33 protein-coding genes (1 of these 33 running past the window's edge) are annotated in these 42,244 nt (G+C 58.6%); 17 read left to right on the forward strand and 16 right to left on the reverse strand.

Annotated elements, in window-relative coordinates; all coding sequences use genetic code 11:
• From yidC to rpmH, 4 genes are all read right to left on the reverse strand, one after another.
• Positions 1 to 709: the start of a membrane protein insertase YidC gene (gene yidC, locus AC1DK4_RS18650; protein WP_441612782.1), read on the reverse strand. Its footprint begins 959 nt before the window's first position; 709 of the gene's 1,668 nt are visible here — the first part of the coding sequence; its start codon is at positions 707 to 709; its stop codon lies beyond the left edge, outside the window.
• Positions 710 to 731: 22 nt separating this feature from the next.
• On the reverse strand, positions 732 to 1,025 hold the full coding sequence (gene yidD / locus AC1DK4_RS18655; RefSeq protein ID WP_441612781.1) for a membrane protein insertion efficiency factor YidD: 294 nt from the start codon (positions 1,023 to 1,025) through the stop codon (positions 732 to 734).
• Between the two features lie 13 nt (positions 1,026 to 1,038).
• A complete protein-coding gene (gene rnpA, locus AC1DK4_RS18660) occupies positions 1,039 to 1,476 on the reverse strand; it encodes a ribonuclease P protein component (RefSeq protein ID WP_441613044.1) in 438 nt (145 codons plus the stop codon).
• A 115-nt stretch (positions 1,477 to 1,591) separates the two neighbouring features.
• Positions 1,592 to 1,726: a 50S ribosomal protein L34 gene (gene rpmH, locus AC1DK4_RS18665; protein WP_017229861.1), complete on the reverse strand. Its 135-nt coding sequence runs from the start codon at positions 1,724 to 1,726 to the stop codon at positions 1,592 to 1,594.
• Between the two features lie 1,029 nt (positions 1,727 to 2,755).
• On the opposite strand from rpmH, the gene dnaA reads away from it, so the two are divergent.
• The 11 genes from dnaA (at position 2,756) to dpdD (ending at position 27,609) form a co-directional block, all read left to right on the forward strand.
• Positions 2,756 to 4,531: a chromosomal replication initiator protein DnaA gene (gene dnaA, locus AC1DK4_RS18670; RefSeq protein WP_441649876.1), complete on the forward strand. Its 1,776-nt coding sequence runs from the start codon at positions 2,756 to 2,758 to the stop codon at positions 4,529 to 4,531.
• A 505-nt stretch (positions 4,532 to 5,036) separates the two neighbouring features.
• Positions 5,037 to 6,152, forward strand: coding sequence for a DNA polymerase III subunit beta (gene dnaN / locus AC1DK4_RS18675; RefSeq protein ID WP_441612778.1), 1,116 nt, complete (start codon positions 5,037 to 5,039; stop codon positions 6,150 to 6,152).
• Positions 6,153 to 6,376: 224 nt separating this feature from the next.
• Positions 6,377 to 8,908: a DNA topoisomerase (ATP-hydrolyzing) subunit B gene (gyrB, locus tag AC1DK4_RS18680; RefSeq protein ID WP_477131691.1), complete on the forward strand. Its 2,532-nt coding sequence runs from the start codon at positions 6,377 to 6,379 to the stop codon at positions 8,906 to 8,908.
• Positions 8,909 to 9,683: 775 nt separating this feature from the next.
• On the forward strand, positions 9,684 to 12,980 hold the full coding sequence (gene dpdE, locus AC1DK4_RS18685) for a protein DpdE (protein WP_477131692.1): 3,297 nt from the start codon (positions 9,684 to 9,686) through the stop codon (positions 12,978 to 12,980).
• Positions 12,977 to 15,541, forward strand: a complete 2,565-nt coding sequence (dpdF, locus tag AC1DK4_RS18690; RefSeq protein ID WP_477131693.1) for a protein DpdF — start codon at positions 12,977 to 12,979, stop codon at positions 15,539 to 15,541. The genes dpdE and dpdF overlap by 4 nt, the downstream gene beginning before the upstream one ends.
• Complete coding sequence (dpdG, locus tag AC1DK4_RS18695) at positions 15,538 to 16,455, forward strand: protein DpdG (RefSeq protein ID WP_477116796.1); 918 nt, start codon at positions 15,538 to 15,540, stop codon at positions 16,453 to 16,455. The genes dpdF and dpdG overlap by 4 nt, the downstream gene beginning before the upstream one ends.
• Positions 16,452 to 19,538, forward strand: coding sequence for a protein DpdH (gene dpdH, locus AC1DK4_RS18700; protein WP_477131694.1), 3,087 nt, complete (start codon positions 16,452 to 16,454; stop codon positions 19,536 to 19,538). Before dpdG ends, dpdH begins: the two co-directional genes overlap by 4 nt.
• Positions 19,529 to 20,248 (forward strand): hypothetical protein, encoded by a 720-nt coding sequence (locus tag AC1DK4_RS18705; RefSeq protein WP_477116798.1) that lies wholly within the window; start codon positions 19,529 to 19,531, stop codon positions 20,246 to 20,248. Before dpdH ends, AC1DK4_RS18705 begins: the two co-directional genes overlap by 10 nt.
• Positions 20,249 to 20,258: 10 nt before the next feature.
• Positions 20,259 to 24,821: a protein DpdJ gene (dpdJ, locus tag AC1DK4_RS18710; RefSeq protein ID WP_477131695.1), complete on the forward strand. Its 4,563-nt coding sequence runs from the start codon at positions 20,259 to 20,261 to the stop codon at positions 24,819 to 24,821.
• A complete protein-coding gene (gene dpdK / locus AC1DK4_RS18715) occupies positions 24,818 to 25,351 on the forward strand; it encodes a phospholipase D-like domain-containing protein DpdK (RefSeq protein WP_477131696.1) in 534 nt (177 codons plus the stop codon). Before dpdJ ends, dpdK begins: the two co-directional genes overlap by 4 nt.
• On the forward strand, positions 25,348 to 27,609 hold the full coding sequence (gene dpdD / locus AC1DK4_RS18720) for a protein DpdD (protein WP_477116801.1): 2,262 nt from the start codon (positions 25,348 to 25,350) through the stop codon (positions 27,607 to 27,609). The genes dpdK and dpdD overlap by 4 nt, the downstream gene beginning before the upstream one ends.
• A 53-nt stretch (positions 27,610 to 27,662) precedes the next feature.
• On the opposite strand, the gene AC1DK4_RS18725 is transcribed toward dpdD, so the two are convergent.
• The 7 genes from AC1DK4_RS18725 to AC1DK4_RS18755 all read right to left on the reverse strand — a co-directional run bounded on the left by AC1DK4_RS18725 (position 27,663) and on the right by AC1DK4_RS18755 (position 34,628).
• Positions 27,663 to 28,028, reverse strand: coding sequence for a 6-carboxytetrahydropterin synthase (locus tag AC1DK4_RS18725; protein WP_477116802.1), 366 nt, complete (start codon positions 28,026 to 28,028; stop codon positions 27,663 to 27,665).
• 113 nt (positions 28,029 to 28,141) lie between these two features.
• Positions 28,142 to 28,858 carry a 7-cyano-7-deazaguanine synthase QueC gene (gene queC / locus AC1DK4_RS18730; RefSeq protein ID WP_477116803.1) on the reverse strand — a complete coding sequence of 239 codons (717 nt, stop codon included), beginning with the start codon at positions 28,856 to 28,858 and terminating at the stop codon, positions 28,142 to 28,144.
• Positions 28,851 to 29,927, reverse strand: coding sequence for a DGQHR domain-containing protein DpdB (dbpB, locus tag AC1DK4_RS18735; RefSeq protein ID WP_477116804.1), 1,077 nt, complete (start codon positions 29,925 to 29,927; stop codon positions 28,851 to 28,853). Before dbpB (AC1DK4_RS18735) ends, queC begins: the two co-directional genes overlap by 8 nt.
• Positions 29,924 to 31,219 (reverse strand): tRNA-guanine transglycosylase DpdA, encoded by a 1,296-nt coding sequence (gene dpdA, locus AC1DK4_RS18740; RefSeq protein ID WP_477131697.1) that lies wholly within the window; start codon positions 31,217 to 31,219, stop codon positions 29,924 to 29,926. The genes dbpB (AC1DK4_RS18735) and dpdA overlap by 4 nt, the downstream gene beginning before the upstream one ends.
• The gene (gene dbpB, locus AC1DK4_RS18745; RefSeq protein WP_477116806.1) at positions 31,216 to 32,343 is read right to left on the reverse strand and encodes a DGQHR domain-containing protein DpdB; all 1,128 of its coding nucleotides are present in this window, start codon (positions 32,341 to 32,343) and stop codon (positions 31,216 to 31,218) included. The genes dpdA and dbpB (AC1DK4_RS18745) overlap by 4 nt, the downstream gene beginning before the upstream one ends.
• A complete protein-coding gene (locus AC1DK4_RS18750) occupies positions 32,327 to 33,283 on the reverse strand; it encodes a hypothetical protein (protein ID WP_477116807.1) in 957 nt (318 codons plus the stop codon). The genes dbpB (AC1DK4_RS18745) and AC1DK4_RS18750 overlap by 17 nt, the downstream gene beginning before the upstream one ends.
• Positions 33,284 to 33,650: 367 nt before the next feature.
• Positions 33,651 to 34,628 (reverse strand): HNH endonuclease, encoded by a 978-nt coding sequence (locus tag AC1DK4_RS18755; RefSeq protein ID WP_477117250.1) that lies wholly within the window; start codon positions 34,626 to 34,628, stop codon positions 33,651 to 33,653.
• Between AC1DK4_RS18755 and tnpA the strand changes: the two genes are divergently transcribed.
• The 3 genes from tnpA to AC1DK4_RS18770 are packed head-to-tail and all read left to right on the forward strand — an operon-like array spanning position 34,555 to position 36,803.
• Positions 34,555 to 34,875, forward strand: coding sequence for an IS66-like element accessory protein TnpA (tnpA, locus tag AC1DK4_RS18760; protein ID WP_477117251.1), 321 nt, complete (start codon positions 34,555 to 34,557; stop codon positions 34,873 to 34,875). The two genes, AC1DK4_RS18755 and tnpA, sit on opposite strands and share 74 nt — an antisense overlap.
• On the forward strand, positions 34,872 to 35,219 hold the full coding sequence (gene tnpB / locus AC1DK4_RS18765; protein WP_011154074.1) for an IS66 family insertion sequence element accessory protein TnpB: 348 nt from the start codon (positions 34,872 to 34,874) through the stop codon (positions 35,217 to 35,219). Before tnpA ends, tnpB begins: the two co-directional genes overlap by 4 nt.
• 30 nt (positions 35,220 to 35,249) lie before the next feature.
• Positions 35,250 to 36,803 (forward strand): IS66-like element IS883 family transposase, encoded by a 1,554-nt coding sequence (locus tag AC1DK4_RS18770; protein ID WP_477131698.1) that lies wholly within the window; start codon positions 35,250 to 35,252, stop codon positions 36,801 to 36,803.
• 629 nt (positions 36,804 to 37,432) lie between these two features.
• Here the strand turns inward: AC1DK4_RS18770 and AC1DK4_RS18775 are convergent.
• Together AC1DK4_RS18775 and AC1DK4_RS18780 are read right to left on the reverse strand one after the other, a co-directional pair.
• Positions 37,433 to 37,678 (reverse strand): hypothetical protein, encoded by a 246-nt coding sequence (locus tag AC1DK4_RS18775; protein ID WP_477117253.1) that lies wholly within the window; start codon positions 37,676 to 37,678, stop codon positions 37,433 to 37,435.
• Positions 37,679 to 37,839: 161 nt separating this feature from the next.
• Positions 37,840 to 38,121, reverse strand: a complete 282-nt coding sequence (locus tag AC1DK4_RS18780; protein WP_477117254.1) for a hypothetical protein — start codon at positions 38,119 to 38,121, stop codon at positions 37,840 to 37,842.
• A gap of 463 nt (positions 38,122 to 38,584) precedes the next feature.
• On the opposite strand from AC1DK4_RS18780, the gene AC1DK4_RS18785 reads away from it, so the two are divergent.
• From AC1DK4_RS18785 to AC1DK4_RS18795, 3 genes are all read left to right on the forward strand, one after another.
• Positions 38,585 to 38,890: a DUF1484 family protein gene (locus AC1DK4_RS18785; protein WP_477117255.1), complete on the forward strand. Its 306-nt coding sequence runs from the start codon at positions 38,585 to 38,587 to the stop codon at positions 38,888 to 38,890.
• A gap of 347 nt (positions 38,891 to 39,237) precedes the next feature.
• The gene (locus tag AC1DK4_RS18790; RefSeq protein ID WP_477117256.1) at positions 39,238 to 40,191 is read left to right on the forward strand and encodes a M35 family metalloendopeptidase; all 954 of its coding nucleotides are present in this window, start codon (positions 39,238 to 39,240) and stop codon (positions 40,189 to 40,191) included.
• Positions 40,184 to 40,618, forward strand: coding sequence for a hypothetical protein (locus tag AC1DK4_RS18795; RefSeq protein WP_477117257.1), 435 nt, complete (start codon positions 40,184 to 40,186; stop codon positions 40,616 to 40,618). The genes AC1DK4_RS18790 and AC1DK4_RS18795 overlap by 8 nt, the downstream gene beginning before the upstream one ends.
• Before the next feature lie 99 nt (positions 40,619 to 40,717).
• Here the strand turns inward: AC1DK4_RS18795 and AC1DK4_RS18800 are convergent, their stop codons facing one another.
• The 3 genes from AC1DK4_RS18800 to cynS all read right to left on the reverse strand — a co-directional run.
• Positions 40,718 to 41,269: a hypothetical protein gene (locus AC1DK4_RS18800; protein WP_477117258.1), complete on the reverse strand. Its 552-nt coding sequence runs from the start codon at positions 41,267 to 41,269 to the stop codon at positions 40,718 to 40,720.
• A 343-nt stretch (positions 41,270 to 41,612) separates the two neighbouring features.
• On the reverse strand, positions 41,613 to 41,819 hold the full coding sequence (locus AC1DK4_RS18805; RefSeq protein WP_477117259.1) for a hypothetical protein: 207 nt from the start codon (positions 41,817 to 41,819) through the stop codon (positions 41,613 to 41,615).
• Positions 41,820 to 41,920: 101 nt separating this feature from the next.
• Positions 41,921 to 42,244: cyanase (gene cynS, locus AC1DK4_RS18810; RefSeq protein ID WP_477131699.1), on the reverse strand; the 324-nt coding region annotated here is incomplete at its 5' end.

The following is a 42,244-nucleotide window of genomic DNA, read 5'->3' on the forward strand; positions in this document are numbered from 1 at the left end:
CGGCGTCGGTGTAGATGGCCGGGCCGGTGAAGGTGCTGTAGAACTGCGACTGCTCGACCTTGCTGCCGTCACGCGTCAGTTCCAGGTACAGCGTCGGCGAGACCGGCTTGCCGCTGTCGTTGGTCACCGCGAAGCGCGTGTCCACCACATAGCTGCCCTTGTGGAAGATGTACGTCTTGGCCAGCTTGACGCCATCCTTCTCAGCCGTCAGGGTCACTTCCACCTTGTCCGTGCCAGCCAGGTCGCGCGGACCGGCCGAGGCGGCAAACACCGTGGTGTGGTTGGGCATGTCGCCGCCGATCAGGCCCGAGCGGGCCATATAGGTGCGGGTCGCGTCGCGCTCGAACAGCACCACGGGCTTGCCGTCCTTCTCGTGCTGGTTCAGCAGCTCCAGTCGCGAGAGGATGCCGCCGGCGGTGTCGATCTCGGCACGCATCACGTCGGTGCTCACCACGATCTTCTCGCCAGCCGGCTGCACGGCGGCAGCGGGTGCGGCAGCCGGGGCGCCAGCGGTGGCGCCGGCGCCTGCATTGGCCTTGGGCACGTCGCCCTGCGCGGCCGAAGCGCCGCCGGCGCCTGCCGGCGCGGCCTGCTGGGTCGCGCTCGGGAAGAACATCGACTGATGACCGTTGGCGCGCTGCCAGTTGTCGTAGAGCAGCACGAGGGCCATCGAGAAGATGACCCAGAGTATGGTGCGTTTGATATCCATGTCTCGCTGTGGTCGGGGGAAATCAGGGGCGGGGTAGCCGGATCGTGACTGGCGGCTGGCCAGACGCGGCGGGTGCCCGGTCTTGCTGTGTTGATGTCGCCGATACCGGCGGCACCGGATCATACCCGCCATCCGTGAACGGATGGCAACGGCATAGCCGGCAGGCGGCCAGCCAGCTGCCGCGGCCTGCGCCGTGGCGCACGATCGCTTCGCGGGCGTAGTCGGAACAGGTAGGCAGGAAGCGGCACTGCGAGCCGAAAAACGGGCTCAGGGCGATCTTGTAGATGCGCAGCAGGGCTAGCAGGATTCGCTTCATGGCGGCGGGCGGGTCAGGCTGGCGTGCCGGAGGGCGCGGACTTCGGCGGCGATACGCCGGAAGGCGCGGCTGGACGCGGTGCAAGCGGACGCACCGCGACTTCGAACAGGCTGGTCAGCTCCGCCAGGCACACCCGGCGCACCGCGCTGCGGCTGGCAAATTCCGCACGCGGAAACTTGGCCTGCAGGCGCAGCAATACATCGCGGCCCGCGAGTTGGTCCTGCCGCTGGCGGAACAGTTCCCGCACCATGCGCTTCACCAGGTTGCGTTCGGCGGCGCGCGCCGCGAACTTCTTGCCCACGACCACGCCAAGGCGGGCCTGCGGCAGGTTGTTCTCGCCCACATACAGCACGAAGTGCTGGCTGCGGCGGCGCGGGCGCAAAGCAAAAACGGATGAAAACTCATCCGTCTTTGTGAGCCTCGCGGCTTTGGGGTAGGCATAGGTAGTCACGCTGGGCAAAGCTAGCGGTAAAGCTGCACCTGGCTGCGGGCTCCCGGCCATCCGAAAGGCGAGGCGTTTGGCCACGACAGCGCACGCGGCGCCATCATGGCCGGTCGCCAGGCCCTTAGACTGCCAGGCGCTTGCGGCCCTTGGCGCGACGAGCGTTGATGACGGAACGGCCGCCACGGGTCTTCATGCGCACGCGGAAACCATGGGTACGCTTGCGGCGGGTAACGGAAGGTTGGTATGTACGTTTCATGTTGCACTCTCTGGTTGATCTTGGCTCGCCCGGCCTCCGGCGTGAGCCGGGGCCCCGTGGCCGCCGCGTATGGTTCGCTTGGGCTGCCGCGGATGCGGTCTTGCCGACTGCGGTGATTGTCTTGCCGCCGGCCGTGTATCTCGCGTACCGACAATGTCGGCGTGCGCGACGCAGGTTCGGGAGGGAATCCAGCCGGACCGGATCATGATTCACCCATCCGTCCCGACCCCGTCGGCCTGCTTGGCCCGCTGCCTGTTCCGGCCAATCCAGCCATTTCCAGGACCGTTTCAGCCAGCCAAAGCCGCGTGAAACGAAACCGGTCTTGCACGGAACAGGTCAGACCCGGCGATGCGCATACGTGATCCCCTGCCGCATCGCAGAACCCGCCATTTAACTGATTTTCGCGCGATGTGTCAAGGCTGCAGATGGCCRAGAGACGTGCGCGGCACCCTTGCCTGAAAAATGCGCAACAGGCTGTTGTATTTCATTGTCCACAATCGCCGGTGGGTAAGTTTTTTTGTTCCGGGGGTGCCTCCGGGATGGTCAGAGGGAGAGCGAAGTCTCTGTTTGGATTGGCTTTTCGGGCGTTTTACCTACCCGGAAACCCGCGCCAAACAAGGGGTTGTGCACAACAATTCACTGCTTCTTCACAACTTATCCACAGACTTATCCTTTGTGGATAACTCGGGGCGGGGGGTACAATCCGGGTCCAAACACCACACGGGCTGCGTGGCGCAAGCGCAACCCGGGACTCACCCCTGGCATGCCGGATAACGGACGCGCAGCGGGCAGCGGCGGCTTCGTCTCATTTCGCCAACCTGTCCGTCAGCGGCTCCCGCTTATCGCGTCGATCACCATGGGGAGCCCGGGCGGCGGGGTCAATTGCGGACCGCGACTGATCTCGACTGCGGTCGCTTTACCTGGCTTGAGAATGACGGATTGCCGGCAGGGATGCACCACCGACCCCTGCCTGCAGTCCATTGGGCCGGACTGTCCGCGCACCCGTGGCGAAAACCGAACAACAAAACAATGCAAGATTTCTGGCAGGCGGCAGCAGCGCAACTCGAGCGCGAGCTGACGCCGCAACAGTTCAAGACCTGGATCAAGCCGCTGGCGCCAGTCGCCTTCGACGAGGAAGCGCACGCGCTGCGCATCGCTGCGCCCAACCGCTTCAAGCTCGACTGGGTGAAGAGCCAGTTCTCCGGCCGCATCACCGCGCTCGCCTGCGAGTACTGGGAAGCCAACGTCAGCGTTCACTTCGTCCTGGACCCCGCCGCCTCGGGCCGGGCCGCTGCCGGCTACCCGCAAGGCGGCCAGGCCGGCCAGCCCGGCATGCAGCCGCAGCAGCCTGGCCCCGGCTACCCGACCGGCCAGCCGCTGTCGCAGAATTTCGGCCAGCCCGGCATGCAGCCGGGCCAGGGCGCGCCCGGCTATGGCAACCAGGGCAACGCTGGCCAGGGCGGCCAGCGCGGCGCGCAGGCGCCCTACCCCGGCAACTACCCCGGCGGCCAGCAGGCCCATCCCGGCCAGGGCGCCAATATGGGCGGCATGGGCGGCATGGGCGGCATGGGTGGCATGGGCGGTGAACTGGTCGATATCGACGTGCCGCAGCTCGACCCGGCCGAAGCCAGTGCCCGCTCCTACCGCGTGCAGCAGCCCCAGCAGCCCATGCAGGGCGGCCAGGGCCACCAGGTCGGGCACCAGGGCAGCCATCAAGGCGGGCATCCGGGCGGCCATCCTGCCAACGCGCAGGGCGGCCACCAGCAGAACGACACGGTGCACGAGCGCTCGCGCCTGAACCCCATCCTGACGTTCGACAACTTCGTCACCGGCAAGGCCAACCAGCTCGCGCGCGCCGCCGCCATCCAGGTGGCCAACAATCCGGGCAAGTCCTACAACCCGCTCTACCTGTACGGCGGCGTGGGCCTGGGCAAGACCCACTTGATCCACGCCATCGGCAACTTCATGTTGCTGGAGAACCCGCGCGCGCGTATCCGCTACATCCACGCCGAGCAGTACGTCTCCGACGTGGTCAAGGCGTACCAGCGCAAGGCCTTCGACGAGTTCAAGCGCTACTACCACTCGCTGGACCTGCTGCTGATCGACGATATTCAATTCTTCTCGGGCAAGAACCGCACGCAGGAAGAGTTCTTCTACGCCTTCGAAGCACTGATCGCCAACCGGGCGCAGGTGATCATCACCAGCGATACCTACCCGAAGGAAATCAGCGGCATCGACGATCGCCTGATCTCGCGCTTCGACTCCGGCCTCACGGTTGCCATCGAGCCGCCCGAGCTGGAAATGCGCGTGGCGATCCTGATGAAGAAAGCCGCGGCGGAAAACGTGAGCGTGCCCGAGGAAGTGGCCTTCTTCGTCGCCAAGCACCTGCGCTCCAACGTGCGCGAGCTCGAAGGCGCGCTGCGCAAGATCCTGGCCTTCTCGAACTTCCACGGCAAGGACATCACCATCGATGTCACCCGCGAAGCGCTGAAGGACCTGCTGACCGTGCAGAACCGCCAGATCTCCGTGGAGAACATCCAGAAGACCTGTGCCGACTTCTACAACATCAAGGTCGCGGACATGTACAGCAAGAAGCGGCCCGCCAATATCGCGCGGCCCCGCCAGATTGCCATGTACCTGGCCAAGGAACTCACGCAGAAGAGCCTGCCGGAAATYGGYGAGCTSTTCGGCGGGCGCGATCACACCACSGTGCTGCACGCSGTSCGCAAGATCGCYGACGAGCGCAGCAAGGACGCGCAGCTCAACCACGAACTGCACGTGCTGGAACAAACGCTCAAGGGGTGACCCGCGGCACGCTGTGATGCGCGCCCAATGACAGATGGCTTGCTCGCTTTCCCGCAAGCGAAAGCGGGAGYAAGCCAGGCGTTCTTTGTAGAATTTTCTCCACGCTTACGACACTTTGTGCCGCAAACGTGGATTTGCAGGCCCCGTCACGCGGGGCTGGCATACTGTAGGGTACGCGCCGGGCTGGGTCCGGCGCATGAATCAATCGGCAAGCATCGCCGGGAACATTGCCTGTCATTGACGCGAAAGCGGCCTGGGCTAAGGCTTTGCGGTGAGTCGGGACGAGCGGGCGGAGGGCGCGGCCGGAACAAGGTCGTGGAAGCCTGGAAATTGTGCTTGATGCTGCGCAATTTTCCCCTCCTGTCGCGCTTCTCCCGCTTCACCGCAGCGGCTTATCCTTGGTACAATGTCAAATTAACTCCTTGATTCCTAAGTGGTTTTGGAATCAACGGAAGTTGAGGCGCAACCCGCGGTCGCTTACTACAAACGACGAAGGATAAATTCAATGCAATTGGTCAAAACCTCGCGAGACAATCTGCTGCGTCCGCTGCAAATCGTGAGCGGCATCGTGGAGCGCCGCCACACCCTCCCGATCCTGGCCAACCTGTTGATTCGCAAGTCGGGGTCCAACGTATCGTTCCTCTCGACCGACATCGAGATCCAGATCACCACGCACGCCGAATGCGGCGTGGGCAGCGACAGCGTGGCCACCACCGTGGCCGCCCGCAAGCTGCTCGACATCCTGCGCGCCATGCCCGACGGCGAAGTCGCCCTGTCGCTCAACGACAAGCGCATGACCGTGCAGTCCGGCAAGAGCCGCTTCGCGCTGCAGACCCTGGCCGCCGAGGAATTCCCCACGGTTGCCGAAGCCAGTGAGTTCGGCGCCTCGGTCAGCCTGCCGCAGAAGACCTTCAAGCACCTGCTCGCCATGGTCCACTTCGCCATGGCCCAGCAGGACATCCGCTACTACCTCAACGGCATGCTGCTGGTGGTGGACGGCAAGAAGGTCATGGCAGTCGCCACCGACGGCCACCGCCTGGCCTACTGCGGCGTGGAGCTGGACACCGCCGCCACCGGCGAAGGCGCGCGCCAGGAAGTCATCATCCCGCGCAAGACCATCCTCGAGCTGCAACGCCTGCTCGAAGACAACGACGATCCCGTGCAGGTGCAGCTGGCCGCCAACCAGGTCAAGTTCACCTTCGCCAATATCGAGCTGATCTCCAAGCTGGTCGAAGGCAAGTTCCCGGACTTCCAGCGCGTGATCCCGAAGGGCTACAAGAACGCCTTCGCCATCGACCGCGTGAAGCTGCAGCAGGCGCTGCAACGCACCGCCATCCTGACCACCGACAAGTTCAAGGGCGTGCGCTGCATCCTCGACACGCACGTGCTCAAGATCAGCTCCACCAACGCCGACCAGGAAGAGGCGCAGGAAGAGCTCGAGCTCGATTACTCGGGCGACGCCCTCGACATCGGCTTTAACGTGACCTACCTGCTCGACGTCCTTGCCAACCTCAAGAGCGAGCAAGTGCAGGTCAGCCTCGGCGACTCCAATTCGAGTGCGCTGATTACCGTGCCGGAAGACGACAACTTCAAGTATGTCGTCATGCCGATGCGTATCTGATGATCCGGTAGAAGGTAAAAGGAAAACAACATACGTAACACCGGAACATCGAACGGCAGGCTACGGCTCTCGCCTGGCAGGCGAAAGACGCACCGCAGCACGCAGGGGCCGGATTCTGGCAATCCGCCCCTTTTGCCGTTTTTATGTAACCCGCCATGCGGCCCATCGCAGCGCGCCCGACCGGGCGCCGCGCGAAACGCCGCATTCGCCGTGAGTAAGAGAACATGACCGAACAGCAACAACCGCAACCGCAACAGGAAAACAGCTACGGCGCCGGCTCGATCCAGATCCTGGAAGGCCTGGAGGCGGTGCGCAAGCGGCCGGGCATGTACATCGGCGACACGTCCGACGGCACCGGCCTGCACCACCTCGTATTCGAAGTGCTGGACAACTCCATCGACGAAGCGCTGGCCGGCTGGTGCACCGAGATCCAGGTCACCATCCACAGCGACAACTCGATCTCCATCACCGACAACGGCCGCGGCATCCCGCCCCTGGTGAAGTTCGACGACAAGCACGAACCCAAGCGCAGCGCGGCCGAAATCGCCATGACCGAGCTGCACGCCGGCGGCAAGTTCAACCAGAACAGCTACAAGGTCTCCGGCGGCCTGCACGGCGTGGGCGTGTCCTGCGTGAACGCCCTGTCCAAGTGGCTGCGCCTCACCGTGCGCCGCGACGGCCAGGCCCACCTGCTCGAATTCGCGCAAGGCGCGGTGCAGAACCGCGTGGTGGAAACCGTCAACGGCCCCGACGGCCAGCCCGTGGAAGTCTCGCCGATGAAGGTCATCGGCCCCACCGACAAGCGCGGCACCGAAGTCCACTTCCTCGCCGACGAGGCAATCTTCACCCACGTCGAGTTCCACTACGAGATCCTCTCCAAGCGCATCCGCGAGCTCTCGTTCCTGAACAACGGCGTGCACATCCGCCTGACCGACCAGCGCACCGGCAAGGAAGAAGACTTYGCCTTCTCCGGCGGCGTGAAAGGCTTYGTCGAATACATCAACCGCKCCAAGASCGTCCTGCACCCSAMCATCTTCTACGCCAAYACCGARAAAGACGGKATCGCCGTGGAAGTCTCCATGCAGTGGAACGACGGCTACAACGAGCAGGTGCTCTGCTTCACCAACAACATCCCCCAGCGGGATGGCGGCACCCACCTCACCGGCCTGCGCGCCGCGATGACCCGCGTCATCAACAAGTACATCGAAGAAAACGAGATCGCCAAAAAGGCCAAGGTAGAAACCACCGGCGACGACATGCGCGAAGGCCTGGCCTGCGTGCTCTCCGTCAAGGTGCCCGAGCCCAAGTTCAGCTCCCAGACCAAGGACAAGCTCGTCTCGTCCGAGGTGCGCCTGCCCGTGGAAGAACTCGTCGCCAAGGCCCTCTCCGACTTCCTGCTCGAGACCCCCGGCGACGCCAAGATCATCTGCGGCAAGATCGTCGACGCCGCCCGCGCCCGCGAAGCCGCCCGCAAGGCCCGCGAAATGACCCGCCGTAAAGGCGTGCTCGACGGCATGGGCCTGCCCGGCAAGCTCGCCGACTGCCAGGAAAAAGACCCCGCCCAGTCCGAACTCTTCCTGGTGGAGGGTGACTCCGCAGGCGGCTCCGCCAAGCAAGGCCGCGACCGCAAGTTCCAGGCAATCCTGCCCCTCAAGGGCAAGATCCTCAACGTGGAACGCGCCCGCTTCGACAAGATGCTCTCCAGCCAGGAAGTGCTCACGCTCATCACGGCGCTGGGCACCGGCATCGGCAAGGAAGACTACAACCTCGAAAAGCTGCGCTACCACCGCATCATCATCATGACCGACGCGGACGTGGACGGCTCCCACATCCGCACGCTGCTGCTCACGTTCTTCTACCGCCAGATGCCCGACATCATCGAGCGCGGCTACGTGTACATCGCCCAGCCGCCGCTCTACAAGATCAAGCACGGCAAGGAAGAGCGCTACATCAAGGACGACACCGAGCTCAACGCCTACCTGCTGCGCCTGGCCATGGAAAAAGCCGCGCTGGTCAACCCGGACGGCACCGAAGTCTCCGGTGACGCCCTCACCGAACTCGCCCGCCAGTACCAGCTGGCCGAAGGCGTGATCGGCCGCCTCTCCCGCATCGTAGACACCGACGCCCTGCGCGCCATTGCCGACGGCGTGGAACTGGACCTGGACAGCGCCGCCGCCGCCGAAGCCTCAGCCACCGCGCTCAAGGCCAAGCTCAGCGAAATGCACGCCAAGACCCTGCTCGGCGCCGCCGTGAACGATGACGGCACCGCCGATGTCTACGCCCAGTTCGACGAGAAGACGGACAAGCACCGCCTGATGATCGCCCGCCGCCATCACGGCAACGTGCGCCTGTCTCACCTGGACGCGGACTTCGTGCATGGYGCGGACTACGCTGCGCTGTCGCTGGCCGCCAAGACGTTCCAGGGCCTGATTCCCGAGGGCACCAAGGTACGCCGTGGCGAAGGCGAGAAGATGCGTGACCAGACCGTGAATGATTTTCACGGGGCCATGCAGTGGCTGTTGTCTGAGGCTGAGCGTGGGGTTTCGCGTCAGCGGTACAAGGGGCTGGGGGAGATGAATCCTGAGCAGCTTTTTGAAACCACGCTTGATGTTACTCAAAGGCGACTGCTTAAGGTGCAGATTGAGGATGCTATTGCTGCGGATCAGATCTTCACCACCCTTATGGGGGATGAGGTTGAGCCGCGGCGGAATTTTATTGAGAGTAATGCTTTGGTGGCTCGGAATATTGATGTTTGATCCGCTGTCTCGGCGAATTTCAGCGTTCCCACGACACGTACACCAATAAAATCAAAGGGTCACAAGCAAATGCCTGTGACCCTTTTTATATGCAATCTTATTGATCGCTACTAAACCACTGTGGCAGGCATACCGTTGAGGTAAAGCACACAACGGATTCATGAGTGGCTTGTGCAAAAGCTTGTAGATAACTGCGTCTCTTCTCGGGAGTTCCCGCGTATGTCAATACCCAATTCGGGTATGGCGTACCGGGCCGTTGCCGTTCTTCCAAGTCCTTCTCTGCCACGGGGTTCCCCTTGACTCGGACATTCCGATGTAGCTCATAGCCCCTATCGCCATCCTTGGATGCTCGTGGTCAGGGATGCCTTTGCTGCCTCTGTCTTGATGCGATGAATTTGGCGATCCATCCGGTCGCTTGGGATTAGTCCGTTTGTCGTGCCACATATCTGAGCGCCTCGTGGCGAGGCGCAGGCCTCTCAGCTCTAATGAACTCGATATTTCTGCCGTTAAGTTCACGTAATGGGGCCGTCAAAAGAGCCTCGGGTTCCGCAGGCTTGAACCCCGGCGGAGTCAGAATGGACTCGAGCATCATCTTGCCGCAGTGCTGCGCAGACTTTCCTTCTTCAATGAAGCCGAGTTTGCGAATGAGAGGGTTTTTGGCCTTGCCATGCCTGCGGAAGAGAGATCAGTTGCCGTTGTCGAAAATCGGTAACGAACTATATACTAGTTGAATGTTGCGGATGTACATCGTACTTTTTGGGGATACTTCGAAAAAATGACGTCGCCATATTGCATCGTGAAGGGCTATGAGGCCGATGGAATCGCAAAGATCATCGGGGTAAATGGTCCACGGCGAACGATCGAGTACTTTGATTTTCCGACTATTGGCGGCCGCGTGGTGCGCGAAGTCGAGGCGCCTCAGATACGGCCCAAAGTCTTAGGAAAAAACACTCGCGTTTATGTCTTCGACGAAGGCAGCATTCGCTGGCGAGTAGGGCGCGTCATTGAAGACGATGGTGAGGGACTGTTCATCCGTTTTTCGCACAAGCACGACGTATATCTTACTTATGAGCACGTGTTTGTCCGTTGGAAAAGGCCGATCGAAGATCCATCGCTGTTCCTGGCGCAGCAGATCACCGAAACGCCGCAATATGCTGAAGCACGCACTCAGTTTCTGAGTTCGTACATCGCTCAACGCGGCTTGGCTCATGGCATGTCAGCCTTGCTGTCTTCGGCAGTCGAACTAGAGGCGCATCAAATTGGCGTCGTGCGACGAGTCTTGACTGACCCATCTCAGCGGTATCTGTTGGCTGACGAGGTCGGGTTGGGAAAGACGATAGAGGCGGGTATCGTCGTTCGGCAAGCGGTACTCGACGATCCAGTCAATCATCGCATCGCTATCCTCGTGCCACGGACACTAGTGACCCAATGGCGCCGTGAATTGACGCGTCGATTCGGATTGTTCGATTTTCTTGATATTTCAGTCTTCGTTGTGGCTCATGACGATAGCGAGGGGGCATTAGTCGCCGTGGAGATGGCCACATTGCTGATCATCGACGAGGTCCATCGTATTGCCGATCCGGGGGCCGGCGATCAACATCGACAATTATATGAATTGGTAAGTCGTACCGCGAGAATTGTGCCGCGAGTGCTCTTGCTATCAGCGACACCCATTTTGCGGAACGAAGAGGGATTTCTGCGAATGCTGCATTTGCTCGAACCCGCAGTTTACTCACTGGGTGACTACGATTCGTTCCGTACAAGGATTGCACATCGCCAATCCCTTGCAGAGACCGTCGCCATGCTGGAACCGTCGCAATCCTTGTTCCTTGATGGCGTTCTAGATGATTTGCTCGATAAAATTCCTCACGACTTACGTCTCCGGGAATTGACGTTCGCCTTGAAGGCGCTACTGGTAGGCGTTCCGGAAGAAGAAGACCCGGAATTGATAGATGCGATTCGGCAATTGCGCGCGCACATCTCAGAAACCTATCGCTTGAACCGGCGTATTTTGCGTAATCGGCGTCGGCGAATTAGTGGAATAACGCCTCTGCGGAAAGGTGCCCAACCGTGGACGATGCATGACTCTTCGGCGCGTGCCATTGAGGCCACCCTTGAATCCTGGCGAATCTCCGCCGTAGCATCGCTGCGCGGGCCGGAAGATGTTAAAGACCAAGCGCCATTGATCAGCTTCTACTGGGAATGCATAACTGCCCTGCTTGAGAATATGATGGAATTCAAGCTGGTATGCAATAAAAGGAGGCAGACAATACACGCACTATCCAATGCTGTCACCGCGACCTTTGACGATGAGGATGACTATCTGGTCAAACTCCTGGCCCATTGTGACGAAGACGACTGGTTGGCGCAGCGCAGCGCAATGATCTCCGATCAGGTGCGGCAATTCTCTGCCAATACTAAGGCCATTGTCTTTTGCTCTAGTTCCGAGGTGGCAGACACTGTTTTTTGGCATCTACGAAGCAACCATGTCTCGGCGGTACGCCACGCCACGATGGAGGTCGATGACCAAGGCAGCGATCCCGACTGGGTGCGCTTTAACTCGGACGATAGTGTCAAGGTGATTGTCTGCGATCGCGAAGCCGAGGAAGGCATCAATCTCCAGGGTGGGAGCAAGGCTATTGTTCATTTCGATCTGCCGATCCATCCCAACCAAATCGAACAGCGAATTGGCCGAGTCGACCGGTATGGGTCCGGGATGCCTGTGCAGTCATACGTCCTCCTCGAGGCTACATCGACGTTGCAAAGTGCTTGGTTTGACGTGCTCAATTCCGGTTGGAACGTCTTCGGGCAATCTATCTCCAGCCTCCAGTACATCGTCGATGCGGAAGGCATCCGGTTGCAGGAAAATATCTTTCTGCACGGTATTGAGGCAATGACAGAACTCGTGGCTCGCCTGCAAGGTCCGCAGGGTCTGGTCGCTACCGAGTTGAAATTGATCGATCAGCAAGATGCACTCGATGAATTGGCGCCACTGTCTGAAAGCGATATCGAGTCGCTGCTCGAATTCGATAGCGATTGGAAGTCAATCAAGYAATCGACGCTGTATTGGATTACGGATACCTTGTTTTTTGTGCCGATACCTGAAAAAACAAAGCTACCATCTGTAGATGTGCCCACGCGCTTTCAATATAGCCCACCGGAGCAGGGTGGAAGGGCGACATTAATACCTATGTCGGGCTTTCTAGAGGATTTTTTGGGTGCCATAGATTACGAAGCCCCCGGCAGTTCATCCTTACATCCGCTTTCCTATCCGCACACGGCACATCGAACTACGGCCGTCCGGCGTGGCGTGAGGCCATTGCGGTATGGTGATGCGTTTGTTGAAGCCGTTAAGTCGTTTTCGGAAGTCGACGACCGTGGCCGCAGTTTTGCCATGTGGCGCCAGATCCATGAAGGCTTTCCAACGGATCGTTTGGAAATGTGCTTTCGCTTCGATTTTCTGATTGAAGCGCGACTTGATGAGGCTGCCGCCATTCTTGCCCAGTATGGGGAGGCGTCGAGATCTGACCTCGCAGTTTTACGCCGTCGTGGGGATGCGTTGTTTCATCCAATAGTGACCCGTGTATGGCTTAACGAGGATGGGGAGGAGTTGCCGGCCGACTACATCGCGACCTATCTTGCGCCGCGATACGCGAAAGAGGGGGGGGCCGGCTATATCGATAAGAATCTTGATTTCGAGCATTTTCGCGCCTTGAAGAAGGCAGCCCCCGATTCGCTCGCCAACTGGTCACAACGCTGTCTTCGAATGCGCGACTGTGCGTTCGACTTCGTGATGAGGCGCCCAGAGCTTAGGGCGAGCCAGCGCGAAGCAATCGACAAGGCTGTCCAGGAGGACGCGGGACGATATGCGCAATTGACTACCCGTATTCAGTCGTTGGCAGGCGCGGAGGCCGCTGCCGAGCATGCGCAATTGACCCTGGAGAAGATGCTGAATGCGGCACTGCACGCCGGTATTCAAACACCGATAATCAAGGTCGACGTGGCAGGTGTGGTCTTTCTGAGCAGCGAACCGGTCTCCGTTCTCGAACAGTCGACCGGTGGCCTCCAATGAGCTTTCTCTTTGCAGACTTGCAGTCTCTGTTCAGCGACTGGCCAGCGGCGGATCTCCCACAGCACGACGTCGGCAACCCGATCTTCACGCGTATTTTTCAAATCTTGCTTGATGCGCGACGCTCAAGCGCGAATCAGAAGTTGCACGCGGATTTGCTTCCGTTGGTCCGGCAGTGCTTGCTTCGTGAAAGCGCACAACAAGGGCACCAATTCAAGTTGCGTGTGCCGGCCAATCCATCATGGCCATCTGCAGAAGCGTGGACTGCCCACGGTGTACAGACTTTGGCCGCGGCTGATGGTAAGTCCTATCTGTTGACGGCGCAACCGTGGTCGCCAGACTGGCTAGACAGCACGGACGACGGCGCCTTTCATGATGCATATTCAGAGCGCCTGGTCCGCACCTCTGGTCAATGCCCAGCCGACCCCTTCATAACCGACGCGACCGGTTTTACTCATTATTCTTCACCCGGCCAGCGCGAGGCGGTTCGTGCGTCTTTCCTAATTCCCCCGGGGGAGACCCTCCTCGTGAATTTGCCGACGGGGTCAGGCAAAAGCCTAGTTGGGCAGGCGGGCGCACTCGTACACAAGGAGGCCGGTCATCTGACTGTCTTTGTAGTTCCGACGGTAGCACTGGCGATCGACCAGGAGCACGCCATGCTGAAGTATTTTCGGCAAGCCGATCCGATGCATGTGCCATGGCCGCTAGCCTGGTATGGCGACTTATCGAAAGAAGGACGCGCAGAGATCCGCAAGCGCCTCCGCAATGGCACCCAGCGGATTCTATTCACTTCGCCAGAGGCATTGAATACATCGCTATTGGGTGCTGTCACCGACGCAGCTCACGCGGGTATGCTGCGTTACTTGGTCATTGACGAGGCTCATTTGGTGACCCAGTGGGGCGACGAGTTCCGCCCGACATTCCAGGCGCTGGCGGGCTTGCGTAATAACTTGTTGGCAAGCGCTCCACACAGTTTCCGGACGCTATTGCTGAGCGCCACCTTTAGCGAAGAGACGGTCGAGACGCTTGCTCACCTCTTTGGCCCTGCTGAACGAGTGCAAATGGTTGCCGCTGTACACCTACGGCCGGAGCCACAATACTGGTTTTATCGTGCCACATGTCGGGCCGACAAGCATATGCGTGTGCTAGAAGCGTTGCGTCATGCGCCACGGCCATTCATTCTATATGTCACCAAGCGCGAAGATGTGCGCGAATGGGATGCGGTGCTTAGGTCGAAGGCCGGAATCCGACGGATCGCCTGCTTTGATGGTGGCACACCCGCGCGGCAGCGATTGGAGATCATCGACAACTGGCGGAAGAATAGGCTCGACGGCATTATTGCCACGTCGGCATTTGGAGTCGGTATCGACAAAGCTGATGTGCGAACCATCGTCCATGCCACGATCCCAGAAACGCTTGACCGGTTCTATCAAGAGGTTGGCCGCGGCGGCCGTGATGGCCGCGCTGCCGTCAGCCTGCTGGTATTTGATGATACCGATTGGGTGCTGCCTGCCCAAATGTCGCAACCGAAGTTGGTCACTGAGGAGATGGGCTTCACTCGCTGGAGGGCCATGTACCAGAGTCGGGAGCCTGCCGGAGAGGAGGACTTGTACCTCATCAATATCGATGCAGTACGCGATGGGCTCCCAGGCGGGAACGAATACAACGTCGACTGGAACATGCGAACACTCATCCTCATGGCCCGCGCGGGCATGATATCGCTAGACGTGGAACCCAACCAAGATCCAGACGAGGAAGGGGACGGATTTGGCTCATCACGGCTTGCTGCTAAGGCAAAAATTCGCGTTCGTATCCTCGACAACGGCCATCTGTTGCCATCGGTGTGGGAGCAACATGTGACCAGTGCACGCGACAAAACGAAATCCGCGGCTCAGAAGAATTTTTCACTCATGCAGCGATTGCTGAACGGAAAGACGGAGGWTGGAGGAGCGCTTGGTGAACTGTATCGGATTCGCTTGCCGCAGTGGCCAGTGGGCGTTACGCAAGTATGCGGTGGGTGCAAGGAGGATCGCTTCTCTGGCAATGCGACGCGGACCTATCGGCTGCCGTTCCCGATTCCCATCGCGCGGACCTGCCAAAGCGATTTCTCGGCATGGAACCAACGATTTAGCTGGATCGATCCGGCCTTCGTTTATGTCTTTTACGATGCAGATGCGCCTGCGCTGACACAGTCGATAATCAAAGTTGTCGGGTGGCTCGTGCAAGAGTGCGGCGTACGGGAAGTGGCAGCAGATGCCACCTCTAGCGTCTGCGGAGAGCCCGCCTGGTGGTTGCTCTACCGCCGTGCTCGTGCCGGCGTCGTGATTCATCAAGGCCTCGACGAAAGTAATGGAGAACCGTACACGCCACTGGCGCGCGTCACAGTCTTGGGACGCGACGTGGCACCGGACGTATTCGAACGTGTTCAACTCCTACAACGGCCACAGCATCTCATCTTCCTGCCTCGCAGTTCTCTGGATCCCTCAAATTCCCAGCGTCGCTTGGCCGACATCAGCCCCTACGCCACGCATCTTGAACATTTACTACTTACGATCAGCCAGTGACTATCAACAATCTCGCCAGTGACGGCTTGCATTCGCACATGATCATTCTGGCTCGCGCGCTTTTCAAGCAAGGTCCATTAGCTAAAGAGGAATTGGTTTCCATGTGCTCACCGCCAAGCGTTGAGACCGGAAAGGACCCGGACCTTACGCGCCTGCGTGCCGCAATGGCGCGCTGGATTGAGTTGGGGTTGTTCTCCGACGACGCCGGCGTTGTGCGACTCACTGAAGAACGCCTGCGCGGCGAGACCCTGGAGACTTGGACAGATCGCCTGCCTGCAAGATGCCGTTATCTTATTCTGCAATCAGAGCACTGCTTGCCAATCTGGGGGGCCTTAGGTAGCGAAAAAACTGAGGAGGGAGCCGCACGGGCCGCGGACTTTGCGCGAGCCCTGTCATGGGTGCTGGCGCAAGACATTTACGCGTTGCCGAACTCTGACATCGAGCACCTCGAACGCACGCAAGTCCCTAGCCCACATTTCATTTTTATGAACGATTCTCGCTGGCCGGGCATGCGCGTCTGGGCGCGCTATCTCGGCTTCGCAACGGGTGACGACAATAGCTTCTTCCTCGATCCAACCGAGGCAGTACGCGGTGAATTGGCGCACGTGCTGCCGAGCCAACAGGCTGTGCCGGCGGATGCCTTTATCGATGCGTTGGCTACGCGGCTGCCGGTCCTCGATCGCGGACAATACCGGCGCCAAGTCGAAGAGATATTGCGGTCAGAAAACTGGCGTCGAACTCCTGCCGAACATCTGTCCATGTCGCTGTCGTTGGCTCTGCGCCGCCTTGAGTTGAACGGCAACATCGCGCTAGAGAAAAGGGCCGATGCTGGCACCGCACTGACGCTCACAGGCCGCGCGTACCGTACCTGGTCCAGCTTTACCCATGTCCGCTTCTTGGGAGACGCCAATTGAGTTTGCTGAATTACTGGCCCACCGCAGAGGAAGTCAATAGCTGTATCAAACCGGAAGCCGAAGGTGCTCCGGAATCTGTGCTATTGGCAGTGCATCAGCCATCGCCGCTCTCGTACCGGCAGTTGCCGAGCGGAGAAAAGTTGCCGGCATCCGAAGATGATCTTTACGAGTACTTCATGACGGCCAATGTGCCGACTGGCGCCCATGTCGTCCCGATTACCGGCTCGTCGGGTGTGGGCAAGTCGCACTTGGTACGTATTCTGGCCGCTCGGTTGCGTAGTCTGCCGCAGCCAGATCGCTATCTCGTAATCCGGATTCCCAAGAGCGCAAGTTTGCGTAGCGTAGTCGAATTAATCCTGGCGCCTTTGCCAGACAATCAATACGGTTCTGTCAAACAGGAATTTAAGAAGGCCCTTGCCGAGATCACTATTGACACGGCGGTGATCAGTTTTCAGGCACAACTTGAAATCGCCCTGGAGGATCTCGCCAAGGACTTAAGGGAGCAGGTACAGGCGAATCCGACCAATACGGTTCTGAAGGAGCAATTGGCGCACGCACGAATGCTACCAAAGTTCCTGGCCGATGCCTCTGTCGTTGATCATATTCGTGCGCAGGTCTYATCGAAAGTGGTTAAACGCGCTGTTGCTGGACAGTCGGCTGAGGGGCAGTCGGCGAGCTCCGACGACTTCTGTGCTGATGACTTCGTGCTGCCGGACTCGATCGACCTCGACAGGGATGCATCGCTGACGGTGAGACAATACTACCGTATGCAAATGGAGGCCCGTGAGGGCCATGGTAGGCGCGTTGCGGCCAACCTGCTAAATGGGCGCGTTGTTGATCAGGCAACCCGGCAGTTGTTTCAATTGCATGAAGCGATGGGCGGGATGACCTTGCAGGACGTCATACTCGAAATTCGGCGCCTGCTGTTGAAGTCAGACCGTGAACTCGTCATCCTCGTCGAAGATTTCAAGGCATTAACCGGCATCCAGGAAACGCTGTTGAACGTCCTTATTCAGGAGGGGGTGCGCGACGGGGTTAGGGAATTCGCGACAATGCGCTCGGCCATTGCCGTCACCGATGGCTACTTGACGGGTAAGGACACCATTGCGACCCGTGCAAAGCGCGAATGGATTGTCGAGAGTCATTTGAGAGACAAGGAGGAGGTCCTGCAGCGCACCACCCGACTGGTGGCCGCCTATCTGAATGCGGCGCGTTGGGGCGAAGCCGCACTGGCGCGCCACTATGCGCAGCGCGACCACTCTAGAGAGAATGCGCGTGCTTGGATCCCGCCGTATCGACATCCAGACGATGGAGGAGACAACAAACTCGTTGCTTTCGGTAAGGTCGACGATACGCCCTTATTTCCGTTCACGACATCGGCAATTGCTTGCCTGGCCGAGATGACGCTCCGACAAGGAGATGCCTTGGTATTCACTCCAAGGCTTATCATCGATCATATTATTCGTAGTCCGCTGCTGATCGGACGTGGTGCCTTCGATGAAAAGCGATTTCCGCCCCCAGGATTCGCAGGCCCAGCCAACAATGCGGATGTCTCGCAATGGCTAACGGCGCAACCATTTACCGCTGATCAAAGGCGCCGCTATTCCGCGGTGGTAAGCATCTGGGGCAATCAGCCGCAAAGTCGCGCAGACATCGGACGAATTCCGCGTGAGGTGTTCCAGGCGTTCGACCTGCCCGTTCCCGACGTCGATTTTGTTCCTGAACCCCAACAGCCGATCGGCCCTGGGCCCGAACCGGCGCCGCTGCCAACGTTGCCGCCCGGCCCATCATCGGAAGAACGAACCCTGCAGGAAACCCTTGAACGCTGGGTGCAGGAAAACGAGCGACTACCGTCGCGCATCGCAAACGATATTCGCAAGGAACTAGCGGCAGCGATCAGTGAACGCATTGACTGGAATGGCGAGCGCTGCCAGAGGATGCCGCTGCAACCCGATCGCATTTCCATACCAAATGCCCAGGGCCAGGGAGGTGTTGCCGCGCAGTCTCTGCAAGTAGCAGAGGATAACCGCGACCCGACGGGACGTCTCCGCAGCGAGTTGATGGCATTGATACGTTTCTACAAGTTCAGAAAGAAGAAGTTCGATTACCCAGAGGCTGATGACGATTTGGCGCGTGTGGGCAACCTCGTATCGCGTCTCGTTCCCGAAGCACGGCGTTTACTCCGGACAGATGCTGAGCAGCGTTTGCGAACCGCAACGCGTGCACTGGTCGCAAATAGTCGCCTACTTGGCATTAACGAGCGTGGCCGTACCCCGTCGAGCTTGATTGCATTCCTTTTTGGCAAACCGCAACTGAAAGAAAGGTCCGCCGAGTTCGCACCGGTAACATATCAGGAGTGGCGCGCGTTGCAGGACGAGGCTCTTTTGCTTCGACCGAGCCTAATACAGTTGGTGTTGGCCCAGTGTGGTTGTTTCCAAGGCAACATTGGGAAGATCGCATATGGCGTCGATATCATGCGAGTGCTCGAGCATCTCGCCAAGGATGACGACCGCGCGGAACCTGAACTCATTCCGCAGGAAATACGGGCACAGGTCACAGCGATGTCAGAGCCACGCGTCGTGGTGCGCGCGAAGAGAGTGCTCGAGGAAGCCGTTCGCATTGCCTCCTCTCTGCAACAGGAACTCGGTGACGATATTGCCAAGCAAGAGGTGGCCGATGCGCTGAAAGAACTTGGCGACGAAATGTCGGATAGAGGCGGATGGAGCCGGGATGATCTCGGAACACCAGCGACATTCAAAAAGCTGTGCGAAGCCTTTCGTGCTGCCGCCCTGAAGGAATCTCTGACTACTCTGCAGGCATCAGTGGCCGATAGCGACCAAGATCAGATCAGACTGATCACCCGTCTGGCACAATTGGATATCAATCCTATGATTATCGCGCAACGATTTGTCAAAGAGGGACGCACGGTCGTGACTAGTGCCCAAAAACAAGTGCAGCTTCTCGAGGCGCAATCACAAGGCATCGATCCGGCAACGCAGGCGCAAAGTATTCGCACCATGTTCGAGACGCTGCTAGCTGATCTGACGACGCTGGAAGCGCAAGGGGAGAAGACATGTTGTTAGACGATGCTTTGCGTGCCACGGAGCGCCTCATACAACTGGATGCCGCCCGCAACGGCGTAGAGGAGGCAGAAATTCTTGCCGGCCTCAGCGAGGAATTGCAAGTTCGGAAAAACCGCCTGCGCGCACTGATCGATCGTGTCACTATGTTGTGCCAGGAGGGGGTACCAATGACGATACCCTCCGATATTCCAGCAGTTAGGGATGTGATTGCTAAAGCATCCGATCGCTTTTCCGAATCGACAAAGTCTTCGACGCTCAAGCAGGGCCAACGCTGGACTCAATTGATCGCCAAACTCGATGCCCTACTTAGTGGCTTCGAGGCAACACAGCGGCAGGATTGGAAACATTACTTCGGTTCGCGTCTATTTGCCGGGCTATCGCCAGATCAGCGGCGCTCGACCTTAGTGCTGCATCTTCCTGGTAACAAGCAGGCAATTGGGCGCTATGCAGAACTCTATGAACGCTTTAGCCGCTATCGGCAGTCGATTCCACCGACCCCTGAAGCCGTTCGCGACGTGCACTACTGCTCCGATGAGTTAGCGAAGATTACATTTATAGAGGCCCATGATATGCCGGCGGCGGTTAAGCGTTTCTTCGACGCATCGGCTACCAGCGCCGGGGCGAGTTTGGAGTTGGTGGGCGCAGAAGTCGTTGCCTGGTTGCACGAGCACGGCCTATTGAGCAGCTATGTAGTTCGCGCGAAATCGTGATGGGATTGCCATGACCACAACAAGAGAGCGCTTCCTTCTTAATACCCTAGACGTGATCGAAGAGCGCGAAGCGCGCTTACTCGCCTGGGGAATTGTTGACGGCCAATTTAGTCGCCAGGAATTTGTCGATTTGATCGACCGTCGAATCGACGAAGGATTGGCCGAGGGAATTGATGACTTTCTTGATGCCGATGCAGTCATTCAGATCTTGCGTTCGCGGCAGTGGATAACTGTCGTCGATTTGGAGGATGGCGCTGTGGCATACCGGTCCCGCATGGCCGAGACCGTGCGATTGCTGTCGCGATTGCGTCAACTGTTTCCCAAACATGCCGGCGAAACGGGCTGGCAACGGGCGCCGACGCTGGTGGCCGATTTCCGATTTTTGCGGCGACCGCGTCAATATCCGAAGAGGAACCGATCAGTTGAGGATGCGCTTGTAGTTCTGCGCAACGTGACATCTAACGCCTCATTGCTACAGGCCGCTCGGGCCTTGTTGACACCCGGTGGCCGCGCCTTCAATCTGGCTGGATTCCAGGTGCGCGCGGCCGAGCGCATCGTTCGTGGTATCGAAACCGATGCGCCACTTGCGACTATAGTCTGCGCCGGCACCGGGAGCGGCAAGACGCTCGCCTTTTATTTGCCAGCACTAGCCTCAATTGTCCGTCATTTGCTCGCCGAAAGCATTTCCAAGCCATGGGTCAAGGCAATTGCGCTGTATCCTCGAGTGGAATTGCTCAAGGATCAGTTGCGGGAAGTATTGAAACGATCGCTTGCTTTGAGACAGGCTCTGTCGAGCGAATTGCGACACACGATCCGCGTCGGCGCCTATTTTGGCGACACGCCAGGTTCGGCCCAGACGTGTAATTGGCCTAAAGTGGGCGATGATCGTGTCTGTACTGTGCTCAATTGCCTGGAGTGCGGTGGCGACTTGCGCTGGCGCGAACAGGATCGGCGTACCGGACGCGAACGACTCATTTGCGCGAAGTGCGCGTTCGAGATAGACGGGGAGATCTTTCCCCTCACACGCGACACCATCAAGAAGCGGCCACCGGACGTGCTGTTCACCACAACTGAAATGCTGAATCAACGCCTATCCGACAGCGCGTCGTTTCATCTCTTCGGTGTGGGCCCTCATGCGATTCGTCCGCCTGAATTAGTGCTTCTGGACGAAGTCCACACCTATGAGGGGCGGCATGGCGCACAGGTCGCGTACTTGATGCGACGGTGGCAACGCTTGCTTGAGCAGTCGTTGCGGTTCGTTGGATTGTCGGCCACGCTGCGCGATGCTACGACATTTTTCTCCGCGCTCACCGGTTGTTGGCCTAGTTTGGTCGAGGAAGTTTCACCTCAACCGCGCGAAATCGAGACGGAAGGTGCTGAGTATCTGCTGGCCCTACGCGGCGATCCGGTATCGCGTGCTGCATTGCTGTCGACGACAATCCAGACGACTATGGTGTTGCAACGGTGCATGGATCCCAAGACACGCGAACTCGCTGATTCCGTCAGCGGGGGCGTCTTCGGGCAGAAGACTTTCGTGTTTACGGACAATCTTGATGTCATCAATCGCCTGTATTTCGATCTCTTGAGCGCGGAGGGGCGTAACAGTTATGGCGATCCCGACATGCGGCACGCGCCGGAAGGCGGATTGGCTTACCTCCGGAAACAGGGCACATCGCACTTTCGCTACATCAATGGGCAGGACTGGCGCGTTTGCGAAAGTCTTCATGGTGATGTGAGGACGCGCCTTAACGTCAAGCGCGTCAGTTCCCAAGACCGCGGTGTCGATCCGTCGGCCGATGTGGTGGTCGCCACCGCGGTCCTAGAGGTAGGCTTCGATGATCCCGCGGTGGGCGCAGTGGTGCAGCACAAGGCACCGCGCGGCATCGCGAGTTTCCTGCAGCGCAAGGGGCGGGCCGGGCGTAGTCGTGGCATGCGTCCATGGACCACTGTGGTGCTCTCCGACTATGGCCGCGATCGCGCAGCGTATCAGTCCTATGATCTGCTGTTCGATCCCGAGCTCCCGGTGCGAACACTACCCGTGGCAAACCGCTATCTCACGCGTATGCAGGCGGTCTACGCCACAATCGACTACCTGGGCCTGCGCCTGCAGGACGCGCCGCCCGGCAGCATCTGGCTGGATTTGAGCGGCCCGACCGGTAGTGCGCAGCGGGGCGCGCGCCTGCAACGTGAGATACAACAGATTCTTGAGACCGATGCCGGCACTCTGCGCCTTGCCCGTTACTTGGAGCGCGCCCTGAAATTGTCCGCCGACGATGTTTCCGCTCTGCTCTGGGAATACCCCAGGCCACTAATGACTACGGTGTTGCCRACTGCCTTGCGACGCCTTGCGACCTCTTGGAGCGCCGAAAACGAAGGGGGCAAGGACTATCAGATTGCCAACAATCCTCTGCCGGAATTCATTCCCGCTTCGCTGTTTGCCGACCTCAATCTTGCCGAGGTCACTATCGACTTGCCCGGCGCTGATCAGGCCAAGCTGTTTGATCAACCTGCCATGTCGATTTTTGCGGCGCTGCGTGAATTCGCTCCGGGCCGCGTCAGCCGCCGCTATGGGGTTCACCACAAATCGGAGCGCTACTGGCTGGCACCGACACAGGCATGGGAAGAGGACGTGCCATGCGGTGAGGAGATCAACACGTTGTTGGATGTGAAGTCGATCGGCCAGTGTGTCTATCTCGGTGACTACCTCGTTTGGAATGGCGATAGCAGTATTGCGATGCCTGTCTATCGACCGCTATCCCTAGAGCCGAAGGCGCCCCCGAAAGCAGTTAAGGATTCTTCGAACTCGATGCTGCATTGGCATAGCCAATTGGTGCCGGAAGTCGAGCCAATTTGGTTGTCGGCGCCCACCGGCGGCATTTGGCCCGATGTGATCGCACAGGTCGGCTTCTTCACTCACGCGCGGCATGCGCCGATTGAGGTTCGGCGGTTTGCAAGTGGTGCTTCAGCGGAGATTGGGGTCGACCAGGAGAAAACGCGAGCTGAGGTGACATTTGCACTGGACGAGTGCCCCGTTGCGTTGGGAGCCAAATTTGCCGCAGATGGGGTGCTGTTTCAGTTGCGCATACCGACAGGCCTTTATTCTCGGCAGGGAAAGGGAACCGAGCGCAAGTGGCAAGCCCTACGCCTGGCGCGCTTCAGTGACCAGGCATGGCGCGGCAAAACCCTAGAGATGGTGCCTAACCCGTTTGCCCGCGAATGGCTTGCGCAGATTTATCTTTCGGCGATTACGTATATCTCGGTTCGGGAGTGCATGAGTTTGGCATCAGCCGATCGGGCGCTTCTATCCGATACGGCCAGCGTTAGTATGGCCGATGTACTAAATATGATGTTTCAGTCGCATATCGTGGAGGCCCATCAAGGAGAGGGGCACGATTCCCCACCTGACAAGCTTCGCCAGGATCTGGACGATTACCTACGTCGCCATGAGGTGCTTGAGGCGCTGCATATGGCAGGTCACGTCCTCTGGGAGCCGATTACGGAAGAATGGGAATCCTGGCTGCAGGGCGTTTATCATGCCACGTTTGCAGCCGCAATCCTGCGGACAGTAACTGACCTGTGCCCCACAATTGATGCTGAGGACTTGAGCGTAGACCTGTCGCGCGGCCCGGTCGCACCAAACCACGAGCAAGGCTTCAACCCCGGCTTGCACGAAATCTGGCTAACCGAGAAAACTCCTGGCGGTAGCGGATTGATTGAGCAAATCATGGGTCATTATGCGGAAGATCCACGTCGATTTTTCTCAATGGTGCGCGCCAATCTGGATACGAGCGAGTTCGAACTGATCGACCATCAGATGGCCGACCTGCTGCGTTTGCTAACGCAGCAAGCCGACTCGGACGTCGCGCGATTGATTCATGAGTTCCGTGCCGCAGGCGGGCATGTCGAAATGACGCGGATTCTAGGCCGCCTGCGGCGCGCGCTGGTCGAAGCAGGATTCTCTCCTTTCCACGGTTTCATCGTCTCGATGGGCAACCGAATCTTACGCCAGGGAGCGGGACCAGCGACAGATCGCTATCTCGCTTCCGTTCTTTCGCGTTGGGACTCAGAGGAAGAGCGCCTTGGCATCGAGATCGACTTGCGCGTCATGAGCTATTTCTTGAGTCAAGCGGATGAGATCGATCACATGGTATCGGAATTTGGCGCCGCAATTGGCGCTGATCGCGGTGCCTGGCGCATTAGTGCGATCTACGGCCTCCTGTGGGCGCGCGGGAAGGCCGTGCGCCAAACCGCGTTGCAACTGCGAAGCGCGTTTTGCGATCTGCCGACGATTGAGCGTCTTCTTGTGGCCGAAACGATCGCCGATGACCGCGTTAGGGTAGACGTTACCGCGACTGACTGGCTTGCGCAGACTGCGGCCCATCTGTCGGACGGTAGACTGGTGACGCTTACCTGCAATGAGAGAGAACGCATGTTGTTGGGTAATGCACTCAACGCTCTCGTGACAAATCCGATTGATGCCGGATACATCCGTGCGTATGCACGCCTGCAGGGAGTGCGACAGTCGGCCGGTACATTACAAGCCGATATCGAATTGATTGAGGCATTGCAATGACATATCTGTATCGCCGCATATTCAAGACTCAGACGACAGGCGCAGTGACGGTGCAGGAATTGCTGCAAACCATGTTTGTCTCCGAAATGCTAAGAGCTGGTGGCGAACTCTGGATTGTCTCGCCATGGATTAGCGATGTCGTATTGATCGACAACAGATCGGGAAACTTCGATTTACTCAATCCCGAATGGGGGCGCCGCGAAATTCGCCTGGTTGATGTTTTGGCGGCCCTGATGACGCGCGGGACCACTGTCTCCATTGTCACGCGCAGCGACGAGAGCAATCGCAACTTCTTGACGAAGTTGCGCCATCTAGTCGAGCAGCACGTGCTCCACGAGCGTGCGACGATTACGATCCATGATCAATTGCACACGAAAGGGATTTTACTGTCGAATAGCTTGCTGATGGGCTCCATGAACCTGACCTACAACGGTATGGTGATCAATGACGAGTGGGTAGAGTTCTCGCTTGACCCGGAGGATCTAGCCCGCACCCGCCTTGAATTTCGCCGCTATGTGGAGGCGTCATGAACGATCGGATTCCCGGCGGAGAGGCCGCTTGGTTGGCGCGTTTCTTCGCTGGGCGCAACGCGCTGCACTGGGACGCGATCACCGGCAACACTGCGCCAATGGCGTGGAGCGAGCAAGTTATACCTTGGATAGACTATTTTCTTGCCACGGAAGGACGGGCGCCACTAATCCTACCCATATTCTCGGCACAGGGTCCGATTGCCTGGTATGCGGTCGCCCACGACAGTAATAGCGCCGCAGCACTGGCGGACGAACTCGCTAGCGTGGTCGGGGCTAGCTACAGCGATTTCCGTGGCCATCCGATCACCCATAACGCCGATGACCCGATCGAAGCCGCTTTGCATGAGCGGTTCGGTCGTCATCTGTTTCGATTTACTGCGGTGTCGGACCGTGCGCGCGTAGGGATCGTCAGCGCCTTGTCTCTCTATTTGACGGTACTGCGGCGGCGTCCGGTCACGCCGGATCGAACACAGCAACCATTTGGTAAATTGCGAGGCGACTTCGATCGCGCCCTGTTAGCCGGTAATGAAAAGGCGGCAAGGAACTTGCTGGAGGCACTTTGTGCCACCGGCCGCGTCAATGTCGAACAGCGCCAATTTCTCGATATCCGTTTGCAGGCAGGCTTGGGGTGGCAGGATGATATTGCGCACAATTACACTTTGATTAAAGCGGTGATGGATCTTGCGTTGCCGCCGCAGACCATCATCGACATAGTAGATTCGCTCTACCAGGCCCACATCGCGCGCATGGAGCATGACCCGGATTCGCGCATCATCATCGCGGAGTTCAAGCAGGCGATCGCCAGGCCATTTAGTGCGCTTTTCAAGGAGCGTAAGGGCATACGACATCCGAATGTGCTCAAGGCCTTCCTGCTGTTCGAGCTGACACAGGACGAACCGAATCCCATTCGCTGCGAGGCGATCCTGAGCGCGTATCCGTTTGGTGCGGCAGGCAAGGAACTCCTGCAGCGGTGGTGGGAGCACGCCAAGAAGCGTACTCCTGGGAAGACCTCCCCAGAAAAGACACTCGACCTAGTCAAGCAGGCTTTGGCGGATGAGGACTATGAGGCGGCGGTCGACTTATGCCAGAGCGCCCTACCCCATTCCTGGGCCTATAGTGGGCTTCTGCGCTGCGCGGCCGAGCTCCACGATTCTGCATTGACCGCGAAGGTCCTGGCGCTTGTCGATGATGCTGATGACTCCGCGCGGGTCATATGGACGGAGCGTGATCAGACCCGCATTGACAAATTGCGCGGTGCCCAGCCTGTGGCAATGCCGAGCGATGTCCGCGCTTCCTGGCTATCGTGGTCTCGTACCGTCGTGGATTGYGCTTACCAAACGTCGCCGATCGCGCTACTTGATCAGTGCGTTACTCAATGGAGCGTGGAAGATTACATAGTCGATGTGAAGTCGTGCGAGACACTCGTGCAACTCATTGGAAATGCTAAAGGTAAGGCAGAGCAAATTTTTCGTGATGCGTATCCTTATCTCGTCGAGTTCTTTGTCGCTCGCCCGGCACAACCCGTGCGCGGATTTATTCCCCTCTATGAAATGCTGATCAAAATGATCGCGTGGAATGATGGGGCATCCCCTGACGAGTTGGCACTGACGTCAGAACTACTTCAGGCTCTAGTGGGCCTTGGGCTAAGCAGAGCGCATTATGTCGAGGCACTCGATGACCTCAGCGAGATATTGACCGCGAACCGAGCGTTCACGCATCTGGACTGGGCCTTAAATACGACGGAAATCTTGGGGTTGCAATCAGCACCGGACCCGGAAGCGAGGTTGCGGTATTTCATGCAAGTGCTCGATCTCGTGCGTGCCTATGCTCATCGCGTGACTGAGTCGCAGCGTATGATCTTGCGAATCCTGGCGAAAGATTACGATTGCCTTGACTTGCTCGACACCCTGCCAGCGTTGGATCAGACTGATGCGAGTCGCGACCATTTCGGCGATTTTGCCGGCCTGATTGGGATCTACACCCTAACCGAATCGGCGGGACAGCGCGCCAAGCAAGTATTGCTAAAACTGCTGCCGCAGGTCAGGGTGGAAATCAACGCTGATCACGCGGCAACAGATCGCTTGCGCCATCTTTCTACGAATGCTGATATCTTTGTCTTCGCCTGGAGAAGCAGCAAGCATCAGGCATATTACTGCGCGAAAGAAGCTCGTGGCGACCGTGGGTTGCAACTTCCTGTTGGCAAGGGGAGTGCCAGTATTCTGGATAGTGTCTTTAAAGAACTGGCACGTCAGGCATGAGGTGATATGCAGTTAACACTGCAGAACTCAGGCACTCTGTAGAGTGCCGTTTTCTAGGCTGGGCTGAGTTCGCACCTATCCCCACTCGCCGGCCGCTCGACGCTGACCTTGGATACGTTTGGCATAACTTGTGAAATACTGCGGTATATGAAAGCGCAAAGACTCTCTAGCGTCGCTGATCCTAATCCAGGGACGTCGTCTAAGAAGTGATGATCGAGTTGTGACCGAATTTTCTGTATCTCTAAGCGAAGCAATCCTAAGTCAACCACCATTCCGGACTCGGTGTCAGGCAACCCGCGTACAAATACCTCAGCATGGTAAGTATGCCCGTGAATTCGACGACTCCCTTCGGTATCGATCTTCCTTTCGAGGGTATGCGCGGCCTCGAAGTAGAATTTCTGACTTAACTCGTATTTCATGGTGTGCCAAAAACTTGTGAGTTTTAATATTTGGGCTTCAAATTAAATTGGCTTCGAAGTATTCAGTTGCCGGAGTAAGTGCTTGTTCTTCTTGATTCGGACGGCGGCCTATGTCATCCATTTATCCTAGCTAAATACCCTTCGAAGCCTTTGCCACGGAGTTCGCACGCCGGGCATTCACCACATCCATAACCCCACGAATGAGCCGTAACATGATCTCCCGTATAGCACGTATGAGCATCATACCTAATGAGATCCACAAACTGAGGCCCCCCCAGCTTTGCAGCTAGCTCCCACGTTTCCGCCTTGTCCAGCCACATCAAGGGTGTTTCAATGACAAGAGGCTGATCCATGCCTAAGCTTAACGTCACCTGGAGCGACTTGAGCGTGTTGTCTCTGCAATCGGGATAGCCGGAGTAATCGGTCTCGCACATGCCCCCAACCAAAACCGTGAGATCTCGGCGATAAGCCACTGCGGCAGCAAAATTGAAGAACATCAGATTACGCCCGGGAACAAATGTGTTTGGAAGTCCGCTTGAGGTGAGTTCGATGGCCTTTGAACTGGTCAAGGCAGTATCGCTTAGTTGACCGAGCACGCTCAGATCGAGAGTGTGATCTTCGCCGAGACGCTCCGACCAGTTTGGGAAGGCCGTACGCATCTTCTTCAGTATGACTTTGCGGCACTCCATTTCCACGCTATGGCGTTGACCGTAGTCGAACCCAATCGTCTCCACATGGGAGTAACGTTGAAGAGCCCAGGCCAGGCACGTGGTGGAATCCTGTCCGCCAGAGAACAAAACTAGTGCGCGCTTATGCATATTTTCATCCATTCACGATACGGCGGGGTTTGCGAAGTAGACGCTTCAGTGTGCGAGTCAAGCAATTCGCGAGGAGATCGATATCTGTTGGCGTATTTTGAATTCCGTTCCACAGGCGAGTGTCATTCGCTGACAGTTCCCAAGTGCCACTAGTCCAAGCAGTGTAAGGCTTCAAGAGTTGCAGGCCAGGAACAAACTCGTCCTTGGTTCTCGCGCCTTCGGTAGCGTACAGAATTTCCATCACGAAGCCCATCGCAACGATTCCAGCGCCGTGACGCAATCGCGATGTTCTCGGGCTCATGCCAACCCATTCTGGTCGGAAGACCTCGACAACAGCTTTGAAGAACTCGTCGATCAGGGATATCGAGATCTCTTCGAAATCGTCTTCCTTGATGTAGTCGCGAATGGCTCCATCGGATGCGGAGTTCATGACCAAGCGGCGCATGGCGGTATCGCTAATCACCCCTGTCGGATTGGTGTGCTGGCGAATTTCTCCGTATAACGAGGAGCCGTGCTGGAAGTTGAGCCGATCAATAACACGAGCCGCAAACTTCCGAGAGGTAAATCTTTCAGGCAAACCATCCACGTTGGGTAGTAGTTCGTAGATGAGCGTCTTCGGTAGGGGGCGCGTGTTGTTGATCAGGACAAACTGCTGTCGCAGTTCGTTGTAATCCTTGCATACTAGTGCGGACACAAAAACCTGAAATCCAGGTTTTGTAATGCCAGATAGCGCGGTGAGTCGCTGCTGACCATCTACCACGAAGCCGGGCTTCCCTTCTTTGGTATTTATCTCAACACTGACGATTCCGCCCCCAAGGTCCTTGATTTTTACCCCATCAATGAACGCGACAATAACAGCGTTCGGAAGCAGGGCATCCTCCCTTTTGAGGTAGTCCCGTATCTCTTTAATGTGTGACGCAACCTGATGCCGCTGAAATCCCTTTAGTTGTCCGCTCTCGGTGCGACCGATTCGTTCGATTTCTGCGAAGGACAGAACCTCCTCAGGCGTTGCCGCAAACGAGAAGACATCGTGATCTGTTGCTTGTTGGGCTCGGACAGCCTTAAATCGAAAGACGCTCACAGACGCTCCTCGAGAATGTTCTGTACATGTTTGTGATATACGCCGAGATTGTGAAATCCCCGGCGCTTGTTGCGATTGCTTGCTCGGAAAATGATGACCTCTACGCCCACCTTGCGGCAGATCGGGCAGTCACATTGTTTCCAAGGTTTGGCTTCCAATGTGCGGGCAATCATGTCCCGTTGCTTCTTTAGTTCCTGTTCCCTCTTCTCTTCGGACACTGCCTCTCCCTGGGTTAGGAAGCGCTGATAGTCGACGAGAGCATCCAGTGCCGACGCAAGTGGCATTTTGCGTTTGTCGAAAGCCCGGATCGAGTCCAGTGCTCGCTGCTCACGACGCAGCAAATCCTCTGTATTGAAGATGCCGCGTTTGATGCCTTGCATCAAACGAGGATTCTCGATGGCCTGGGGAATGCGAATGGCGGCAAAGTAGTCCAGCGTACCATCGCCGTTGCTATGGTAATAATTTGCTTTCGCGTCCTTAAAGGCACGAATCAACGGTGATGTCGAGTCGAAACTCGTTACCCCATAGCCGGTAAAATCTTGAATCTTGTCGGCTTTCGCGAAGCCAAGAAGATGAATATCCGTTTCCGGTTTGATCGCCTTTCTAATGGCTTGCAGGACCTTGTGAATAACGTCGACCTTGAGGGGCACCAGGCCGCCGACCGCCAGATAACGGTAGCCCATCTTCTCGAGTCGCACGGCAGCGTCTGCCATACTCTCTGGCGACCATCCTTGTATTGGTCCCATGGGCTCGAAGGGCCAGTCTTCTTTCTCAGTTAGCCGGATGAACTCTTCAGCGTTCGAAAGGGTAATCTCGAAGCGCTCGATGACGTCTTTGGATTGATCCTCTATGGGAGGGTTGCTGGTGTCACAGGCAAAGATAATGTGGTCCGGCGAGCACCCGTGGGTGAACGYGGCATCCGAGTAAAACTCGACCACTTCTTCGGGGCTATAGGCGGGCCGTGGGTGCTCTACATATGCAAATGCACCGCAGTCCCCCATCAACATCCGATCTTTGTGTTTGGGGCCACCAAACCTCAAGAACTTGCGTGCGCCATCCCGCAACATGCGTTGTTCTTCAGAGGTGGAGTAGCGGACCTTTGAGGTCGCAACACCGTCGGCCTGGCGGATAGCGCTCATGGAGACCAGCAAGCCATCATACGGCGCAGGATCCATCATTTCGTGCGCATAGCAGTCGTCCCAGTACCGCTTGCGGCCTGGGGCATTCCGGTCTTGCAGGAAGTCGTAAAGAGGATCTACGTAATCCTGCGTGTCGGAGTACAAAAACTTCATCTTTTTACCTGGGTCGCATAGGTACGCACCAGGGCGTCCTGTAATCTCTTAATGTCTTTTGGCGTATTTTGGATCTCGTTCCAAGCTATGCCGAGTAGGTCCCACTGGCCTTTCGTCCAGGCGCAGTGAGGTGCAATCGTCTCCAGTTCCTTGCGGATGGTCTTGTAGTCTTCCCCGACACCAGAGAGCTTTGCATAGATTCGATCCATCAAGACGCCCATGGCCACAATGCCCGCAGAATGCATTAGGCGGCTATGTCGTGGGTCGCGCCCCCATGCATCTGTAAACACGTCTCGCACGGCGGACCAGAAGATCAACAACACACGATACATGGCCTCCACATCCGCCGCCTCGTTTGGCCTTGCCTTGTATGCTGCAAGCGCGCCAAGCGGGTTGCTGAGGCTGTTGCGTATCATGGCAACCACAGCCGTGTCGGTGATGACGGCTGGCGATGCTGATCGGTCCGTCATTCTCTTTATGAGCTTGTGGAATGGTGAGTTTGAGTCGCGATTAAGTAGGTTGCAGAGCTCAGTCGGAACGCGCCGTGCGTTAAGGTCGCGCGGCAAGTGAATGCCCGATGTCTCCGGTAACAACTCATTGATGAGTCGACTGGGCAGCGGTTTCGCCTTGTTTACTAAGATAAACTGTTCTCGCTGCACCTCAATGCTGTCTGACACGAAGCCGATTACTGGGACTGGTATGGAAATATTCTTCGCCTGAGCCAGTGCAAGCGAGCGCTGCTGTCCATCTACAATCCACGCGACCCTCTCGCCAGCCTCAAAGATCGGGATGGTGAGGGTACCTGCTTGCGAAATGCCGGCGTCTCCGGTCGGCTTCGATCCTCGCGCCGCCACAAAGCGAACTTCCGGTGACATCGCCAAGATAATTGCGTTCGGAAAAAGAACGCTGCCCTGATTGAGGTAGTCAACAATTCCCTTTACGTGACTACGTATCTCAGGCCTTTGAAAACCCTTTAAATCATCCGTCGCGTCGCGTTCAATTCGGCTGATGTCGGCGAGTCGTGTGATGTCTCCGCCGCCGATGAAGAAGGCGTAAACATCGAGCCCGTCTCCTTGCGTCGTGTGCAGTGCGCGGACAACAATTTCCTTAGGTTTTGGAGCCATCTTTCTCTCCACGTAAGGACGCGGCCTCTGCTCGAAGCTGTTGCCAAAGTTGACGGAAGCGGCCCTGCTCGCACGCGACTAAAGCGTCGTCGCGTAGAAAGCGAAGCAGTCGAGTTGAACTGCCGCCGTAGTCGCTCCAGTTCTTGCGAAGTAAACCCAGAATTTCGCTGTCGGGGAGCTTGGTACGAGACGGAAGTATCGGAACCTCGCGATCGGATAGGGCATCTTCCACTGCGGCTCGGCCCGAAGCCAAGGCAAGGCGATGGCCCTTAAGTTCCTGGATGAAATGACGGAGTGCGCGCTGAGGGAAGTCTGCGCGAGTACCTGCAAACGGCGTTGCCTCTAAGCGCTCGTCGTAAGGCATGACGCAGCCACGAAGGTGGTCGGGCACTGCTTCGCGACCTTTACCTGATGTGAAGATTCTCAGCTTTTTGGCAAATATGGTGGCGCATTGTCCCAAGTCCGAAGAGACCATCTCGAGGTATCCGCTCGGTAGCGCAAGGAACATCAGCTTTGTGCTGGGCGCTGCAATCAACTTAGCGATAGATGGTCCCTTGTTGAGGGTCAGCCACCAATCGGCAGGGGTAGCTTTGACTTGAGCTAGTGCGGGTGAAATCGAACTGTTCCCGGCAGCCACAGTGAGGTCGTAGTGTGGAACCATCACATTGGCCTGGAGAAGGCCAAGGCCAGCTGAGACGAAGGCAAGCTTCGCACCTGCAAGAGTGGAGGCTTCGCGTGCGTCTACTACCGATCGGCCAGTGTAGAGATCGATCGCAAACTGATGTGCTTCCGCCTGTTCGACGGTCCGTTTCCAGTGACGAGCGAGGTCCTGCACCGACTCGTATCTTGAGCGATGGCTGAGGGCCCAGCTTGCAGCGCCACTTCCGGTCTTCGGACTGCGCTTTCTGCTGGTGCAGTTAGTTAGCACCAGTACGTCCATTGATTGCTCGCTTTCGTGCGCCCCTTGGTGGGGAGGTGAGACAGTTATTTTGCCGCTTCGGATTCTACACCTTGCAGTTATTTGCCTCAAACGCGCGGGCGTCTTCTCAGTTAAATTTGGTGAACGAGCGGGTGGTGACCAAAGCTTTGGGACGTGAAGTCTGCGTCGTGGGCGGCTAATACGGCACTTTGCATCAACCCGGCATAGGAACCCCGGGATCGAAAGAGAAGTAGCGGGCGAGAGGTCGCAGAGGGTGACGGGGCCGGAACTCAGGTATGGCTGGAGGCACATCAGTCGTGCCGGCGAAGGCGGCGCTCCCATCCGCGTGCAACATCGTTCTTGGGCTGGCAAGCTCTCACGAGGGTGCCTATTGCGCGCTCTCCTTAGCCGCAATCGCCTCCATTAGCTCCAAGTTCTTCTGATGCCCCCCACGCCCATGATGAATGTGCCGATGGCACGTCGGGCATATCGCCGCAACATGACTTGGATGATCAAGACCGCCATCCGAAACGCGCGTCGTGTGATGCGGTTCCAGATACGGAGACCCATCCTTCCGCTGAAACGCCGCCGGCTGGAGACACGACTCGCATTTCCCGGCTGCACGCAGCAGAACGTAGTCCTTCACTTGCTTGCTGCGTTGATACAGTCGCCGCAGTGCGGTCTTTCCCGTTGCCACTTGTGAGTCGTGAAGCGCCTCCATGGCTCGCCGCCGTGCCTCTTCCAAACTGGCTGGCGCTGGCTCAGTGGCATCGTCGTCGAACGACGCACTGCACTCATCGTCCAGGAGTGCCACAGGGACAAGTTGGAAGACGATCACATCGCGCTGCTGCCCGTGCTTATCGGGGCCGCGACGAATCGAGTGTCCAGCATAGGCGTACTCGCCAATGTATTCCTGCCCCTTGCCTTTGCCGAGTGATTTGAATAAATGGAGCGCTCGCCCATCCTCCGCGTGCTCGCGGATGGCTAGGTTGCCACGGGTGAACGTCATATCGCCGACTTGGCCCTCACCGGTGTAGGAGAAGACGCCAAGTTCATCTCCGCCGTCAACATAGCCATACTGCTCTCCGCTATCGCCCGTGAAGATGAAGATGGCTCGAACCGTGCTCGAATGGTAAGCGAGTCGCCAGCACCGTCTGTACCGTTCAGTAGAGTGGCGCCAAAGTAGTTCCCACCAAATAGTGATGGGAACTACTTTGTCACAGTCACAGGATGAACCAGTCGCCGGCAGTCGCAAAGGCCGGCCGAACCACAGCGAGGAATTCAAGCGGCGGTTGGCAGCCGCTGCGTGTGAGCCGGGTGTCTCGGTATCGAAATTGGCGCGCGAGCACGGCATCAACGCGAACATGCTGTTCACCTGGCGCCGACGCTATCGAATGGAGCAGCGCCAGGAAGCCGCGGTGTTGTTGCCGGTGACCGTTGAACACCCAAGCTCGCCACCCGGTCCGATGCCAATGAGTCCGGCCGCTGCGGTTTGCGAGCCGACGCCGCCGCACGGCGCCATTGAGATCCGTTTGGGCCGAGCGGTGATTCGCATTGAAGGGGCAGTCGACCTGGCCACGTTGCGTACCGTACTGGACCGTTTGACGCCATGATCGGGTTGCCGGCGGGAACACGCATCTGGATCGCCGCAGGCGTGACCGACATGCGCTGCGGATTCAACGGGCTCGCAGCGAAGGTGGAGGCGACTCTGCAGGAGAGCCCGTTCTCCGGCCATGTCTTCGTCTTCCGCGGCAGGCGCGGCAACGTCATCAAGGTATTGTGGTCAACGGGCGATGGGCTTTGCTTGCTCTCGAAGCGCCTGGAGCGTGGACGTTTCGTCTGGCCGCAGGCCGACAGCGGCAAGATCCACCTGACGCAAGCGCAGTTGTCGATGCTGCTGGAGGGGATCAACTGGAAGCAGCCCGAGCGCACCTGGCCGCCACTGTCGGTGTTGTAAACCTTGTGGCATGTGCGTAAACTGCCGCGCATGCCAATCGACCCCAGCGATCTCCCCGACGACATTGAGGCCCTGAAGGCCTTGGTGTTGGCACAGCGGGAATCGATCGCACTCATGGAACGGGCCTTGGCGGTCCGCTCCATGGAGATCGAGCAGCTAAATCTGCAGATCTCAAAGCTGAGGCGGATGCAGTTTGGCCAGAAGTCCGAGAAGCTGGATCGACAGATTGAACAGCTCGAGACCCGACTGGAAGATCTGCTGGCCGAGGAAGGTGCGGCCGAAACCGAAGCCGATCCGCAGGCTACCCCTCCTGTCCGGAAGAAAGCGGTACGCAAGCCGTTGCCGGAACACTTGGAGCGGGAGGATCGCATTCTCGAGCCCGAGACCGAAGCCTGTCCAGAGTGCGGCGGTAAGCTCAAGCCGCTGGGCGAGGACATCTCGGAGCAACTCGATATCATCAGCAGTTCATTCAGGGTGATTCGGCAGGTGCGGCGCAAGAAGGCCTGCGCCTGTTGTGATTGCATCGTCCAGGCTGCGGCGCCAAGCCGGCCGATTGAGCGCGGCATTGCCACGGCGGGGCTGCACGCTCACATACTGGTTGCCAAATACGCTGATCATCAACCGCTGTACCGCCAAGCCGCTATCTATGCCCGGCAGGGCGTGGAGCTGGACCGCACGACCATGGCTCGCGGTGTCGGCGCTTGCGGTGCGCTGGTACGCCCCCTGGTCGAGGCTTTGCACCGATACGTGATGATGCCCGGCAAGGTGCACGCGGACGACACGCCGCTGCCGGTACTTGCGCCAGGTAAGGGGCAGACCAAGACGGGAAGACTATGGGCCTACGTGCGGGACGATCGCGCATCGGGTTCGGATGCTGCGCCTGCGGCCTGGTTCGCCTACACACCAAATCGCCAGGGCCAACATCCCCAAGCGCATCTGGCCGGCTTCCGCGGCATCTTGCAGGCAGACGCGTATGCGGGCTTCAACGCAGTTTTTACCGATGGCAGTGTGCGCGAAGCAGCTTGTATGGCCCACGCGCGCCGTAAGGTGCACGATCTGCATGTCCGCAAGGCAACGCCGACCACAACGGAGGCGTTACGCCGGATCGGCGAGCTCTATGCCATCGAAGCGGAAATCCGGGGTAAGCCACCTGCCGTGCGTCAACAGGTGCGGCAGCAAAGATCCCGGCCCATACTGGACAGCTTCGAAGTGTGGTTGCGAGAGCGGCTATTGACGCTCTCGACGCAGTCGGAAACGACCAAAGCCATCAACTACATGCTGAACCAGTGGCAAGCGCTAATCTACTACTGTGATGATGGCCTGGCAGAGATAGACAACAACATCGCGGAGAATGCGCTGCGCGGTGTCGCGTTGGGTCGGAAGAATTTTTTATTCGCCGGCGCTGACAGTGGCGGAGAGCGCGCGGCCGCAATGTACTCGCTCATCGGGTCCTGCAAACTCAACGGCATCGATCCCGAGGCCTATCTGCGTCACGTCTTGGCCCGCATCGCCGATCATCCCGTCAATCGGATCGACGAACTTCTGCCGTGGAACGTCGCCGCTCAACTGGCGTTGCAAGCCTAAAGCAGCACCATTCCTGTCTCGTCGTCAACCACGGTGCTGGCGATCCGCTTACCTCGAATGCGCTATGCCACTCTGATCGTTGCCGCCGAAGGGCGGATGGATGTCAGTCCGCCTGTTGTAGATCTTGCCGAGCGAGAAGCTCGGCGGCTCGGCCGGTTGCTTGCGCTCGTTCGAGAGTCGCACAGCGTTGAATCCGCGTTCCTGAATGCTCAACTTCTCGCCCCTTCTTGCCCGATCTATGGCACGCGTATGCGTACTCGTTCTCTTGCTCGTCAGTATGTCGATAGGAAATGTCCTATGCAACATTCACACAAGCTGAACATCTAAATTCCCTGCGCCAGGGCCATTGTCCGGGGGTAGAGCAAGCAGTTCGACGAATTCAGCCCAGAGGGCGGAGGCCGCTTCTCGGAGGATGCGAGAAACCCGGGTGATCACTGCATCGGTGGCCTAGGCAGAGGCCGGACGCCGCAGAGCAATTTTTGAGAAGGCAAGCCCAGCGGCCTCTATCGATGGCTGAACTGGTTCGCTGGCGGGTGTTGGACTTTGGCGGGCGTGGGTGGCCCTGGTGATTGGGCTAGGTCAACCGCGTGCAGGCGCTGTGCTGACGCTGGCATTGCGTTCACCGGCGCTTACCTCCGATCGTCGCGGCACATAGCCGAGCAACAGGCGACGCAGAGGCGCGGCAGCATGCGGCCGGGGTAGACGCGTCGCGCCTTGTGCAGGCCGTGGATCATGCCGCGGATTTCCGCCGGGTCGGGGTGGCCGATGGTGGCCCGCAGGGCGGCGGGTTTTACCAGTTTGAACTGCTTGTGGGTGCGGCGTTTCGGACGCGCGGCCACATGGTCGAGGAAACCGGCCGCACGCCGTGGCACCAAGCTGCCCGCGTTGCGGGAGACCGATGCTCAAGCGTATTGCAAAGCGGGGGCCAAATGCAGGAAGGAGGTGCGTTCTGGGGCCGGTCAATATTCCCGGGCTGCCGGGGTGTTCGAGACTCGCAATAACTGCGTAGGTCGGGGATTTTCCCCTACCTCACCAACTATCCTTCTGGCCCCCTAACCTTCTTCAGATCACGTGCTATCCGCTCAAGAATCGGCGACGTGTGGCCGTGCTCCGCATCGGTTCGCCCGGTGACCAGCCAGTACGCATACTGCGGCCAAATCTCCGCCATCTTCTCGATCATTTCCTGCGTGAATCGCTGCTGCCCCCGGCATGCGTTCTTCCAACTGTCCGCCTTGATCCCGGTCAGGTCTTCCATGTGCTTGTAGCGGCGATGACCCTCCGCCACGAAATCTATCAGTTCCTCGACGCGATCACGCATTTCAATTAGGACAAATTATCCTTGTAAGGTACATTGGTGCGTATGCCGTCGCTGGCTGTCGCGGGTACGTGCCGCATGGCAGGTAGCGAGGGCCCGCAGAAAACCTCTTCCGTACCGGCGAGGCGGATCCGTTCGCGCACGACCAGAGGCGCCCGGCCGGCACCGCCGCCAAAATCTCGGACACATGTCTAGGGCAAGCGTCAGGCCAGAGCTTGACGGATGCAGCGCAGGCGTTAGCAATGCCAGTCACGTTGCCAGGGCAGACAAAAGTCGCATTATGGCTCATGCCTCAGCCTCTTACGGAGATTGCTTGGTCGCGGACCCTCCATACATCGCACTTGCAAACGTACTGTGCTGCACGCGCTTTATCGCGCTCGTCATCCGAAGCAGCGAGAGCGCGGATCGTTGACACCTCGTCCACCACATGGACGTCTCAATCGACCCTACCTGCCAAGGAGCCATCATGACTGCCCGCCAACGTCGTCCTCGTACTGCAGCCGAAGCCAGAAATGCTGCAATGGAAGCCAAGCTAGTCGCAGATCCGATGCCGCCAGAAAGTGACGCCACGTTCGGCGCTGAGTGGAACTATAAAACCATCCAGCAGAGTTGCGACGACCTGATACGCGTCAGCGCCGGCTTGGACTCTCTGCTGACGCTGCTGGAATTGCAGGCGGGCGAGCATGCCGCCAGCAATGGCCTGCATGCCCTGCTTGCCCCGCTAAAGCAGCAGCTGGACCAGGCAGTCAACCGGGTGCAGGCATTGTGCTGACCCAGGGGGGGGAAGATCATCGGCACCCGTCAATGACCTTCGCAATGACCAACGCCCTCGTTGGTCACCTCTATAGATTGGGGAGGCGAGCCACATAGGCCAGAGGTCCGCGTCAGTCACGTCCGATCCTTGCCAAAGGATAGCTATCCCGGATCGGCGGTGCGCATATGGTGCCCGCCCCACTGCCGGCCTTCTCGACACAATTGACGCAACTCAATTCCCGCCCTCAACAAGACGTTTCTTCGCATTCCTGCAGACCTCTCTCGATCTCAACTGGCCGATCCGCTGGAACACTGCACGGCGGTTCGATCACTTTGGGTCTCATCCACCTGACAACGGAGAAAGGCATGACGGATATGCGAGAGGCATTGAAGCATGGCGACAAGACAAGTACAGACGGGACGCTGATTTCCACAGTGATCGGCTTCGCGCATCACGGTGTCAGTGTGGCAGCGGAGGGAGACCACGCTACCTGTCCGGCATGCAACGTGGGCGGCCCGGTGATGAACGACGCCCTTCCGCATTTCACGCTCATGGATGGAAGGCGAATCCTAGTGCGGGGAGCAAGGGTGATGTGTCGGTGCGCGATAAAACCAGTCGTCGTCCCGTCACAGCAGGACTTCCTCATTGAGGTGAACTGGACAGGACACCTCCACCAGCCTTCATCCGCCCCAGGCACTTACGTGCCGGTCGCTGCAGAAAAGCTGACCGAGAAGCCGGGCAAGGTCGTGGACGATGCGACGCGGATCTGCCCGAACGTGAGCAATGGGGAGTTTCGCAGTGCCATCCTCTCGCTTCGAGTCAAGGCGATTTCATGCTGCATCAAGAGGTTGGTGGAGCTTCGTCGGTGGAACGATGCAGATCGAGCGCGAGTTGAGACTTGGTTTGGCACCTCTGAGGACAAGGTCCGCCAGTGTCTGCTTGAGGGAATTCCTCGCATCGAGTCGATCCTCAGGGAGCTGACCGCGGATAACTTCGTCCGCTATTCCGACGAGATGATGGAGTACATCGGATGCACGCCAAAAACTCGCAACAATCCACGGGTCGCAGCCGCAGTTTGTGCTCCAGATACGAAGACCCACACCATCGCCATTGCACTGAAATTCTGCGACCTATCGCCCTACTCTCACCTCATCGATTCGCAGTTGCTAACGCTTGTACATGAGGTTTCGCACTTCCAGGATGCCATGGCGACTAAGGATCATTTTTACCAGCTGTTTGTTGTCAAGCAGGAGGCTGCGGCAAAGAATCCGCAGTGTATTGAGAATGCTGATAGCGTGGCCGGCTATGTCATTGTCTAAGATATTCCGCAGCATTGCTGCTGTCGCCGCGATCCTCGCGCAGCCCGCCTTGGCGTGCAGCTTTGACATCTCCTTCAACAGCAATTTCGAGCGCGGCGCGGATCGTCTGCCAGCGTCGGAGGTGCGCAGACTGGCGGAGTGGATGATCGACGAACCGGCGGCCTATGAGAACAAGCAGGGCTTCCATATTGCGGTGTATGAGGCCCCGACCGCCGGCATCAGCCATGCTTTTGCACGCAAGCGCGTGTCTCACATGGAACAGTTGCTGACGACATTTGGTGTGCCGGCGAGCATGATCTCTGTGGAAATTGCCCGTTACCAGCCAGGAAGATCAGCGGAGCCGCCGGACTTTGCGCACATCAACTTCATGCCGGGTTGCCCGCACCCTTGCTGCCCGGGGCCGCAGCCGATCGACCGGGGGCGATAGATGCAAGCGATTTAACTCGTCAAGCCTGTCGAAGCGGAGTTCACGCCATGAACCCGGCCATGGCTCCACCCCTCACCCACCCGTACGGTCCGCGGCACATCACGCAAGCGCACCGTCCGTAAACACATCCGGGCTACCGGCCCGCGCGCCCTCCGAGAACGGATCGCGCTTGCCGTTGTTGGCGCCATCGGTAAAGGGGTCGCGCTGGTCGATGCGTGCGCCGTCGGTGAACGGATCACGCTTGCCGATGTGCGAAGCGCTGGCAACGACCTGCTGCGCCGCGCCGCTGTATGCGCCTTCCGAGAACGCGTCGCGCTTGCCGTTGTTGGCGCCGTCGGTAAAGGGATCGCGCTGGTCGATGCGTGCGCCGTCGGTGAACGGGTCGCGCTTGCCGATGTGCGAAGCGCTGGCAACGATCTGCTGCGCGGCGCTGCTGTATGCGCCATCGGAGAACGCATCGCGCTTGCCGTTGTTGGCGCCGTCGGTATAGGGATCGCGCGCGTCGTTGCGTGCAACGGATACGTTGTAGCGATACCCATGTTCCACGCCCACATCGGCGGCAAAAGCCGCGTGCATTCCGCCAGCGGCGGCGGCGAAGGCGACGATGGAAACAAGGCGCTTGGCGAGGGTGGTGACGTTGGTGGTGTTCATGATGAAGCTCCAGGGTGATGTATCGGGCTGCGGCGGCGTTGTTTAGTCGCGGCCGCGTTGCGTCGCTGGCGGGACCATCTGGTCTTTGCTGCCACCGCCGCGCTACAGGAAGCATTTAAGGTGACCGATGTATCCGGCCCGTAGTGACTTGGCACCCTGGCGGTGAGCGTGCGTATCGCATCGGGCCGCTGATACAGACGGATACCAAGTCGGCTGTCGCGGCGGCGCGGCAAGCGGCGCCCGGTCTACATGGCGGATCGGGGAATGTGTTGTGAACGGTGCTTCGTCAGGGCGCGGTGCGCACGCCCTCGCGATGGACCGCTGCGTCGCCCACGTACGTATGTCACCGGCGCCCGCCGTCCGCGCGTGGCGCGCAGAACGCATGATTGGCGGGGTGCTGCGCGAGGCAGGACGAGGGCTCCGGGTTCTGGCGCTGCGCCCGCGCTTGCGCGCGCGCCCGCTCGATCACGGTCCAGTCCGGGCCGGCAAATGCCGGCCATGCCGACAGGATCGTGGTGACGCTGAACAGGGTGAGGAGAATCTGCTTCATGGCTGGCAACTTCATTTGATGCGAGGTGGTCCGGCGGGCGTCGCCGGGGGCGGTGGACGGATGCCGCTTGCGCAGCGGCCATCCCGCCACCGGCGTGCCGTTCAGAACGGCTTGGTCGGCAGGTACTTGCCGTCGAGCGTGATGACCGCGCGCTGGCCGCCTTCGGGGTCGTCCACTTTCTTGATGTCGAGCTTGAAGTTGATGGCGCTGATGATGCCGTCGCCAAACTGCTCGTGCACCAGCGCCTTGAGCGTGGAGCCGTAGATCTGCACGATCTCGTAGAAGCGGTAGATGGTCGGGTCGGTCGGCACGCCGCCGGGGATGCTGCCGCGCACGGGGACGGTCTGCAGCTGGCGCACGGCGGCGTCGTCCAGGTCCAGCTTGGCGGCCACCACCTTGGCGGCATTCGCGGGCAGCGGGTGCTG

The sequence above is a fragment of the Cupriavidus sp. 05N38 genome, from assembly GCF_056397345.1.

Bases quoted from the DNA above. Each gene is read 5' to 3' on its own strand.
- AC1DK4_RS18790 (WP_477117256.1), top strand. From the start codon at position 39,238: ATGACGGATATGCGAGAGGCATTGAAGCATGGCGACAAGACAAGTACA.
- AC1DK4_RS18755 (WP_477117250.1), bottom strand. From the start codon at position 34,628: ATGTTCGCGTTGATGCCGTGCTCGCGCGCCAATTTCGATACCGAGACA.
- AC1DK4_RS18805 (WP_477117259.1), bottom strand. From the start codon at position 41,819: ATGAAGCAGATTCTCCTCACCCTGTTCAGCGTCACCACGATCCTGTCG.
- rpmH (WP_017229861.1), bottom strand. From the start codon at position 1,726: ATGAAACGTACATACCAACCTTCCGTTACCCGCCGCAAGCGTACCCAT.
- AC1DK4_RS18750 (WP_477116807.1), bottom strand. From the start codon at position 33,283: ATGGACGTACTGGTGCTAACTAACTGCACCAGCAGAAAGCGCAGTCCG.
- dpdK (WP_477131696.1), top strand. From the start codon at position 24,818: ATGACATATCTGTATCGCCGCATATTCAAGACTCAGACGACAGGCGCA.
- tnpB (WP_011154074.1), top strand. From the start codon at position 34,872: ATGATCGGGTTGCCGGCGGGAACACGCATCTGGATCGCCGCAGGCGTG.
- AC1DK4_RS18725 (WP_477116802.1), bottom strand. From the start codon at position 28,028: ATGAAATACGAGTTAAGTCAGAAATTCTACTTCGAGGCCGCGCATACC.
- AC1DK4_RS18800 (WP_477117258.1), bottom strand. From the start codon at position 41,269: ATGAACACCACCAACGTCACCACCCTCGCCAAGCGCCTTGTTTCCATC.
- dnaN (WP_441612778.1), top strand. From the start codon at position 5,037: ATGCAATTGGTCAAAACCTCGCGAGACAATCTGCTGCGTCCGCTGCAA.
- AC1DK4_RS18705 (WP_477116798.1), top strand. From the start codon at position 19,529: ATGTTGTTAGACGATGCTTTGCGTGCCACGGAGCGCCTCATACAACTG.
- AC1DK4_RS18780 (WP_477117254.1), bottom strand. From the start codon at position 38,121: ATGCGTGATCGCGTCGAGGAACTGATAGATTTCGTGGCGGAGGGTCAT.
- AC1DK4_RS18770 (WP_477131698.1), top strand. From the start codon at position 35,250: ATGCCAATCGACCCCAGCGATCTCCCCGACGACATTGAGGCCCTGAAG.
- AC1DK4_RS18785 (WP_477117255.1), top strand. From the start codon at position 38,585: ATGACTGCCCGCCAACGTCGTCCTCGTACTGCAGCCGAAGCCAGAAAT.
- yidD (WP_441612781.1), bottom strand. From the start codon at position 1,025: ATGAAGCGAATCCTGCTAGCCCTGCTGCGCATCTACAAGATCGCCCTG.
- dbpB (WP_477116806.1), bottom strand. From the start codon at position 32,343: ATGGCTCCAAAACCTAAGGAAATTGTTGTCCGCGCACTGCACACGACG.
- queC (WP_477116803.1), bottom strand. From the start codon at position 28,858: ATGGATGAAAATATGCATAAGCGCGCACTAGTTTTGTTCTCTGGCGGA.